The organism is Thalassococcus sp., assembly GCF_982780845.1.
Genome location: NZ_CEYADA010000008.1, coordinates 101673 through 158946, shown reverse-complemented (window position 1 = coordinate 158946; position 57274 = coordinate 101673). Strand labels below are relative to the sequence as shown.

Annotated in this window: 54 protein-coding genes and 2 tRNA genes (2 of these 56 only partly in view); 24 read left to right on the top strand and 32 right to left on the bottom strand. The window is 57.4% G+C overall.

Translation table 11 applies throughout. From position 1 onward, the window contains the following. The 6 genes from AC4FIA_RS11175 to AC4FIA_RS11150 form a co-directional block, all read left to right on the top strand. Window positions 1–223 carry the 3' portion of a VOC family protein gene (locus tag AC4FIA_RS11175; protein WP_490365902.1) on the top strand. Its footprint begins 167 nt before the window's first position, so only the last 223 of its 390 coding nucleotides appear in the window; its start codon lies off the left edge, out of view; it ends in the stop codon at window positions 221–223. Window positions 224–230: 7 nt separating this feature from the next. Further along, window positions 231–563: a DUF1801 domain-containing protein gene (locus tag AC4FIA_RS11170; protein ID WP_490365901.1), complete on the top strand. Its 333-nt coding sequence runs from the start codon at window positions 231–233 to the stop codon at window positions 561–563. Window positions 564–851: 288 nt separating this feature from the next. Continuing rightward, window positions 852–1355 carry an EF-hand domain-containing protein gene (locus AC4FIA_RS11165; RefSeq protein ID WP_490365900.1) on the top strand — a complete coding sequence of 168 codons (504 nt, stop codon included), beginning with the start codon at window positions 852–854 and terminating at the stop codon, window positions 1353–1355. 97 nt (window positions 1356–1452) lie between these two features. Next, a complete protein-coding gene (locus tag AC4FIA_RS11160; protein WP_490365922.1) occupies window positions 1453–2022 on the top strand; it encodes an RNA polymerase sigma factor in 570 nt (189 codons plus the stop codon). Continuing rightward, on the top strand, window positions 2003–2374 hold the full coding sequence (locus AC4FIA_RS11155) for a hypothetical protein (protein WP_490365899.1): 372 nt from the start codon (window positions 2003–2005) through the stop codon (window positions 2372–2374). Before AC4FIA_RS11160 ends, AC4FIA_RS11155 begins: the two co-directional genes overlap by 20 nt. Window positions 2375–2377: 3 nt before the next feature. Further along, window positions 2378–2893, top strand: a complete 516-nt coding sequence (locus AC4FIA_RS11150) for a periplasmic heavy metal sensor (protein WP_490365898.1) — start codon at window positions 2378–2380, stop codon at window positions 2891–2893. On the opposite strand, the gene AC4FIA_RS11145 is transcribed toward AC4FIA_RS11150, so the two are convergent. Continuing rightward, complete coding sequence (locus tag AC4FIA_RS11145) at window positions 2812–4245, bottom strand: diguanylate cyclase (protein WP_490365897.1); 1434 nt, start codon at window positions 4243–4245, stop codon at window positions 2812–2814. The genes AC4FIA_RS11150 and AC4FIA_RS11145 overlap by 82 nt on opposite strands. A gap of 102 nt (window positions 4246–4347) precedes the next feature. Here AC4FIA_RS11145 and AC4FIA_RS11140 point away from each other — a divergent pair, with 102 nt between their 5' ends. The 14 genes from AC4FIA_RS11140 to AC4FIA_RS11075 all read left to right on the top strand — a co-directional run bounded on the left by AC4FIA_RS11140 (window position 4348) and on the right by AC4FIA_RS11075 (window position 20899). Further along, complete coding sequence (locus AC4FIA_RS11140) at window positions 4348–4632, top strand: DUF3572 domain-containing protein (protein ID WP_287475370.1); 285 nt, start codon at window positions 4348–4350, stop codon at window positions 4630–4632. Then, window positions 4629–5342 (top strand): HAD family hydrolase, encoded by a 714-nt coding sequence (locus AC4FIA_RS11135; protein WP_490365896.1) that lies wholly within the window; start codon window positions 4629–4631, stop codon window positions 5340–5342. The genes AC4FIA_RS11140 and AC4FIA_RS11135 overlap by 4 nt, the downstream gene beginning before the upstream one ends. A gap of 66 nt (window positions 5343–5408) precedes the next feature. Then, window positions 5409–6008, top strand: a complete 600-nt coding sequence (locus AC4FIA_RS11130) for a heme NO-binding domain-containing protein (RefSeq protein ID WP_490365895.1) — start codon at window positions 5409–5411, stop codon at window positions 6006–6008. Then, a complete protein-coding gene (locus tag AC4FIA_RS11125) occupies window positions 6005–6961 on the top strand; it encodes a GGDEF domain-containing protein (RefSeq protein WP_490365894.1) in 957 nt (318 codons plus the stop codon). The genes AC4FIA_RS11130 and AC4FIA_RS11125 overlap by 4 nt, the downstream gene beginning before the upstream one ends. A 137-nt stretch (window positions 6962–7098) precedes the next feature. Next, window positions 7099–7173 (top strand) — tRNA-Gln (locus AC4FIA_RS11120). A 291-nt stretch (window positions 7174–7464) separates the two neighbouring features. Further along, window positions 7465–8496: a LacI family DNA-binding transcriptional regulator gene (locus AC4FIA_RS11115; RefSeq protein ID WP_490365893.1), complete on the top strand. Its 1032-nt coding sequence runs from the start codon at window positions 7465–7467 to the stop codon at window positions 8494–8496. A 115-nt stretch (window positions 8497–8611) separates the two neighbouring features. Beyond that, window positions 8612–9916, top strand: a complete 1305-nt coding sequence (locus tag AC4FIA_RS11110; RefSeq protein ID WP_103908872.1) for an ABC transporter substrate-binding protein — start codon at window positions 8612–8614, stop codon at window positions 9914–9916. 121 nt (window positions 9917–10037) lie between these two features. Continuing rightward, window positions 10038–10904, top strand: a complete 867-nt coding sequence (locus tag AC4FIA_RS11105; RefSeq protein ID WP_103908871.1) for a carbohydrate ABC transporter permease — start codon at window positions 10038–10040, stop codon at window positions 10902–10904. A gap of 13 nt (window positions 10905–10917) precedes the next feature. Then, entirely contained in the window at window positions 10918–11748 is an 831-nt protein-coding gene (locus AC4FIA_RS11100; RefSeq protein WP_287475379.1) for a carbohydrate ABC transporter permease, read from the top strand. Between the two features lie 11 nt (window positions 11749–11759). After that, complete coding sequence (locus AC4FIA_RS11095) at window positions 11760–12764, top strand: ABC transporter ATP-binding protein (RefSeq protein WP_490365892.1); 1005 nt, start codon at window positions 11760–11762, stop codon at window positions 12762–12764. Further along, the gene (locus AC4FIA_RS11090) at window positions 12761–13534 is read left to right on the top strand and encodes an L-iditol 2-dehydrogenase (protein WP_490365891.1); all 774 of its coding nucleotides are present in this window, start codon (window positions 12761–12763) and stop codon (window positions 13532–13534) included. Before AC4FIA_RS11095 ends, AC4FIA_RS11090 begins: the two co-directional genes overlap by 4 nt. A gap of 11 nt (window positions 13535–13545) precedes the next feature. Beyond that, window positions 13546–15030 (top strand): mannitol dehydrogenase family protein, encoded by a 1485-nt coding sequence (locus AC4FIA_RS11085; protein ID WP_490365890.1) that lies wholly within the window; start codon window positions 13546–13548, stop codon window positions 15028–15030. Between the two features lie 88 nt (window positions 15031–15118). Next, window positions 15119–15739, top strand: a complete 621-nt coding sequence (locus AC4FIA_RS11080; RefSeq protein WP_490365889.1) for a nucleoside/nucleotide kinase family protein — start codon at window positions 15119–15121, stop codon at window positions 15737–15739. A 567-nt stretch (window positions 15740–16306) separates the two neighbouring features. Then, window positions 16307–20899: a Hint domain-containing protein gene (locus tag AC4FIA_RS11075; protein WP_490365888.1), complete on the top strand. Its 4593-nt coding sequence runs from the start codon at window positions 16307–16309 to the stop codon at window positions 20897–20899. An 8-nt stretch (window positions 20900–20907) separates the two neighbouring features. On the opposite strand, the gene AC4FIA_RS11070 is transcribed toward AC4FIA_RS11075, so the two are convergent. The 6 genes from AC4FIA_RS11070 to AC4FIA_RS11045 form a co-directional block, all read right to left on the bottom strand. Then, entirely contained in the window at window positions 20908–22200 is a 1293-nt protein-coding gene (locus AC4FIA_RS11070) for a Gfo/Idh/MocA family protein (RefSeq protein ID WP_490365887.1), read from the bottom strand. A 117-nt stretch (window positions 22201–22317) separates the two neighbouring features. Continuing rightward, window positions 22318–23142, bottom strand: a complete 825-nt coding sequence (gene iolB / locus AC4FIA_RS11065; protein ID WP_490365886.1) for a 5-deoxy-glucuronate isomerase — start codon at window positions 23140–23142, stop codon at window positions 22318–22320. A 13-nt stretch (window positions 23143–23155) separates the two neighbouring features. Further along, window positions 23156–24058 (bottom strand): myo-inosose-2 dehydratase, encoded by a 903-nt coding sequence (gene iolE / locus AC4FIA_RS11060; RefSeq protein WP_490365885.1) that lies wholly within the window; start codon window positions 24056–24058, stop codon window positions 23156–23158. 21 nt (window positions 24059–24079) lie between these two features. Continuing rightward, window positions 24080–25912, bottom strand: a complete 1833-nt coding sequence (gene iolD / locus AC4FIA_RS11055; RefSeq protein WP_490365884.1) for a 3D-(3,5/4)-trihydroxycyclohexane-1,2-dione acylhydrolase (decyclizing) — start codon at window positions 25910–25912, stop codon at window positions 24080–24082. Window positions 25913–25917: 5 nt separating this feature from the next. Further along, a complete protein-coding gene (locus tag AC4FIA_RS11050) occupies window positions 25918–27837 on the bottom strand; it encodes a bifunctional 5-dehydro-2-deoxygluconokinase/5-dehydro-2-deoxyphosphogluconate aldolase (protein WP_490365883.1) in 1920 nt (639 codons plus the stop codon). A gap of 234 nt (window positions 27838–28071) precedes the next feature. Further along, window positions 28072–28902, bottom strand: a complete 831-nt coding sequence (locus tag AC4FIA_RS11045; protein ID WP_490365882.1) for a MurR/RpiR family transcriptional regulator — start codon at window positions 28900–28902, stop codon at window positions 28072–28074. A gap of 214 nt (window positions 28903–29116) precedes the next feature. On the opposite strand from AC4FIA_RS11045, the gene AC4FIA_RS11040 reads away from it, so the two are divergent. From AC4FIA_RS11040 to AC4FIA_RS11030, 3 genes are all read left to right on the top strand, one after another. Next, complete coding sequence (locus tag AC4FIA_RS11040; RefSeq protein WP_490365881.1) at window positions 29117–30427, top strand: NAD(P)/FAD-dependent oxidoreductase; 1311 nt, start codon at window positions 29117–29119, stop codon at window positions 30425–30427. Beyond that, window positions 30424–31800, top strand: a complete 1377-nt coding sequence (gene hglS / locus AC4FIA_RS11035) for a 2-oxoadipate dioxygenase/decarboxylase HglS (RefSeq protein WP_490365880.1) — start codon at window positions 30424–30426, stop codon at window positions 31798–31800. The genes AC4FIA_RS11040 and hglS overlap by 4 nt, the downstream gene beginning before the upstream one ends. Window positions 31801–31923: 123 nt before the next feature. Continuing rightward, window positions 31924–34128 carry an NADP-dependent isocitrate dehydrogenase gene (locus AC4FIA_RS11030; RefSeq protein WP_490365879.1) on the top strand — a complete coding sequence of 735 codons (2205 nt, stop codon included), beginning with the start codon at window positions 31924–31926 and terminating at the stop codon, window positions 34126–34128. 132 nt (window positions 34129–34260) lie between these two features. On the opposite strand, the gene AC4FIA_RS11025 is transcribed toward AC4FIA_RS11030, so the two are convergent. The 14 genes from AC4FIA_RS11025 to AC4FIA_RS10960 form a co-directional block, all read right to left on the bottom strand. Next, window positions 34261–34337, bottom strand: a tRNA-Met gene (locus AC4FIA_RS11025). A 203-nt stretch (window positions 34338–34540) separates the two neighbouring features. After that, complete coding sequence (locus tag AC4FIA_RS11020; protein WP_490365878.1) at window positions 34541–35848, bottom strand: DUF8689 domain-containing protein; 1308 nt, start codon at window positions 35846–35848, stop codon at window positions 34541–34543. A gap of 146 nt (window positions 35849–35994) precedes the next feature. Next, window positions 35995–36492 (bottom strand): prepilin peptidase, encoded by a 498-nt coding sequence (locus tag AC4FIA_RS11015; protein ID WP_490365877.1) that lies wholly within the window; start codon window positions 36490–36492, stop codon window positions 35995–35997. A gap of 17 nt (window positions 36493–36509) precedes the next feature. Beyond that, on the bottom strand, window positions 36510–37361 hold the full coding sequence (locus AC4FIA_RS11010) for a tetratricopeptide repeat protein (RefSeq protein ID WP_490365876.1): 852 nt from the start codon (window positions 37359–37361) through the stop codon (window positions 36510–36512). A gap of 33 nt (window positions 37362–37394) precedes the next feature. Then, complete coding sequence (locus AC4FIA_RS11005; RefSeq protein ID WP_473030934.1) at window positions 37395–37958, bottom strand: tetratricopeptide repeat protein; 564 nt, start codon at window positions 37956–37958, stop codon at window positions 37395–37397. A 10-nt stretch (window positions 37959–37968) separates the two neighbouring features. Continuing rightward, window positions 37969–38937 (bottom strand): type II secretion system F family protein, encoded by a 969-nt coding sequence (locus tag AC4FIA_RS11000; protein ID WP_490365875.1) that lies wholly within the window; start codon window positions 38935–38937, stop codon window positions 37969–37971. 13 nt (window positions 38938–38950) lie between these two features. After that, a complete protein-coding gene (locus AC4FIA_RS10995) occupies window positions 38951–39916 on the bottom strand; it encodes a type II secretion system F family protein (protein WP_287474030.1) in 966 nt (321 codons plus the stop codon). Window positions 39917–39922: 6 nt separating this feature from the next. After that, entirely contained in the window at window positions 39923–41359 is a 1437-nt protein-coding gene (locus AC4FIA_RS10990) for a TadA family conjugal transfer-associated ATPase (RefSeq protein ID WP_287474032.1), read from the bottom strand. A gap of 14 nt (window positions 41360–41373) precedes the next feature. After that, entirely contained in the window at window positions 41374–42612 is a 1239-nt protein-coding gene (locus tag AC4FIA_RS10985; protein ID WP_490365874.1) for a CpaE/TadZ family protein, read from the bottom strand. A 193-nt stretch (window positions 42613–42805) separates the two neighbouring features. Next, window positions 42806–43486 carry an OmpA family protein gene (locus tag AC4FIA_RS10980; protein WP_287474035.1) on the bottom strand — a complete coding sequence of 227 codons (681 nt, stop codon included), beginning with the start codon at window positions 43484–43486 and terminating at the stop codon, window positions 42806–42808. A 4-nt stretch (window positions 43487–43490) separates the two neighbouring features. Beyond that, window positions 43491–44903, bottom strand: coding sequence for a type II and III secretion system protein family protein (locus tag AC4FIA_RS10975; protein WP_490365873.1), 1413 nt, complete (start codon window positions 44901–44903; stop codon window positions 43491–43493). 197 nt (window positions 44904–45100) lie between these two features. Next, on the bottom strand, window positions 45101–45958 hold the full coding sequence (cpaB, locus tag AC4FIA_RS10970) for a Flp pilus assembly protein CpaB (RefSeq protein ID WP_287474037.1): 858 nt from the start codon (window positions 45956–45958) through the stop codon (window positions 45101–45103). A gap of 80 nt (window positions 45959–46038) precedes the next feature. Further along, window positions 46039–46215, bottom strand: coding sequence for a hypothetical protein (locus AC4FIA_RS10965; protein ID WP_490365872.1), 177 nt, complete (start codon window positions 46213–46215; stop codon window positions 46039–46041). Between the two features lie 266 nt (window positions 46216–46481). Next, window positions 46482–46673, bottom strand: coding sequence for a hypothetical protein (locus AC4FIA_RS10960; RefSeq protein WP_488050001.1), 192 nt, complete (start codon window positions 46671–46673; stop codon window positions 46482–46484). Between the two features lie 348 nt (window positions 46674–47021). Between AC4FIA_RS10960 and AC4FIA_RS10955 the strand changes: the two genes are divergently transcribed. Beyond that, the gene (locus AC4FIA_RS10955; RefSeq protein WP_490365871.1) at window positions 47022–47870 is read left to right on the top strand and encodes a lytic transglycosylase domain-containing protein; all 849 of its coding nucleotides are present in this window, start codon (window positions 47022–47024) and stop codon (window positions 47868–47870) included. On the opposite strand, the gene AC4FIA_RS10950 is transcribed toward AC4FIA_RS10955, so the two are convergent. The 11 genes from AC4FIA_RS10950 to coxB all read right to left on the bottom strand — a co-directional run. After that, a complete protein-coding gene (locus tag AC4FIA_RS10950; RefSeq protein WP_490365870.1) occupies window positions 47864–49291 on the bottom strand; it encodes an FAD-binding oxidoreductase in 1428 nt (475 codons plus the stop codon). The genes AC4FIA_RS10955 and AC4FIA_RS10950 overlap by 7 nt on opposite strands. Window positions 49292–49357: 66 nt before the next feature. Next, the gene (locus AC4FIA_RS10945; RefSeq protein WP_490365869.1) at window positions 49358–50191 is read right to left on the bottom strand and encodes an MBL fold metallo-hydrolase; all 834 of its coding nucleotides are present in this window, start codon (window positions 50189–50191) and stop codon (window positions 49358–49360) included. Window positions 50192–50258: 67 nt separating this feature from the next. Further along, on the bottom strand, window positions 50259–50843 hold the full coding sequence (locus AC4FIA_RS10940; RefSeq protein WP_103908844.1) for a GNAT family N-acetyltransferase: 585 nt from the start codon (window positions 50841–50843) through the stop codon (window positions 50259–50261). After that, window positions 50843–52105, bottom strand: coding sequence for a M16 family metallopeptidase (locus AC4FIA_RS10935; protein ID WP_490365868.1), 1263 nt, complete (start codon window positions 52103–52105; stop codon window positions 50843–50845). The genes AC4FIA_RS10940 and AC4FIA_RS10935 overlap by 1 nt, the downstream gene beginning before the upstream one ends. Beyond that, window positions 52102–53493: a threonine synthase gene (thrC, locus tag AC4FIA_RS10930; RefSeq protein ID WP_490365867.1), complete on the bottom strand. Its 1392-nt coding sequence runs from the start codon at window positions 53491–53493 to the stop codon at window positions 52102–52104. Before thrC ends, AC4FIA_RS10935 begins: the two co-directional genes overlap by 4 nt. Continuing rightward, on the bottom strand, window positions 53490–54176 hold the full coding sequence (locus AC4FIA_RS10925) for an SURF1 family protein (RefSeq protein WP_490365866.1): 687 nt from the start codon (window positions 54174–54176) through the stop codon (window positions 53490–53492). Before AC4FIA_RS10925 ends, thrC begins: the two co-directional genes overlap by 4 nt. 132 nt (window positions 54177–54308) lie before the next feature. Continuing rightward, window positions 54309–55109 (bottom strand): cytochrome c oxidase subunit 3, encoded by an 801-nt coding sequence (locus AC4FIA_RS10920; RefSeq protein WP_103908840.1) that lies wholly within the window; start codon window positions 55107–55109, stop codon window positions 54309–54311. Window positions 55110–55135: 26 nt separating this feature from the next. Further along, the gene (locus AC4FIA_RS10915; RefSeq protein WP_490365865.1) at window positions 55136–55720 is read right to left on the bottom strand and encodes a cytochrome c oxidase assembly protein; all 585 of its coding nucleotides are present in this window, start codon (window positions 55718–55720) and stop codon (window positions 55136–55138) included. Then, a complete protein-coding gene (locus tag AC4FIA_RS10910; protein ID WP_200813149.1) occupies window positions 55720–55893 on the bottom strand; it encodes a cytochrome c oxidase system small membrane protein in 174 nt (57 codons plus the stop codon). Before AC4FIA_RS10910 ends, AC4FIA_RS10915 begins: the two co-directional genes overlap by 1 nt. Further along, a complete protein-coding gene (gene cyoE / locus AC4FIA_RS10905) occupies window positions 55890–56837 on the bottom strand; it encodes a heme o synthase (RefSeq protein ID WP_490365864.1) in 948 nt (315 codons plus the stop codon). The genes AC4FIA_RS10910 and cyoE overlap by 4 nt, the downstream gene beginning before the upstream one ends. 79 nt (window positions 56838–56916) lie before the next feature. Beyond that, on the bottom strand, window positions 56917–57274 hold the final stretch of the coding sequence (coxB, locus tag AC4FIA_RS10900) for a cytochrome c oxidase subunit II (RefSeq protein WP_490365863.1). The gene runs 491 nt beyond the window's last position; only the last 358 of its 849 coding nucleotides appear in the window; the start codon falls outside the window, past its right edge; it ends in the stop codon at window positions 56917–56919.

Here is a 57274-nt window from a genome sequence, read left to right as displayed (position 1 = left end):
AATGAACGGCTTGGCCGTCTTACCGAACAACCCAACTGGACCTGCCGCCGCGTGGGAAATTTGTTTTGTCACGGATGATGTCGCAGCCGCTTATGAACGAGCCCTGTCAGAGGGTTGCCAGCCAGTCAGTGCGCCGAGCGAAAAGCCATGGGGACAGACCGTGTCCTATGTCCGCGATTTGGACGGCTGTATCGTCGAGATCGCCTCTCCTATTAAGGGTTAGGCGTGACATGAACGACGCGACGAAGGCGGAGATCATCGGCAACTTGGAAGAGATGATAATCGAGTTGGCACCTGATGCTAACTTACGGCCGATGTATGGCGGTAACGTAATTGAACTTGAAATAGACAACACCAAAAGCCGCATCGGCGGCTTCTACGCCTACGCCGAATACGTCTCGTTGGAGTTTGCCAATGGTGTCCAATTTGAAGACCCGGACGGTGTACTGGAATGGACTGGAAAGTTCAGGAGGCACGTCAAATTACGCTGCATTGACGATATCGAAGCCAAAGCCTGCGAGTGTTTTCTAGGACAAGCTCTCGCACTATTCAAAACCAGTTAGGTCGAGATTCGAACACGGCGCGGCATCGGTCAAAGTGGGCTCGAAGGAGCCGTTCAATTTGTTTTCCAAGCCGATTATGTGAAACCCAGATGATCCACTCTGGGCACATTCAGGCCAGTTGCGCCTTACGTCACCGAATGGATCGCGTGCGCTTCTATACTGCCAAGCAGACCACTCCATTTTTCGATGCTCAAACTTTTTTCGACGGAAATTCGAAGCTGGCCCGTTTGACCTGCATAACCGGCCACAACGGACCGGTGTTGAAACAAGAACTGGAAGGAAACAAACATGAAGTTTGCAGCTATCGGTGCAGGAGTTTTGGCAACAGCAGTGGCGATGGGTGGTTTCGCAGGCGACGCACAAGCGCGCGGCGACCATCAGGGTCCGCAGTTCAACTTCTCTGAAATCGACGCCAACGGCGACGGCCAGATCAGCCTTGAAGAATTCGAAGCACGTGGCGAAGCCCGTTTCGCGGGCATGGACACCGACGGTGACGGTGGCGTCTCTCTTGAAGAGCTGGTCGCAGGTTTCGAACAGCAGCAGTCCGAACGCATGCAGCAGCGCGCGCAGCGTATGCTTGAACGTATGGATGCCGACGAAGACGGCAAGCTGTCGCCTGAAGAGCTTGAGGCACGTAGCGGTCCAGCCAAGATGTTCGACCGTATCGATGCCAACAGCGATGGCGTGATCACCGAAGAGGAAATTGCCGATCTGCAGTCCAAAATGGGCAAGCGTTTCGGCAAAGGTAAAGGTATGGGCGAAGGCCGCGGCGAACGTCACGGCAAGTTCTAATACCTCATGTCGGGCGGAAACCTCACCCCTCCGCCCGACGTTGCCCGCCTTTGCAGATCAGGATAGGCGTAAAGGTTAATAAGTGCCGCTGGACCTTATGACAGATCAAAGCGACGAAGATCTTCTTGCCGCCTATGCTTCGGGCAATCAGGCGGCGGCCCAAGCCTTGACCCTGCGGCATGCGGGTCGGGTGTTTGCCCATGCCATGCGGCTTTTGGGCGATCGGGCCGAGGCCGAGGATGTGGCGCAGGATGCGATGCTTAAGCTTTGGCGGATCGCACCGGACTGGCGCAGTGGCGAGGCACAGGTCAGTACGTGGCTGTATCGAGTGACCGCCAATATGTGCATCGACCGCATCCGCAAACGGCGCACGACGAATTTTGACGATCTGCCGGAAATGGCGGACGACAGTGCTTCGGTCGTCGAGACGATGGAGCAAAAAGAACGGCACGAGGCGTTGCAAGATGCGTTGGACAAGTTGCCGGACAGACAAAAACAGGCGGTTGTTCTGCGCCACATCGACGGGCTTTCGAACCCCGAGATCGGCCAGATCATGGACATCACACCGCGAGCAGTCGAAAGTTTAACCGCACGGGGAAAGCGCGCTTTGACGGCGCTTTTGTCCCGCAAGCGCGAGGAGTTGGGCTATGACCACGCCGGAGAATGACGACTTTCTGGAAGCGTTTTTTGACGACGCCAAGAAATCCGCGCCGGTGGTGCCGGACGGGCTGATGGCGCGCATGATTGCGGACGCGCAGGCGGAAACGGATCGTCGTGCACAGATCGCTGCTGCCAGCGCGCCAAAGTCTGTCTGGAGCCAGATTATGGGCGCGGTTGGGGGCTGGCCTGCCTTGGCCGGACTAAGCGCTGCGACGTTGACGGGTGTCTGGATCGGTTTGAACCCGCCCGCGGCCATCAGTGATACGATGGCGCAGGTCATGGGGCAGGACGGGGCGGTTGTTTCAGACTATTTGTTTGATCCGGTCACCGGGTTCGAACTGGCGATGTTGGAAGGGTAAAAGATGTCTGATGTACAACAGGACAAGCCGAAACGGTTCCCGTGGACGCGGGCTCTGCTGATTTTTTCGCTGGCATTGAACCTTCTGATCGTGGGCGCGATGGCGACGTTCTTTTTTGCCAACTCCGGTCTGCGTGAATTCAGCCGGCGCCCCCCGCCGGATGGTCCGTTCCTGTATCTGCGCGCCTTTTCGCAAGAAGACCGCCGTGCTTTGGGGCGCGAGTTTTTCAAAAACAGCAAACCGTCGCCCGAAATGCGTGAACTGGCGTTGCAGGACTATCAGGACGTTGTCGATCTGCTGAAGCAGCCGGAATTCAATCAGGCCGAACTGACCAGCGTACTTGATCGTCAACATCAGCGTTCGAAATCGCTGCAGGAACGTGGTCGCCAGATGATGGTCGAGTACTTGGGTACCAAAACCCCTGCCGAGCGCGCGGCTTATGCCGACCGGCTGGCAGAGGAAGTTTCCGAATTCCGCTCGCGCGGCAAAAAGGGCGACCGGTACGGTCCCAAACCCTGAGCCTTGGCATGAACGACCTTGTTGCGGCCTGTTGATTTGGCCGCATAAAGGGCGTTGTCCGCTTCTTCCAGAACCGTGGTGGCGGTTGCGCCATAGGCATTCAGACTGGTTGTGACACCGATGCTGATGCTGACATAGGCGGATGCCTCGGACAGTTGGATCGGGCCGCTGTTCATGCCTGCGCGCAGACGTTCGGCCGACCTGATCGCGCGTTTCATGTTGGTTTTCGGTAGGATCACAAGAAACTCTTCTCCGCCAATCCGCGCGATCACATCCTGTGGCGACAGGTGTTCACGCAGGCGTTTGGCGACTTCGATCAAGGCGCGATCCCCGTTGGCATGGCCGAACCGGTCGTTGATCTTCTTGAAGAAATCCACATCCACAATCATCGCGCTCAGCGGCATTTTCGCGGCTGTGGCCGCCTTTAGAAGGCGGTTCATCAACGGAAGGGCATAGCGCCGGTTGTATAGGCCTGTCAGGGGGTCGACGATCGCAGCCTTCAGATCGGTCTGGACCTTGGTGCGCAGGCAATCGTGCAACGCCTTGCGTTCCAAAAGCGCGTTAATCCGGACCGTCATCTCGGCCATATCGGTCAAGCCGATCATGACGTCATTCGCCCCGAGATCAAGCGCGTGGATGGCGGCATTCCGTTGGGTTTCCGTAGCAATATACAGGATTGCCGCGTGCCGCGTTTCCGTGCGCGACCGAAGTTCTGCCATCAAAGACAGGCCCAATCCGGGTTGATCCGCATCTTCGAACAGAACAAAAAGATCGGTGGTTTTCGCGGCTTTCCGAAGCAGCATGTCTGATCGGAAAAACTGGGTTTCGCCATCTAAGGCAGCAAAGCTCTTTTTCAGATCCGACTGGTTCTTGTCACGCATCACTGCGATCGCTTGGCGGTGATCGAATTGCACTTTGGGTTCCTCAAATCCCAAATCCTGCGCCGTTTCGGCCTTAAGCCCCAAATCCAGTTCGACATCGCGATTGCGCAGCAAAGACCGGATGTGCGCCAGCAACAGCAATTCGTCGACAGGTCGCGGCAGAACCGCCTGCGCGCCCTTTTTCAACGCTTTGGTCCGGCTGGCCTGATCGTTTTCCTTCTGGATCAGAACGACCGGCGGCATAAGGCGTTGTTTCACGCCCTGGCGCAGGGTGTTTTGTAGACCTTCAAAGTCCACATCTGTCAGACCATCCGACGCGATGATCAGATCGATTTGCTCGTTCTGCAGAACGCGCTTGGCCTGTCTGGCGTTTTCCGCCTGGAATACCTCGTAAAACGCCGCAGACAGTTTGACCCGCAGGATAATACGGTTCACGGCGAGGCTATCGATAATCAGGATACGCCCGGACATGGCGCAACTCCTTTAGCAGACTTGGGCCCTGATGGTTGCACAGGGCGATTGAGTCAGTCTTTAGTGACTTAGGTTAAGAAACCCTTTCGGAATTGATGAAATATGTCTGTGTCTCGTGAAGCAGCGGAAACAATCGGCGTTCAGGCTATGGGATGGCTGGCCGGGAATGATGAACTTTTGCCTGTGTTTTTGGGCTCGACCGGCGCAAGCGAAGCCGACTTCCGCGCAGGTCTGACGGACGCGGCCTTTCAGGGGTCTGTGCTTGAGTTTCTGTTAATGGATGACCGCTGGGTCGTGTCGTTTTGTGACGATGTCGGCCTTGCGTATGACGTGCCGGTCCAAGCGCGGGCGATGCTGCCGGGCGGAGAGCAGGTCCACTGGACATGAGTGACCCTACACGGATCAAGGCGGTTCTGTTCGACAAGGACGGCACGCTGTTCGACTTCAGGGCAACATGGGATGTCTGGACCCATCAGGTGTTGGTCGATCTTGCGAAGGGACGTGACGATGTCCTGAAAGCCATGGCCCACGACGCGCGGTTTGATCTGGACACGCGCAAGATGCTGCCCGACAGCCCCATCATCGCAGGCACACAGGCCGAAGCGACGTCGATCCTGCTCAGGCATCTGCCCGAGTGGACGTTTGACACCCTGATCCGCCACCTCGACGAACTGGTGGCGGTCGCGCCGTTGGTGCCTGCTGCGCCGTTGCCTGAATTGCTGGGGCAGTTGCAGGACATGGGCATTGCCACCGGCGTCATGACCAATGACAGCGAAGCGGGCGCCTTGGCCCATCTCAAGGCCGCTGGTGTCCACGAGATGTTCGATTTCGTAGCCGGATACGACAGCGGATATGGTGCCAAACCCGATCCCGATCCTTTGCTGGCCTTTGCGCAGCAGATCGGATGCGCCCCTGAACAAACAGCCATGATCGGTGACAGCCGTCATGATCTTATTGCGGCGCGGGCGGCTGGAATGGTGTCTGTTGGCGTTCTAACTGGTGTGGCAGGAACGGATGAGCTGTCTGATCTGGCCGATGTCATTCTGGACCACATCGGTCATTTGCCAGATTGGTTGCGGTCCGGCCCGAACGAATAGGCACATTTTTAACTGTTTGGCCTCTGTTAAGCGGTGCCGTGCATTCTGATCCAAAGAGGATTCGACATGCATGGGCTGATTAATAAAACGCTCCAGCATTTTTTGCTGGATACCTATGGACCTGCGGCTTGGGCGGCGATTGCCAGAAACGCCAAGGCAGACATACAGAATTTCGAAGCTATGCTGAGCTATCCTGCTCAAGTCACAAGTGACGTGCTGAATGCGGCGGCTGATTATCTGGGCAAACCCAAAGACAGCTTGCTTGAGGATTTGGGCACATATCTGGTGTCACATCCCAACTGCGGTGTGCCGCGGCGCTTGCTGCGGTTTTCAGGGGTCGATTTTCTGGATTTTCTGAATGCCTTCGACGATCTGCCAGACCGCGCGCGGCTTGCTGTGCCGGATCTGATCCTGCCCGAGCTCGCAGTCGAGGAGAAATCTCTTGGTCTTTACGAACTGCACTGTGTCCACGATTTCGCCAGTGACGCCGCACATGTTCTGTTGGGTCTGCTACGGGCCATGGCCGATGACTACGGCGCATTGGTTCTGATGGATGTGCAGGATCAGACAGAAGGTCACTCTCTGGTGTCGGTTCAACTGATCGAAGCGGCCTATGCATCCGGCAACAATTTTGAACTAGGCGTAATTGAAAGGCGGGCGACATGAACAGGGACTGTTGCGGCGCGCTAGATCAGCTTCTTCCGATGCATGCGGTGCTTGATGATCAGGGGATCATCCTTCACGTCGGTCCGACCCTGACCAAGGTTTTCGGGGATACATCGGTCGTTGGGCAATCTGTGTTTGATGTCGTGGCGTTCAGTCGACCCAAGGGGATTTCGGGCGCTGCGGATTTGCCCAAAGTTCTCGGGCGGAAATTGCGTCTGGAGGCTAAGGGCGCGGTTGAAACACGACTGACGGGCGTTCTGGCGCGAGGCGATAAAAATATATACATTTTGGATACGTCTTTTGGTTTTGCCGTCGCTCAATCGGTGACCGAGCATCGCCTTGTCAGTACAGATTTTTCCCCCACCGATCTGACCGTTGAAATGCTTTTCGTGATCGAGGCGAAATCCGCCGCGATGAGTGCATCACGCCAACTGAACCAGCGCTTGCAAGCAGCACGGATCGCTGCAGAAGAGCAGGCTTTTACCGACACCCTGACGGGGCTGAAAAACCGCCGCGCTTTGGATGTGGTGTTAGAGCGACTGCGGGATCAGGAATTTGCGCTGATCTATCTTGATCTCGATTACTTCAAAGCGGTGAACGACACACACGGGCACGCGGCAGGCGATGCGGTTTTGCAGGCGGTTGCCAAGATCCTCGTGTCCAATGTCAGACGGAATGATACTGTCGCGAGGATCGGCGGCGACGAATTCGTGATCGTCTGCCCCGGCATGATCCGTCAGGACGCGCTGGGCCGTCTGGCGCGGAAAATGATTGATGAAATCGAGGTCCCGATTCCCTTTGGCGATCTCTCGGCAAAGATATCGTCCAGCATCGGGATCGTTTCCCATCAAGGAGGCGAGCTATCGTCTATGGAAAGCCTCAGCGAGATGGCAGATGCGGCGCTTTATGCCGCCAAGAACGCGGGGCGGGGGCAGGCAGTGTTCGCAACTTGACGCATAAGAATTTGGCCGCATTGCAACTGTGATCCGAGAGGCGGGAAGACGCGAGAAAAGAACTTGCTCAATTTTCGAAAGTTTTTTGAACTCGGCACTTGAACCCAAGTCAGGCTCGTCGTAAGTAGCCCGCCAGTTGGGGTGTAGCCAAGCGGTAAGGCAGCGGTTTTTGGTACCGTGTACCGTAGGTTCGAATCCTACCACCCCAGCCACTTAATCCTAAATTTTCTAGCTATACCAATGCCCTGCGGGGTTGGTGCCGTTTGTGGTTTGCAGTTTGGTAATGGTCGCGCAGTCCTGATCTGTAAATGCGTGAAGACAGGCAGATCGATTCCGGAAGTTCGCCGCGTAGCCACATGAGGCGTCGCGTTTTTCCAGTGGATCAGGGCGCGCTATGGCATATGACTTGACCCCTTCCATCAGTGAATTTTCAGGAAATCATTGATTGTTTGCGCGCGGAAATATTATGTAAAAATAGCGAAAATTTTAAAAGGCGCGACCCGATGAGCGACTCCAAAATCCGTAATATGGAAGAATTTGCAGCGCTTAGCGGTGTGTCCCGCCCCACGGTTTCGAAATACTTCAACGATCCCGAAAGCGTTCGGGCTTCGATCCGCACGAAGATCGAAGCGGCGCTTGAACATCATGACTACCGACCGAACATTTTCGCGGTGAACCAGAACCGCAAGCTCACGAAAAACATCGGTATCATAGTGCCTTACCTTGCGGACCCGTTCTTTGCGGAAATCGCGCGCCGGATCGAAACTCTGGTCATCGCCGAAGGCTTTCGCCCGATTTTGCTAAGCTCGCACGGTGATACGAACCTCGAGGTGTCGAACCTAGAAGCGCTGCGTCAGATCAAGCCTGCGGCTGTTTTGCTGGCGCCTTTGGGACGGACGTCCGACCGACAGGCGATCATGGATTTCTGTGACAACGTTCCGACTGTGAACTTTGACTCGAACATCGAAGGGGCAGGTGAGGCGTTCATCGGCCACAACAATGTTCAGGCGACCGACGTGATGATCGAATACCTGACCCGGACGGGCGAACCGCCGGTGTTTTTCGAGATGCGCACACCGCCGAACCCGAACGCCATCAAGCGCCGCAATGCCTATCTTGCTGCGATGGAGCGGCTGGGTCACACGCCGCAACTGATCCAGGCTGAAGGCGAGGGCTGGAACCTGGAAGAAATCGGGTACGAAACAGCCAAACGCGCGATTACGAACAAAGAGTTGAGCACCAACACTGTCTTCTGTTCGAACGACCGTCTGGCCATTGGCTTTCTTTCTGCGGCGTACGAACTAGGTGTTAAAGTAGGTCACGCTGAAGGTTGTTCGCTGCGGGTTGCGGGGCACGATAACCACCCGTTCTCGCGCTACACATGTCCGACGCTAACAACCATTTCACACAACTACGACCTGATCGCGACGCGCAGCGTCGAGATCGTCATGTCGATGATCGAATCGGAGCAGCGTTTGGAAGAGCGCCCGACAACATTGCTGGATGGGGAGTTGATCATGCGCGCGTCTGCGTAAGTTCATATTTTTTCGCGGTTTATTTTTTTTCTTTACGCGCGTTAAAAATAATATTGACGTGAAGAAAGTCGTGGCTCTATCTTGGGTGGGCAACTTCATTCTAGGGAGGAAGAGAATGAAACTTCGTAGCGTACTTCGTACGGCCACTGCGGTATCTTTGATCGCAGGTTCCGCCGCCTACGCGGAAAACATCGTAATCGCGACAGTGAACAACGGCGACATGATCCGTATGCAGGGTCTGACCGATGACTTCACATCCAAAACCGGCCACACGGTTGAGTGGGTGACACTGGAAGAAAACGTTCTGCGTCAGCGTGTTACAACAGACATTACCACCAAGGGCGGTGCGTTCGACATCATGACAATCGGCATGTACGAAACGCCGATCTGGGGTGCGAACGGCTGGCTGGTCCCGCTGGACGATCTGTCCGAGGAATACAACGTCGATGACATCCTGCCCGCAATGGCAGGCGGCCTGAGCCACGACGGCACGCTTTATGCGGCACCGTTCTACGGCGAAAGCTCGATGATCATGTACCGCACAGACCTGATGGAAAAAGCCGGTCTGGAAATGCCGGAAGCACCGACATGGTCCTTCGTCCGCGAAGCAGCAGCGGCGATGACAGACCGCGACAACGACATCAACGGCATCTGCCTGCGCGGCAAAGCCGGTTGGGGTGAAGGCGGCGCGTTCATCACAGCGATGTCCAACTCGTTCGGCGCACGCTGGTTCGACATGGACTGGAACGCACAGTTCGACACGCAGCCGTGGAAAGACACGCTGGAATTCTACGTCGGCATGATGAACGAATCCGGCCCCGCAGGCTATGCGACCAACGGCTTCAACGAAAACCTGTCGCTGTTCCAGCAGGGCAAGTGCGGCATGTGGATCGACGCGACAGTTGCGGCATCTTTCGTGACAAACCCGAACGACTCGACTGTTGCAGACAGCGTTGGCTTCGCTCTGGCGCCTGACAACGGTCTGGGCAAGCGTTCGAACTGGCTGTGGGCATGGGCTCTTGCGATCCCGGCAGGCACACAGAAAGAAGGCGCAGCGAAAGAGTTCATCGAGTGGGCAACATCCACTGACTACATTGAACTGGTTGCCTCCAAAGAAGGTTGGGCAAACGTACCTCCGGGTGCACGTACATCGCTGTACGAAAACCCGAACTACATGGAAGTTCCGTTCGCACAGATGACGCTGGACTCGATCCTGTCGGCTGACCCGAACAACTCCACAGTAGAGCCGTCGCCCTACGTTGGTGTTCAGTTCGCAGCTATTCCGGAATTCGCAGGTATCGCGACTGAAGTGAGCCAGGAATTCTCGGCAGTCTACGCTGGTCAGCAGTCGATCGACGAAGCGCTGGAAAAGGCACAAGCTCTGACAAACGACGCAATGGAAGCCGCAGGCTACCGTTAATTCTCCCTCCCTACGGGACTGGGGGGCGGCAAGTCTGCCCCCCAACTTTTCTCTACCTAAAATCTTGTACAGTTGCATCCGCATCTGAGACGGTAATCCCGTCAACAACGGAGGTGTGCCTATGGCAACCCAGCATTCACAGTCCGCAGCCAGAATAATGATGGCCCCGGCGGTGATCCTACTTCTCGGTTGGATGCTCGTGCCGCTGACAATGACCCTTTATTTCTCGTTCAAGAAATACCTGCCGCTGCGCGGTGGTGACCTTGGATGGGTGGGATTCGAAAACTACACGCGCTTTGTGTCGTCCAGTTCGTTCTGGCCGGCGGTTGCAACAACCCTGATCATCGTCGGTGGCGTTCTGGTCATCACAATCTTCCTAGGTGTCCTGCTGGCGCTGCTGCTTGATCAGCCGATGTGGGGACAGGGCGTTGTTCGCATCCTTGTAATTGCTCCTTTCTTCGTCATGCCGACAGTGTCCGGTCTTGTCTGGAAGAACATGTTCATGGACCCGACGAACGGCTTTCTCGCCTATATGTGGCGGGCCTTCGGGGCCGAGCCGGTCCAGTGGCTTAGTCAGGCGTCGATGCCATCGCTGATCATGATCGTAAGCTGGCAGTGGCTGCCCTTTGCGACGCTGATCCTGCTGACCGCGATCCAGTCGCTGGACAGCGAACAGATCGAAGCCGCGGAAATGGATGGCGCCAGCTGGTTCAGCCGTTTCCGCTTTATCATCCTGCCGCACCTGTCGCGCGCTATCACAGTTGTTCTGCTGATCCAGACGATCTTTCTTCTGTCGATCTTTGCAGAAATCTTTGTGACCACCGCAGGCAGCTTTGGCACCAAAACGCTGACTTACCTGATCTTCCAGCGTGTTCTTGAAAGCCAGAACGTCGGGCTTGGATCTGCGGGCGGTGTCTACGCCATCATCCTAGCCAACATCGTCGCGGCCTTCCTGATCCGCATCGTCGGCAAAAATCTGGACGCGTGAGGAGACTGAAATCATGGCACGCGCTATCACAACACAACGCAAGACGATCAACACGCTGTTCGCATGGGCGGTCGGACTGATCATCTTCTTCCCGATCCTGTGGATTTTTGTGCTGTCCTTCAAATCCGAAGGCGATGCAATCAAGGCCCCGTTCGAAGTGCTGACATCGGCATGGACATTGGACAGCTACGCCACAGTTCAGGACCGATCGGATTACTTCAAACACTTCTGGAACTCGGTGACGATTGCGGTCGGCTCGACGCTTCTGGGTATTCTGGTGGCCGTTCCTGCGGCATGGTCCATGGCCTTTGTGCCGTCCAAACGGACCCGCGGTATCCTGATGTGGATGCTGTCGACCAAGATGCTGCCGGCGGTGGGTGTTCTGTACCCGATCTATATCGGCTTCATCAAACTGGGCTTGCTGGACACACGCATTGGTCTGGTCATCGTTCTGATGCTGATCAACCTGCCGATCATCGTCTGGATGCTGTACACCTACTTTAAGGAAATTCCGGGTGAAATCCTTGAAGCGGCGCGCATGGATGGTGCGGGACTTCGCGAAGAGGTTCTGTATGTCCTGACGCCCATGGCCGTCCCCGGCATTGCATCGACGCTTCTTCTGAACGTGATCCTTGCCTGGAACGAAGCCTTCTGGACGCTCAACCTGACAGCGGCCAAGGCGGCCCCTCTCACAGCATTCATTGCAAGCTATTCAAGCCCTGAAGGCTTGTTCTACGCGAAACTCAGTGCGGCTTCGGTCATGGCGATCGCCCCGATCCTGATCATGGGATGGTTCAGCCAGAAACAACTTGTCCGAGGCTTGACCTTCGGCGCGGTCAAATAAGGAACGTAGACATGGGACAAATCCATCTTAAACAAGTGACCAAGCGCTTTGGCGAGGTCGAGGTTATCTCTCCGCTGGATCTGGAAATCGAAGACGGTGAATTCGTTGTCTTTGTCGGTCCGTCGGGCTGCGGTAAATCCACCCTTCTGCGTTTGATTGCGGGTCTTGAAGATGTCTCTGGCGGTCACATCATGATCGACGGTCAGGACGCAACAGAAGTGCCGCCTGCGAAACGTGGCCTTGCCATGGTGTTCCAGTCCTACGCGCTTTACCCGCACATGTCGGTGCGCAAGAACATCGCCTTCCCGCTGCGGATGGCGGGGCTGGATCAGGCTGAACAGAACCGTCGTGTCGAAGACGCGGCCAAGGTTCTGAACCTGACCGATTATCTTGATCGTCGTCCGGGGCAGTTGTCCGGTGGTCAGCGTCAGCGTGTGGCCATTGGCCGTGCGATTGTCCGCGAACCTGCGGCTTTCCTGTTCGACGAACCGCTGTCCAACCTTGATGCGGCGCTGCGCGTTGGCATGCGTCTGGAAATCTCGGAACTGCACAAGCGTCTGTCAACGACCATGATCTACGTGACGCACGATCAGGTCGAAGCGATGACCATGGCGGACAAGATCGTTGTTCTTCAGGCAGGCGTGATCGAACAGGTTGGCAGCCCGCTGGAGCTGTACCGCAAGCCGCGCAACACATTCGTTGCGGGCTTTATCGGCAGCCCGACCATGAACCTTCTGGAAGGTGCCGAGGCCGCTAAGCACGGCGCGTCCACCATCGGCATCCGCCCTGAACACATCGCGATTTCGACCGAAACCGGCGATTGGGAAGGCACGGTTGGTGTGTCCGAACATTTGGGTTCTGACACGTTCTTCCACATCAATTGCCCGGCTTTCGAAAAGCCCCTGACAGTGCGTGCAAGCGGCGAGCTGTCGTGGAAGTACGGCGCCAAAGTTATGCTGACGCCGGACCTGCAGCACCTTCACCGCTTTGATGCGCAAGGGCTTCGGATCGAATGAAGCGTCTGGAAGGAAAAACGGCCCTGATCACAGGTGCGGCCCGAGGGATCGGGCGTACCTTTGCCGAAGCGTACCTTCGTGAAGGTGCCAAGGTGGTCATCGCCGATATTGACGCGGACCGTGGTGCTGAAACGGCGAAAGAACTGGGTGAAAAGGCAGCGTTCGTGCTTTTGGATGTGACCGATCAGGACAGCATTGATCAGGCGATCGCATCGGCGGCAGAAACCTTTGGCCAGATCGACATCCTGATCAACAACGCCGCGATCTTTACCGCCGCCCCAATCGTTGAAATCGACCGCGCTGATTACGACCGCGTGTTCGCGATCAACGTATCGGGCACGTTGTTCATGATGCAGGCCGGTGCGCGCCACATGATCGACCGTGGCATCAAAGGCAAGATCATCAACATGGCCAGTCAGGCCGGTCGCCGTGGCGAGGCGCTGGTGGGCGTCTACTGTGCGTCCAAGGCGGCGGTCATCAGCCTGACCCAGTCAGCAGGTCTGAACCTGATCAAGAACGGCATCAACGTGAACGCCATCGCACCCGGTGTGGTCGACGGCGAACACTGGGACGGGGTCGATGCCTTTTTTGCAAAATACGAAAACAAACTTCTGGGCCAGAAGAAGAAAGAAGTCGGTGAAGCCGTGCCTTTCGGGCGCATGGGCACCGCAGAAGACCTGACCGGAATGGCGGTTTTTCTGGCCACTGAAGAAGCAGATTACGTCGTCGCACAGACCTTCGGGGTCGACGGCGGAAACTGGATGAGTTGATGGACGGTGGAATGCTGGAGCCCTCTATGGTGAAACTCAATAATAAAACCCTGTCTGATCTGCCTGTGAACATCGCGGTTCCGACCTACGACAGAAGCGCGCTGACGGCGGGCATCGTTCACATCGGTTTGGGTAATTTCCACCGCGCCCATCAGGCGTGGTATTTGCACCGGTTGATGCAAAACGGTCAGGCACTGGATTGGGCCATCGTGGGCGCAGGCGTGCGTCCGAACGATGAAACCCGTCGTCTGGAATTGCTGGAACAGGACTATCTGAACACGCTGATCGAACTGGACCCGTCGGGCATTTCTGCCGAAGTGACAGGCGCCATGATCGATTTCGTTCCGGTGACTGCCGATAACGCGCCCTTGATCGCGCGCATGGCGCAGGCGGATATCCGGATTGTGGCCATGACTGTGACCGAAGGCGGCTACTATATCGATCCGGTGACCAAGGCGTTTGACGCAAACCATCCTGATATCCAGCATGATGCGGCAAATCCCACCAAGCCCAAAACACCTTTTGGCGCGATGGCGGCGGCGTTGAAAATCCGGCGTGATACCGGCATTGGCCCCTTCACCGGCCTGTGCTGTGACAACCTGCAAGGCAACGGCGCTATCCTGCGCCAGACTGTCGTGTCCTTGGCCCGTCTGTCCGATCCGGATCTGGCCGACTGGATTGATACGAACTGTAGTTTCCCCAACTCGATGGTGGACTGCATTGTACCCGCCACCGGCCCGACCGAGATCGCTCTGGCGCATGAACTGGGTATCGAAGACCTCGCACCTGTGACGCACGAAAACTTCCGTCAGTGGATCATCGAAGATGACTTCTGTGCCGGTCGCCCCGACTGGGATAAGGCGGGTGCTGTCTTTACTGACGATGTGCACGCCTACGAGATGATGAAGATCCGCATTCTGAACGGCGGTCACCAGATCATCGTGGGCGCGGCCGAGGTGCTGGGGATCGAGACGATTTCCGGCTGTATGTCGAACAGCGATATCGCAGCGTTCTTCAATAAGGTCGCGCTGAACGAAATCGTTCCGCATGTGCACCCTGTACCTGGCCGCACGCCCGAGTCTTACGTCGATCTGATCGCAAGCCGTTTTGCCAATCCGCGCATCGTTGACACCACGCGCCGTGTTGCGTTTGACGGATCCTCGCGCCATCCGGGGTTTGTGATCCCGTCCATCCGCGATGGTCTGGTCGCTGGCTCCCCGATTGAAGGGCTTGCGTTGACCGAGGCCGCTTGGGCCCGCATGTGCGAAGGCACGCGCGAAGACGGCAGCACGATCCAGCCGAACGACCCCTTCTGGGCCGATCTGCAAGTGGCCGCAAAAGCCGCCAAGGATGATCCGGAGAAATGGATCGCGCAGGATCAGTTCTACGGTGATCTTGCGAACGAGCCGCGCTTTGCCGAAGCATTCGACAAATGGCTGCGACTGATCTGGGCCGAGGGGATGACTGCCGCTTTGAAAACCTATCTGGCGGCTTGACCCCGGCCAAAATCGTGTAAGTTAACGTCGCATGTGACAAGCGTTGGGGCAGGCCATAGGGCTGCCCCTTTTGACGAACGGGACAACGATGACTTCGATTTCTGTTGAACAACTGGCCAAGGAAATCACCGACCGCGCCACTGGCGAAGGGCGGTTTGTTGTGGCGGTTGCGGGGCCTCCGGGTGCCGGAAAATCCACCTTGTCCGAGGCACTTGTTGACCAGTTGGGCGATATCGCTGCGGTGTTGCCCATGGACGGGTTTCACATGGACAACGCTGACCTGATCGAACTGGGGCTGCTACCGCGCAAAGGCGCGCCAGAAACCTTTCATGCCGAGGCGTTCGGCAAACTGCTGTCTGACGTGCGCACGCAGGACACGGTGGATTATCCGACCTTTGACCGCTCAATGGATCGCACTGTTCCGAACGGTGGACGGATTGAACCGACAACGCGGATCATCGTGGCGGAAGGCAACTACCTTTTGCTGAAGGACAAGCCGTGGGATCAACTGGCGTCGTTGTTCGACATGACCGTTCTTTTGGACGTTCCGCGCGACGTGCTGGAAGCGCGGCTGATCCAGCGGTGGCTGGACCACGGCATGAGCGAGGCCGACGCCATCGCCCGTGCGCGCGGCAATGACATGGTTAATGTCGATACGGTCATCAACCGGTCAGGCACCCCCGATTTTCGCGTGGGCGAGGCGGGGTAAACCGCCGGTCATCCCCCGATAGCGGGCAAGATCCCCACCTTGGCCGGAAACAGAACGTTCTGTTTTGCCGCGTAAATATCTATCAGGAATTGCAGCCAAGGCCGCGCTCTCCACTGAAGGGTGAAGTGCCCGTTATTCCTATCTTAAGATACAGCTTTTGCCGGATTTCGCGCCTTGAAACCTGTCTAATGCTTTCTACCGTTTTCAGCAGAAACGCAGATTAACGATTGATATTTTTATCGCTGCGCCGCGCCCGCCGAACGCTTGTTCTGGCACGCAATTTGCACGCGGCTCCTTTCGTGCCCCGCTTATGGCTGAGTGATTTTGAAAGGTGAAACAGGTGACCGGTGAATCTGAAGTTGTCCGGATTTTCCAACCACTTCCAGAGTCCTGCAAGCTCCGTTCGCCTTTAAGACTCTAAACGTATTTACCACCCAGCCGTTGGTTGAAGTGCTCTTTGTCTGGGAAGCGGGGGCACAAGGATAAAAACGCGATTTTGCGGAAACGCTGAGGCGCGATCCCCGAAACCTTGTCCAGTGTTCAGGCGCTGGGCCGCCGAGTGGTGATATGGCGACAACGTTTGCAGTCCTTTCCTTAGGCGTCGGGCCGGTCATCGACCCGACCGAAGGGAACAGCCTTGCTGAAGACGCCAGCCTTCTGGTTGGATCTACCTTTGGCACGGCCGTTGATCCGCTTTACCGTGAAGCCCTGACGCTGTCGCAGATTTCGGCGGTTTCGACCTATGAAACTGATAACAATCTTGCCAATCACCAGGTGTCCATCGGGGGCACCACCTATACGCTCGACAGCCTCGCGGTTTACGCGGTTACGGTCACCTACACCGATGGCACCACCGCCGCCGGCGAAGTCAAAATCGTCCAGACCACCACCGGGGAATTGTTCGTCGTCCCGCATCTGGCCGGTTCCGAAGACAAGCAATACGTACTCGAACAGCAGCCGATTGAGTCCATCACGATCGATAGCCTGATCGCCGCAGATGCTGTGATTGCTGCAGATCGACTGGCGGCCCAGTATCCCGATGGCGTGGTCGACGGAACGTCCGGCGATGACACCATCAAGGCCGGTTACACCGACGCCAATGGCGATCAGGTTGATGCTGGCGCGAATACCATCGTTGGCAATGATGGCGCCGATTATATCGAGGCCGCAGGTGGCGACGATACGGTCACAGGCGGGATCGGGAACGATACGATCTACGGCGATATGGCCGATGGGTCGGTTTACGGCGAACTGAACCCGACGAACACCGACAACATTCAGGATGCGGGTGGGACCGAAACCTGGAACACCCGTGCGGTCGAGCTGGTCACACTGGCCAACGGTGATCTGATCCTGATCACCTCTGAGCGAACGACGTTAACCGATGGGATCGCGACCTATCAGATCGACAACGATCCATCGTCAGCCACATACGGTCAGGTCATCGGCGGTCAGCTGGATGCCATTACCGAATTAACCAACCCTGTCGGCTACAATGATGTCGAGGCGCTTGCTGCCGTTACGCTAAGCAACGGGTCGACCTATGTCTATTCAGCGGCAGAGTTCAATGACTCGATCGGCGTAGCGCAGCTGTCCATTGGTGGCGGACTGACGGCATTGTCACCGCTGACGGGAGTGACCGAAGTCCAGGAATTGTCGGTCGCCGAAGTGGATGGCCAACCCTTCCTGCTTGCGCTGTCTGGCGGGCTTGGCGATGCGCTGATCTCCTACCAGATCAATACAGACGGGTCTCTGACCCAGACAGACATTGAATACGACGGGTCGTTTTCAGGCGAGAATTACCTGAACAACGGGGATGCTCAGGGTCCGTCGTTGTTGGAAAGCTTCACCAACAGTTCGGGTGAAACTTTTGTTATTGCAGGTGGCGACAACGACGGCATCTCGCTCTGGACGCTCAGCGGGACGGGGCAGCTTACCTTCCAGAACGCGCGGGGCGACGATCAGGCGGGTGCTGCCGAAACCGACCCGCAAGGCAACAACCTTTCCCGAGACTTGATCAGCCCGAGCCAGACGGGCCTTTGGAACGTTGATGCCGGCACCTTCGCTGAAATTGGCGGGGTTACCTATCTGTTCGTTGGTGGCAGCGATGATGATGTCGTCATTTTCCGCGTTGATGCCGACACGGTCAATAACGACGGCACCTATGATCTGACGCTTGTCGGTCAGGCGGATAACCTTGTCACCGATATCTCGTCGATGGATTACCTCCAAACCGACACCGGTGGCGTGCTTGTTATCGGTGGCGAACAGCCCGGGCTGGAGTATCACACCGTCACGGTGAACCCTGACGGGACGGTGACCCTGACGCAGGTTGCGACGTCGTCCGACGGCGCCGAAGGCAGTGCCGAACTGCTGGATTCCGAGTCCATGGATGTCGAAGGCGGCATCCTTGTATCTGCCAGTGACGCAGATGATGGCGTTGCGATCATTTCAACGGGGTTGAACGAAACGGCCTACACCGGTGTCGATGGCGCGGATTCGCTGTCTGGCGGGGCGGGCGACGACTATATCGTTGGCGACGGCCTATCCGCGACCACTACCGAGCTTTTGACCAACGGAGATTTCTCTTCGGGTGGTGCAGGCTGGACGTACAATGACCCCACCGGCAATGGCGGTGTTCTCTTCGACATCGGATCCGCCAGTTTTAACACCGGTGATGAAACCGTCTATGGCGACTCGATCCAGCAGAGTTTCTCGACGACGGCAGGCGGCAGCTACCAGACGTCAATCACGCTTGAGGAATTTCAGGCAGGCGTCGGAAACCACACATTCCAGATCGATATTCTGGACGACACTGGTACCGTTGTCGCGACCGAAACGGTTACGGTCCAAGACGGTACAATTGAGACCTTCACTTTTGAGTTCTCTGCGACCTCAACGACGTCGACGATTGTCATCACCAACACGACATCGACGAACTCGACCACGACAGACGGTTTGGTACGCGAGGTATCTGTCGTCGAAATGGCGGAATCGTCGGGCGGCAATGACACCATTTATGGCGACGCTGGCGCAGACACCCTGATCGCAGGCGCAGGCGATGATCTGGTCTACGGCGGTACCGAGAACGACATCATTTCCGGCGGAACCGGGCACGACACGCTTTATGGTGAAGCGGGCGACGACACGGTCAGTGGTGGCGATGGCAACGATTCAATCGTCACGGATTTCGGAAACGACGTCGCCTACGGTGGTGAAGGCAGCGATACCATCGACGATATGCCGGGCAGCGGCGATGGAACGGGGTCGGACACCTTCTATGGCGAAGGCGGCGACGATTTCCTTTACGGCGGCGACGAAGGCGACCTGTTGGATGGCGGGACCGGCAACGACGTCCTCAGGGGTGAGGATGGCGGTGATACGCTGCTTGGTGGTGACGGCAACGATACGCTGTGGGGCGACAATTCCGGCGACATCGGAAATGACTCGCTAGATGGTGGGGCCGGTAACGACCAGCTTTATGGCGGCGCTGCAAACGACACGATGCTGGGCGGCACCGGAAGCGATACGGTCTTTCTGTATGATGCCTTCGGCACAGACCTGATCACAGGCGGTGAAGACAGCGACAACAGCGAAACCGATCTGATCGATGCCTCTGGCATCACCCTGAATGGGGTCGACGTCACCTTTACCGGAGATGAGGCGGGTACCCTGACATCCGGGTCGGATGTTGCGACCTTCTCCGAGATTGAAAGCTTCACGCTCACCGGTTCCGCAGACACGGTAGACGGCTCGCTCAGCACGGCCAGCATGAACGTCGATGCAGGCGCAGGTAGCGATAGTCTGACGGGCGGGTCGGGTGCGGATACGCTGACGGCTGGTACGGGGGATGACACCGTTCAAGGTGGCGCTGGCGCGGATTCCCTAAGCGGTGGCGATGGCACCGATACGCTGGATTATTCCGGCAGCAGCGCAGGCGTCACTGTCGATCTGTCGACGAACACGGCGTCTGGTGGGGATGCTGCGGGCGACACGATCAGCGGGTTCGAAAACCTGACGGGTTCTGCCTTTGATGACACGCTGACACTGTCGAATACGGCGGGGCAGGTGAATGCAGGGGATGGTGCCGACAGCGTTCAGGGCGGCGCCGGAAATGACACGCTATTCGGTGATGGCGGAAACGACACGCTTGTTGGCAACGACGGTGCCGACAGCCTGAACGGCGGCTCTGGTGCGGATTCCCTGAGTGGTGGAACGGGTTCTGACACGCTGAACGGTGGCGACGGATCGGATACGCTGACCGGTGGTGCCGGAGCCGACACATTTATTGCCGATGGCACAGCTGATCTGATCACCGACTTCGATACCACGACGGGCATCGGCGATGCGGATCAGACGAACAATGACTTCGTCGATCTGTCGGCCTTCTATAACGACACCACTCTGGCTGCGTGGAACGCTGCCAATCCTGGCCAGACCTATTCCAACCCGCTGGCATGGATGCGGGCCGATCTGGGCGATGGCGTTCTGGACGAAGCAGGCCGACTGGTTATTCAGGATGGCGGGACAACGGTTGATGCGTCTTCTCTGACCTTTGAGAACACGAACATCATCTGCTTTGCGGCGGGCACGCCGATCACCACAATGACAGGCGAGGTCGCGGTCGAAAACCTGTGCGTTGGTGATCGTGTCCTGACGGTAGACAACGGGTTTCAGACGGTGCGCTGGGTCGGGCGGCGCAAGGTGCCTGCCTACAGCAGGTTCGCGCCGGTGCTTGTGAAACGGGGGGTCTTGAACAACGACCGCGATCTGCTGGTGTCCCCGCAGCACCGGATGTTCGTATCCTCCAAAATTGCCCAGCGTGTCAGCGGGGACGGCGAAATTCTGGTGCCTGCGAAACATCTTGTCGGGATCGATGGCGTTGAATTGCGGCCCCAGCCCATGATCGAATACGTGCACTTTCTGTTCGATAATCACGAACTGGTTTTCTCGGCAGGGGCCATTTCCGAAAGCCTGTTCACTGGGCCCGAAGCGTTAAAGGCCGTGGACCCGTTTGCACGGCAGGAAATTCTGGGCCTGTTCCCTGAACTGGCCGAACAAAACTACGACACGTTGCCTGCACGCCCCTTGGCGACGGGCCGGATCGGGCGCAAGATCGCGATGCGCCACAGCAAGAACAGCAAGCCGCTGCTCAACTGACCTTTTCCTTAATTCAGATCGATACCGTGGGCCGCCAGCATGTGGCCGATGTCCACCTGCGCGCCGGTTTCAATCGACAGGTTTGCGGCGATGCCCGTCAGAATCGACCAGCCGCCAGCCACATGGTTTGACGACCTGTTATAGGCATCCGGCTCCATCCCGTCGGGATCAAAGATGTATCCGAGCATGATCGGGTCCGCACCGCCGTGATGTCCTTCACCTGCAGGCACGTCCAGGGCGCGGGGCCGTTCGCCAGCCAGATGCAGGATGGTTTCAACATCGTCCTTGCCCGCGTGCGCCCGTTCTCCGCCAAACACCCCGTGCGTTTCGACATGTTTGTGGGTCAGCAGGCCCTTGGTCCCGTGGAACCGGATTTCCAGCCCCTCCCACGGGGAATAGGCGGTCAGCGTGTAGTTCGCCGTCGCGCCGGATGTGTAACGGATATGGGCCTGAAGCGTGTCTTCGATGCCGATGTCGTCGTCAAAAACACACAGATCGCGGTGATAGCCATCCTCACCTTCGGCATCGCGATAGAGCGCCTTGAGATTGCTGTCCGCATCCATATCCAGTTCAAAGTCACATCGCGCTGCAACCGCGCACGTGGCGCAGCGTGGTCCGCGACCGTCCAGCCCCAATGCCGCGCCCATGGCGGGCGTGTAAAACGCGCGCCTGCCAGATGCGCTGACATGGGTGGGCACCGCATCCAGCCACCAGTTCAGCAGATCGAAATGATGGGTGGATTTGTGAACCAGAAGGCCGCCGGAATTGTCCTTGTGCCGGTGCCAGCGGCGGAAATAATCGGCGCCATGGACGCGATCCAGATGCCATTGAAAATCAACGGCGGTGATCTCGCCTATCTGGCCCGAAGACAGGATATCTTTGATCTGGGTGCGAGCGGGGGAGTAGCGGTAGTTGAAGGTGACCAACACCTGACGACCGGTTTCCTTTTGGGCCTGCGTGATCTGTTTCAGCGACTTCAGATCAATCGTCATCGGCTTTTCGCAGATCACGTCACAGCCCGCCTTGAATGCGCGCACCATATAATCGGCGTGTAGGTAGTCGGGCGTGGCGATGATCACCGTGTCCGGCTTCTGTTCGGTGATCATCGCGTCAAACTTGTCTGCGGCGTAGGTGGCGACACCGTTCGTTCCGGGTTTGGACGCAGCTTCCGCCGCGAGCCCCAGTCGGTGACTGTTGCTGTCGCAGACGGCCAGAAGCTCATGCTGGTCGCCGTAGTCGAACGTCAGGCTTTCGCTGAACATGGAATGGCGCGATCCGCAGCCGACGATGGCGTATTTCATGGCTTCCCCCCGAATAGATGAGTCGCATACTAATATGCCAGTTGAACTTGCGCCAGCCATAAGAAAACCGGCCCGAAAATTCGGGCCGGCTTCATTTCCGTCAGAAATGGACGCTGATCAGGCGTCGCGTTCCATGATCCATTCAACCGCTGGATCGGCCTTGAAGCGCCATTTGCGCAGCGGGCCTGCCATGACGTTCAGATAGTACATCTCGAACCCGTAGGGCGCGCCGCAAGGGTGGTGGCCGCGCGGGACCAGAACCACATCGCCGTCAGAGACAGCCATGGTTTCATCCAAGGTGCCATCCTCTGCATAGACACGCTGGATGCCAAAGCCCTTGGAGGGGTTGATCCGGTGGTAATACGTCTCTTCCAGATAGGTCATGTTGGGGAAATCATCCTCGTCATGACGGTGGCTTGGGTAGGACGACCAATGTCCATCGGGGGTGAAGACCTCGGTCACCAGCAGGCTGTCGCAAACGTCGCGATCTTCCATCGCGATATTGTTGATATAGCGGGTGTTGGTGCCCTTTCCGCGTTCGGTCAGCGTGATGCCATCGGGGCCAAGGCGCTGGGCCTTGTGGTTGCCGTTGCTCGGCGCAGTGCAGACGGCCAGAACACAGTCCGTGGTGGCTGTGGCGGACCAGTCCTGATCGTTCGGGACATACAGGCAATGGGGCGGCGTGCGTTCGAACACGTTCATCCGGTCGCCCATTTCGCCAAAGTCTTCGCCTGCTGCGGTGATGTTGGCTTTGCCTTCCACCAGAACAAGGATGACTTCGCGGTCGCCTGTGGCCTCGGCCGCGTTTTCACCGGCTTTCAGGTGATACAGGCCAAAGCCCACATAGCCCCAGTCTGGGCTGAGCGGGCCCTTGGCGCTGGTTGTTGTGATGTCGTGAACCTTGCCTGTGGTCCCAACAGGTTTGCGTAGAAGGTCAGGCATGATCATGCTCCGTTCAGGAAATGAGGCCCGCGTCTTTCGCAAGCGTTTTCAGTGTTTTCAGGCCAAGCGTCTGGTATTCAAGCGGGTTGCGCACATCGGGGTCCTGTTCGGCCTCGATCACGATCCAGCCGTCGTAGTCGTGCTGGGCAAGGATGTTCAGGCAAGGCGCGAAATCGATGCCGCCTTCGTCGTCACCGGGCACCGTAAAGACGCCACGGCGCACACCTTCAAGGAACGACAGGTTTTCTGCGCGGACTTCTTGCTTGATAGCGCGACGCACGTTCTTGGCGTGGAAGTGGAAAATACGGTCGATGTATTTTTCCACGTAAGGAGCGGGATCTGCACCGCCCGAACCGAAGTAGAAATGACCCGTATCGAACAGCAGGCGCATCTTGGGGCCTGTTTTTTCCATCAGGATATCCAATTCGGCCGGTGTTTCCACGACGGTTCCCATGTGGTGGTGGTAGACCAGAGGAACACCTTCGGCGTCACAGTGGGCGGCAACGGCGTCAAGCTTGGCGGCGAAATCGTCCCACTGATCGTCGGCCAGAACGGGGCTGTCAGCAAGCGACGCGCTGTCATTGCCATGGATCGCATTCGACGTTTCACAGGCGATACAGACGGTGCACCCCATCGCCTTGAGGCGGTCAAGATGCGGCTGGATCAGCGCGATTTCCTGTTCGGCAGAATGCGTCAGCAGGTTCAAAGAATACCACGCCGACACAAAGGCCAGACCATGGGGATCCAGCGCGGCTTTCAACTCGGTCGGGTCCCACGGCATTTTGTGGCCGTTCTCGATGCCATCAAAGCCGATCTGCCCTGCTTCGGTCAGGCATTGTTCAAGGCTGATATCTGCGCCGATGGTCTGATCGTCGTCGTTAGACCATGCGATAGGGTTTGTTCCAAAGCGGATCATAAAAGTGAACCTTATCAGGAGTTAGTTCAGCGCACGATTGCGCAGTTTTTCGATGTAGTTGGCGTGGGCGGCGTTGACTTCTTCGCGGACCGAGACCTCGGGCACCGCGACGTCCCACCAATGGCCACCATCCGGCGTCGAAGGATAGGGGTCGGTGTCGATCACGACCACATAGGCTTTGGGCGATGCTTTGGCGCGCTGCAAGGCGGCCTCAAGCTCTTCGATGGTTTTCACATGCTCGGATGTGGCCCCCATTGCCGCTGTGTGCGCGGCAAAGTCGATGTCCGACGGCGTTTCGTGGATCGTGTCTTTCAGCAGGTTGTTAAACTCAGCCCCACCGGTGCCCATTTGCAGGCGGTTGATACAGCCATAGCCGCGGTTGTCGGTGATCACGATGGTAAACTTCTGCCCCATCATCACAGCCGTCGCCAGTTCGCTGTTCATCATCATATAGCTGCCGTCGCCGACCATACAGATGACGTCACGCTCGGGCTGGGCCATCTTGATGCCCATGGCGCCGGCCACTTCGTAACCCATGCAAGAGAAGCCGTATTCCATGTGGTAGGACATGGGCTTGGACGACTTCCAGAGCTTGTGCAATTCGCCGGGCATGGTGCCTGCGGCGCACATGACTACGGTGTCGGGACCTGCCGCACGCTGAACGGCACCGATGACCTGCTGGTCTGTGGGCAGTTGGTTGCCATCTGCGGGTGCGTCAGTCAGCGGATCGACGGCTGCGAACCACGCATCTTTCGACGCCGCATCAGGGCCGGGATAGCTGGTATCGCCAAGCGCCGCATCCAGATCGGCAAGGCCGGTGATCGCGTCGGCCATAACCGGAACAGCACCATGCTTTTCGGCGTCATAGGCGTTGACGTTCAGCGAAATCAGGGTGCGGCCCGGGTTTTCGAACAGCGTCCAGGACCCGGTGGTGAAATCCTGAAAACGGGTGCCAAGACCCAGAACCACATCCGCCTCGATACAGGCTTTGTTGGCCGATGCCGAACCTGTCACACCGACGGGGCCCATGTTGTTCGGGTGATCCCACGGCAGCACGGATTTGCCAGCCTGCGTTTCGACAACAGGAATGTTGTGCTTTTCGACAAAGGCCTTCATTTCCTCGGTCGCGCCAGCATAGTGCACGCCGCCACCGGCCAGAAGAACAGGGCGTTTGGCGGATTTCAGGATCTCGGCCGCGCGGGCGATTTCACCTTCGTCCGCACGGGGGCGACGGGTGTAGAGAGTGCGTTCTTCAAAGAATTCGACAGGCCAGTCATAGGCTTCGGCCTGAACGTCCTGACAGAAGGCCAGACAGACAGGGCCACATTCAGCAGGGTCTGTCATCGTGCGGAACGCGCGGGGCAGGGCCGTCAGAAGCTGTTCAGGGCGTGTGATACGGTCGAAGTAGCGCACGACAGGCTTGAAGCAGTCATTCGCGCTGATCGTGCCATCGCCGAAATCTTCGATCTGTTGGAGGACCGGGTCGGGGCCACGGTTTGCAAACACATCTCCGGGGAGAAGGAGAAGTGGCAAACGGTTTACATGCGCCAATGCCGCAGCAGTCACCATATTCGTGGCGCCCGGCCCGATCGATGAGGTCACTGCCATCGCGCGGCGGCGCCCCAATTGTTTGGAATAAGCAATCGCCGCATGGCACATGCTTTGTTCATTATGTCCGCGATAGGTCGGAAGCTCGTCACGAATGCCGTGCAGCGCTTCGCCCAGACCGGCAACGTTGCCGTGCCCGAAAATGGCCCAGACACCTTCGATAAAACGCTCACCAGTTTCGGTTTTTTGCGCCGCAATGTAGCGCACCATGGCCTGAGCGGCTGTCAAACGGATGGTTTTTGTCATCTCGATCATCCTTTGTTCGCGGGCCATTTGGCCTCGGCGCTGGAAGTGTCCCAGATTTCGCAAAGCTGGCTATAGCGTTGTGCCATTTCCGCGACGGCTTTTTCATCATCAATCTTGTCTGTCATCCACTGACGCGCAACCTCGCCAAAGATTGTGCGGCCCACGGCGAAGCCTTTGACCAGATCGAACTTGGCTGCGGATTTAAAGCTGGCAGCCAGCTCTTCTTGCGGGGCATCAAGGCCCAGAACCACGATACCACGGGTGTTGGGATCGTTTTCTTCAATTGCATTGACCGCGTTGGACCAGCCTGCGTCGGTCTTCATCGGCTCAAGCTTCCACCAGTCGGGGTACACGCCGATTTCATAGAAGCGGCGGATGATGGTGGCTGTGGTCATGTCGTCGACTGGGCCGACCTTAGACGGAATAACCTCGAACAGGAATTCAAGACGATTGCGGCGCGCGGCGGCGTACAGACGTTTGACCCGTGCTTCCTGCATCTTGCGTTCTTTTTCAGTGTCGTCGGGATGGTAGAAGCACAGGCATTTCACCACGTGTTCCAGCGGCCATTCAGACAGGCCACCGCAATCGGGGCCGATTTCCGGTTCGAATTCCAGAGGGCGCGAACCGGGCAATTCCACAGGGCGGCCGATCCAGAGGCCAGTGCCTGCCGCCTTATAAAGCGCATCACGGCCAAGGCGACGGTCGCACAGCAGGCCATAGCCGTTCCGGCCTTGGGCGACCTGCTGGCAGGCATCAAGGCAAAGTTCCTTGAACGCGCCGATCTTTTCAGGCGTTGCACCGTCCATTTCTTCCAACTGCATCCGGTGGTCAAAGGCAAAGACACGCATCGTCGGCCAGTCGCCTTTGCGGTTGGTGGCCCAATGTACCTGTTCCAGAATTTCGTCGTTGCGCAGGTCTGGGCGCAGCACGCCGCGTTCAAGGAAGAACTGCAATTCAGTCCAGCTGGGATAGGCGGGCGCGCAGCCATGGCGCGATACGGCCAGTGCACCACAAGCGTTGGCGTAAGTCAGGGCGGTTGGCCAATCTTCGCCGTCCAGCCAGCCTTTCAACAGACCAGACATAAAGCCGTCGCCTGCGCCCAATACGTTGAACACCTCGATCGGGAAGCCCGGGCCGGATTCACCGTCATCTAGGCTGTCGGGAATGTCGCCGGTAAAGGCCACGGCACCATCGGCACCACGTTTGCAGACCAGTGTCGCGCCAGACACTTTGCGCACGACGCGCAGGGCTTCAATCGTGTCTGTGCTGCCGCCCGCAATGTGGAATTCTTCCTCGGTCCCGACGATCAGATCGAACAGATGCAGTGTGGACTGCAATTTCTGGGTGACGGCATCAGACGCGATAAAGCGGTTTTCGCCGTCGCCGTGACCGGACAGGCCCCAGAGGTTCGGTCGGTAATCGATGTCGAGCGCGGTCTGCGCGCCGTGTTTGCGTGCAAGTTCCAGTGCTTTGAGAACAGCGGCTTCGGTGCGCGGGTTGGACAGGTGGGTGCCTGTCGCAACGACCGAACGGGAAGACGCGATAAAGGCTTCGTCAAAGTCATCTTCGGACAGCGCCATATCGGCACAGTTTTCGCGATAGAAGATCAGGGGGAACTGCTCTTCGTCACGAATGCCCAACAAAACCAATGCGGTAAGGCGTTCCGGATCGGTAATCACGCCTTGGGTGTTCACGCCTTCCGCAGCCAGCTGTTCGCGGATAAAGCGACCCATGTGTTCATCGCCGACGCGGGTCAAAAGGGCAGATTTCAAACCCAGACGCGCAGTGCCTGCAGCCATGTTGGTGGGCGAGCCGCCGATGTATTTTTCAAAGCTGGCCATGTCTTCCAACCGGCCGCCTACCTGTGCGCCATATAGGTCAACCGAAGATCGGCCCACAGTAATCAGATCAAGCGTTTTCGTCATATCTCTTTCCATCAAGCGACAGGTTCGCGCGCCCAGCTGGTCAGCGTCGCTGCGCGACCTGTCGGCAGCCCAAATGGCGCAGTGAATGCGCGTTGTCTTAACTTTCCAAGGTTGGTTTCGGCAGCGCGCCGATCTCCTCCTTGCGGCCAGCGCGACTCGCTTTGTCGCCACTTTCCGCCCTCAATGGAATAAATATTCCATTTTTGTCGCGCAGGCAAGCAAAGATGGAAAATCTTATTCTTTTTGGACGCGCTGCCCCAATGCGACCGCCAGCGTCGTCACCAAAGTCATTGAAACGGTCGGGACGCGGAAGGCTTCGACATCGACCTCACGGGCCACCAGAACGACGTCGACCTCGGGGGCGACGGGGCAATCCGCGCTGTCGGTCAGCAGGATAATTTTGGTGCCACGGGCTTTGGCCTCGGTCACAACATCCAGGGTTTCCGACGAAAATGGCGCGTAGGTCACTGCGAACAGCACGTCATCGGCCCTGAAAGACGCGCTTGCCGCGACCATGCCCACACCAGAGTGCAGCATGGCGGGCACGCCCATTTTGTTCAGCATATAATGGAAGTAAGTGGTGACAGAATAGGCGCGGCGCATCCCGAATAAATGGGCCATTTGCGCGTTCTGAAGCAGGGTAAGTGCCGCTTCTATTTGATCAGGATTCAGGCTGTTTGTGAAATTTATCAGTGATTTGTGGCCGGCCTCGGCGAAATCGGCGAACAGGTTTGTGGCGTCTGGCGCCCCCTTTGCGCGCAACTCCGAAAGGCGCGCGTCATAGTCGGGGCGCGACTGCGCATATTCGCTGCGGAACAGGGCCTGCATTTCGGAATAGCCCGAAAACCCGAGCGCCTGACAAAACCTCATAAAGGCTGACGGGGCGACATCGGCCAGAGCAGCCATTTCGGCAACCGTTGAGACTGCTACAAGGTTGATGTTCCGGCGCAGCAGTACGGCACATTGGCGCAACCGCTTGGGCAGGCTGTTATCGATATGGTCCAATCGGTCCATAAGTTCGGACACGCTACGTGGTGGCTGCGCGGTCTCAGTCTTTGTACTCATGTTCGGATCCTTATCGAGATGCGCCTACATTAGCGGTTTATCCCAAAAGTGGAATAAATATTCCGAAACCCAGTGCCAGAAAGTCGATCCGTTCTAAAGGTATTTGCCATCAGGTTGCAAAATCACAGCGATCCCTTCGCGTTCGCGGCTTTTCTCGGCGGGCAAACAGGGTACTGTACGGCAGAATTTCACAGCAGGCGGAATAGGCAGCGGGATGGATCAATCCGAGATCAAGCCAAGGCTTTGGGCCTTCTCCAGCCGCGAACACGTGTCGTCCGAACCTGTGGCGGACGATCTTGAGTGTGATGTCCTGATCATTGGCGGCGGGTTTACCGGATGCGCCGCGGCCTATGAAGCGGCCGGCGCCGGTGCGCGTGTTGTCCTGCTTGAGGCAGAAGAGATCGGCTTTGGCGGATCGGGCCGGAATGTCGGCTTGGTGAACGCAGGCCTTTGGTTGCCGCCTGACGACATTATCCACCGTCTTGGGCACACCATGGGGCATCGTCTGATTGATGCATTGGGCGTTGGCCCTGACTTGGTTTTCGAATTGATCGCTGAAGAGGGCATTCAGTGCGACGCTGTCCGTCAGGGCACGCTGCATGTCGCCCATTCCGAAGATGGCTTGGAAAATCTGCAAAACCGCTTCCGTCAGGGCAACGCAATTGGCGCGCCGCTTCAAATGCTGAATGCCGAAGACACAGAACGCAGGCTTGGCACCGGTGGCTTTCACGGGGCGCTGTTTGATCCGCGGGCGGGCACGATCCAGCCGCTGGCCTATTGCCGTGGGTTGGCGCGGGCCGCGGAACGCGCGGGCGCGATGTTGTTCGGGCAAAGCCGCGTTCGGGATCTGCGCCACACCGGTCAGGGGTGGATGGCCAAGGTGAACGGGCAGACAATTACGGCCCAGTCCGTGATCCACGCGACGAACGCCTATCATGACACGATCAAAGGCGGGCCAAAGCCGTCTTTCGCCACGGTTCATTATAGTCAGTTCGCCACCGCGCCCCTGACGCCCGCACAGCGTGAGGTGATCCTGCCGGATGGTGAGGGCTGCTGGGACACGGCGTTGGTGATGACGTCCTTCCGCTTAGATGCCGAGGGGCGCTTGATCCTTGGGACGATGGGCAATGCCGAAGGCTTCGGCGGCACGGTTCACCGCAACTGGGCTGAACGCAAACTGGCCGAGCTTTATCCGCAACTGGCGGGCATAGCGTTTACCCACATCTGGCAGGGGCGCATTGCCATGACGGCAGATCACCTGCCTAAAGTCGTGAACTTTGGTCCTGATGCCTATGCGATTTATGGTTACTCTGGTCGTGGTATCGCGCCCGGTACGGTCTTTGGTATTTGCGCGGCGCGGGCGTTGTTGGGCGACGGGGAAACGGCCTTTCCGCTACCTGTCTTGCCGGCATACTCGGAACACCTGACTCGATCAAAAACACTGTTCTACGAGGCAGGCGCCACCTTGACGCACGCGCTGCCTCAGATACCAAAGGTGTCAAAATTTTTAGGAGAAAAGCGATGACCGATCTGATGCACCCCGATGATATCCGCGGGCTTTTTTCCAAGGCGATGTCGGACATGTACCGCGATGAGGTGCCGCAATACGGTGACCTGATCGATCTGGTGCGCGATGTGAACGATGCGGTTCTGGCAGGTGATCCTGATTTGCAGGCCCAGATGCAGGCCGCTGACGAACTGGACCGACTGGATGTCGAACGCCACGGCGCGATCCGTTTGGGCACAGCAGAGGAATTGTCGTCGATCCGCCGGATGTTTGCGGTGATGGGCATGTATCCTGTCGGCTATTACGATTTGTCCGTTGCGGGCCTGCCGGTGCATTCCACTGCCTTCCGCCCGATCGAGACCGCCGCGCTGTCGCGCAACCCGTTCCGTGTGTTTACGTCACTGGTGCGGCTGGAGTTGTTGGAAGATCGCGACCTTGCTGCTGCTGCGGCGGACATTCTGGCACAGCGTCAGATCGTGACTTCCAAAGCGCTGTTCCTGATTGAAACAGCTGAATTGCAGGGTGGCCTGACCAAGCCACAGGCCGAAGAGTTCGTGGCGCAGGCGTTGGAAACCTTCCGTTGGCATTCTGACGCGACGGTTGATGCCGAGACATATGAACGTCTTCACGATGCACACCGTCTGATTGCGGATGTGGTCAGCTTCAAGGGCCCGCACATCAATCACCTGACACCGCGCACGCTGGATATTGACGAGGTGCAGCGCCTGATGCCCGAACGTGGCATCGCGCCAAAGGCCGTGATCGAAGGCCCGCCGCGCCGCAATGCCGGAATTCTTCTGCGCCAGACATCGTTCAAAGCGCTGGAAGAGCCGGTGAAGTTCAAAGGTGCCGATGCGGCCGGTACGCACACCGCGCGTTTCGGGGAAATCGAACAGCGCGGAGTTGCCCTGACGGCCGAGGGTCGCGCGCTTTATGATCGCTGTCTTGCTGAAACCCGCGCGGCGGCGTCTGTTGGCGGGCAGGGGCAGGGCGCGGGTGATTATGTCGATGCGCTGAACGCCAAATTTGCAGCCTTCCCGGATGATCTGGATACGCTGCGCCGCGAAAAACTGGCCTTCTTCCGCTATCGCGCTGTGGGGCAAGCCTCAGGTCAGGCCGGTGATGTCGAGGCGCTGATTGCGTCCGGTGCGCTGGTCGCCGATCCGCAGGTCTACGAGGATTTCCTGCCTGTCTCGGCGGCGGGCATTTTCCAGTCCAATCTCGGGTCCGATGCGCAGTCGACCTACGATGCGGCGGCCAATCAGGATGCCTTTGAAGCGGCGCTGGGCGCGACGGTCACGGACCCGACCGGCCTTTATGAAAAGATCCAGAACGACAGCTTGGTTGAGGCGCTAACACAATTGGGCCAAGGGCATCTTTTGGCCGCGTAAGCGTAAAATCTGGGGCTGTTAGCATAAAAAAATGCGTAATCCAGAGAGGCGAATGGTCACATCCGGTAGACCATTCCGCCCAGTTCGGCTAGACGTTCGCAAACGCAGCAAAGGACTTGGATCATGGCTGAACAAACATCTCCAGATATTGTGTATACAAAGGTAGACGAAGCACCGGAACTTGCGTCCCACTCGCTTCTTCCAGTGATTCGCAGCTTTGCTGCCGCCGCGGGCGTGACCGTCGGTGTTAAGGATATTTCGCTGGCTGGCCGCATTATCGCGACCTTCCCCGAGCGTCTGACAGACGCACAGAAACAAGATGACCACCTGGCAGAACTGGGTGAGCTGGTGAAGCTTCCCCATGCCAACGTGATCAAACTGCCGAACATCTCGGCTTCGGTTCCGCAGCTGGTTGCAGCGATCAAGGAACTTCAGGGACAGGGCTATGATCTGCCCGACTACCCCGAAGCGCCCGCTACAGACGAAGAAAAAGAGGCCCGTGCCCGTTACGACGCGATCAAGGGTTCCGCTGTGAACCCCGTTCTGCGCGAAGGCAACTCTGACCGTCGCGCCGCTGGCGCCGTTAAGAAATTCGCACAAGACAACCCGCACCGCATGGGCGAGTGGGTGTCCGACTCTAAAACACGCGTGGCATCCATGTCGGGCGGTGACTTCTTTTCGAACGAAGTGTCCGCAACGCTGGACAAAGCCGCGACTGCCAAGATCGTTCTTGAAACAGCCGGTGGCGAAACTGTCCTGAAAGAGGGTGTCTCCTACCCCGCGGGTGCCGTTGTTGACGCGACATACATGTCGGCCAAGGCGCTGGACGCGTTCCTTGAGGACGAAATCGCCAAGACAAAAGACGAAGGCATCCTGTTCTCGCTGCACATGAAAGCAACGATGATGAAGGTGTCGGACCCGATCATCTTCGGCCACGCTGTCAAAGCCTTCCTGAAGCCTGTCTTTGATGACTACGGCGACGAACTGGCGGCACTTGGCGTCAACCCGAACTCGGGTCTGGGTGATCTGCTGAAGCGCGTCGAAGACCAGCCTGCGATTATGGCAGACATCGAACGCGTCATGGCTGACCAGCCGCCGATGTACATGGTGAACTCGGACAAGGGCATCACCAACTTGCACGTCCCGTCCGATGTTATCATCGACGCCTCCATGCCTGCGCTGATCCGCGCTGGTGGTAAAGGCTGGGGCCCGGATGGCAAAGAAGCAGATACAAACTGCGTCATCCCCGACAACTCCTATGCGCCGGTCTATGACGAAGCGATCAAGTTCTTCAAAGAAAACGGCAAACTGAACCCGGCAACTGCTGGCACCGTTCAGAACCTTGGCCTGATGGCACAGAAAGCCGAAGAATACGGTTCGCACCCGACAACGTTCGAGATCCCCGAAGCTGGCACCGTCAAGATGATCCTTGATGACGGCACCGTGCTGCACCAGCACGCCGTTGAAGCAGGCGACATCTGGCGTTCCGCATCGGCGCGCAAAGCACCGATCGAAGACTGGGTGAACCTGGCGATCGAACGTCAGAAGGCAACAGGCTACCGTTCCATCTTCTGGCTGGACGAAACCCGTGCCCACGACGCCGAGCTGATCAAATACGTCAAGCCGATCCTTGAGGCCAAAGGCGTTGCCGACAAGTTCGAGATCATGGCACCCCGCGAAGCCACACGCGCATCGCTGGAAACCATCACCAAGGGCGAAAACACAATCGCGATCACAGGCAACGTTCTGCGCGATTACCTGACCGACCTGTTCCCGATCCTCGAACTCGCGACATCGGCGAAAATGCTGTCCATCGTGAAACTGATGAACGGTGGTGGTCTGTTCGAAACTGGTGCCGGTGGTTCCGCGCCCAAGCACGTTCAGCAGCTGATGGAAGAAAACCACCTGCGTTGGGACAGCCTTGGCGAATTCTGCGCACTGGCAGAAAGCCTGAAGTTCCTGGCTGACGCCCGCGACAACGCCAAAGCGCGTATCTTGGGTGAAGCCGTTGAAACAGCGACCCAAGGCATTCTGGACAACGACCGTTCGCCGAGCCGTAAGGTTGGCGAACCGGACAACCGCGACAGCCACTTCTGGTTCGCGACCTACTGGGCCAAAGCACTGGCCGAACAGGATCAGGACGCAGAGATTGCCGCACACTTCGCCCCCATCGCCAAAGCGCTGGAAGAAAACGCGGACAAGATCGTGGCCGAACTGGCAGCGGTTCAGGGCCAAGCGGCTGATCTGGGCGGCTACTATCACTCGGACGAGGCCAAAACGACTGCTGTGATGCGTCCCTCGGCGACGTTCAACAGCATCATCGGCTGATCCGCTTAACAGCTTGAAATCAAGACCCGCCAGCGCCCACGCGTTGGCGGGTTTTTCTTTGTCTAGCGCTGATCCGACGCAAACACGAATAGCCCGCGAACTGCAGGCTGGTGTGTTGGATATAAGGGGAAGTGGTGGCGTGGGGGAGACTCGAACTCCCGACCTAACGATTATGAGTCGTTCGCTCTAACCAACTGAGCTACCGCGCCGAACCGTGGGCGGTGGGTAAGACAGCGGGCCGGAGTCGTCAAGCGCTATTTGCCAGAAAAATGCGCTTAGTCGCGATCTATTTGGTTTGGGTCCGTTACAGGCAAAACGCAGGGATGTGTCGCCGCCGGATTTCCGCCCGGAAACGAAAACAGCGGGCCCGATTGCCCGCTGTTGAAATGTTCGGCGAATGACATTGTCGCCGTTATTTCACGATCTCTTCGTCTTTGACGAACAGGTTGGCCCAGGCACGATCCACCAGTTCCGGTGTCATCTTGTAGGGCAGGCCTTCGAAGTCGCAGACAGCGATCATCTGGTCGATCAGGAAGACCGGCTGATAGTTCGCATAGATGTTGTTGATCGTTGGGTACTTCTTTTTCAGCAGGTGAACGAGGCTTTTCTCGCACAGCTGCATCTTCTTCTTGCGGGCCACCAGCGCGAAGATTTTCAGGAAATCCTCTTGGTTCGGGCCGTCGATTTTCACCTTGAAGAAGATACGACGCAAAGCCGCTTGGTCGAAGATTTCGTTCGGGTGGAAGTTGGTCGAGAACACGACCAGCGTGTCGAAGGGCACTTCGAATTTCTCACCCGATTGCAGGGCCAGAATATCCTTGCCTTCTTCCAGCGGAACAATCCAACGGTTGACCAGCTTCTGCGGTGGTTCGGCCTGACGACCCAAGTCGTCGACGATAAAAATGCCGCCGCTGGATTTCAGCTGCAAAGGCGCCTGATAGGTCCGCGCTGTGGGGTTATAGACCAGATCCAGCATGTCCAGCGACAGTTCACCACCGGTGATAACCGTGGGGCGTTCGCACAGTACATAGCGGCTGTCGAACAGGTTGCGGCGGCGCAGCTGGGTCGGGTCGTCCAGCATTTCTTCTGCGGCGGAATGGACGATCGGGTCATAAACCGTGATCACCTGACCGGCGTATTCAATGGCGCGCGGCACATAGATTTTATCGCCCATCGCATCGCGAATACCATTCGAGATCGACGATTTACCGTTGCCCGGAGGGCCGTACATCAGGATCGAGCGGCCAGAGCCCACAGCAGGGCCCAGCGTGCTAAGCAGCGTGGGCGGCAGGATCAGGTGACCCATCGCCTTGGTCAGCTGTTCGCGGGTGATCTGGACGTTCTTGATCGATTGGCGTTTGACCTGTTCGCGGTAGACGGCCAGCGGCACAGGCATCGCGCCATAGTATTCGGATTGCGCCAAAGCCTCGAGCGCGCGGGCGCGACCGGAGTCGGTCAGCTGATAGCCCATTTCGTTGCCCGAGTTCGCGTTCAGCGTACCCATCGCTTCCAGAAGGTTCTGACCACGAGCGATGTCGACCAGTTCCTGCGTGATCCCTGTCGGCAGGCCAATGGCCACACCCAAATCACGCACCGTGGCAATGTTTTTACGGAACATCGTTTTGATCACGATGTCGCGCATCATCACAATCGGCAGGGCCATATCCGCAAGGCTTTTGGGCGGAGGAGGCGCCATGACATTGGACGTCTGCATGTTCATGATTGGGAACCTATCGCTCGAATTCACTGGTCTTTGTTGACCCAGAAAAGAGCAGGTATTTGTGGCAAGAGCTTGGCTTGCCTCGGGCGTTTTGCAGATGATTTTAGACAGGCAGACGCAGGGCAACGCCCCACGCTTACAGGTTTTTATCTGCCGTAAAGGATGCCCAGTCCCAGATAAATCGCCAGCGTTCCACCAAGCGCCAGCCCCATCGGGAACTTCTTGGCTGGTGCGTCCCAGCTTTCCCAGTCGGGGGCGATTTTGCGCAGAGGTGTGTATTTGGCCAGTCGGTGGGATGCAAACGCGGCCAGCAGGGTTGCGGCGAACAGAACCATCAGGAACCGGAGGTCACCAATATGGATAAAGGGTGCGGCTGCTGCGGCAAATTTCGCGTCACCAGCGCCCAAAGCACCTGCCGCATTCAGCGCCATGCCTGCCACAAGTACGGCGCCAAAGTAGGCGTAGCGCCAAAGGTAGTCTTCAAACGGAAGGGCGAGTGGGCCGATCACGACAAAGACCAGAAACAGCGTCACGACTGTCCCGTTCGTAATGCGCATTTCGCGCATGTCTGTGTAGCACGTGTAGACGCACAACGGCAGAACGAACGGAAAGAACCACAGCGCGGCGGACGAAAGAATATCCATAGTTCCGTACGGCCCGATCAGGAATTTTCCAACGCATCCAAGCTACGCGCGGCAGCTTCGAAATGCTGGGGATGTGTTTCGAGCGCTTCACGCAAGAGCGACTTTCCGATTTCCACATCGTTCCGTTTGATCGCGGCCAGCGCCATCGTGTGCAACAGTTCGGCCCGTTCGATCTGGGTCATGGGCATGACCGGCAGGGTGTAGTTGCCTTGTGCGCCACGGGCCAGAACAAGGTTGTTTTTGGCCGTGAACAGATCCTGATCGCGCTGGATGGCGTCGGTGAACAGACGCTCGGCAGCGGCACTGTCGCCGCGTGTCAGCTTGGAAAAGCCCCAGTTGTTCAGAACTCCAGCGGGCTGGGTGGTCAGGCCAAGCGCGATTTCGTAGAAGCTGTCCGCCTTTTTCCAATCCTTGTTGTAGTCGGCAATGATCGCTTCCAGCTTGTAGCGCTCGAACGTCTCATGTGTCGGGGGAATGGAATTCAGCGTCTCTTCGGCGCGTTCCCACTGACCGGCACGGATCAAAGCATCGGCAAGGTTTGTTTTGTCGGAATTGGTGGCGTCTTCGTGTTCCACCACGCGGTTCCAAGCGCCCACTCCTTCGGTCACACGTTTCGCGCGGATCAGCGACAGGGCAAGACCACGGCGGAAATCGATGCGATCGGGGTCTTGGCCCAGACTGCGTTGGAAATAGGACACGGCTTCGTTCGGGTCTGCGACCGTCAGCATGACGTCGTTCAGATCGGTCCCGTCGATAACGTTCACACCCTGAAAGGCGCGGTCCACACTTTGTCCGTCGGACTTGTCACAAGCCGACAGAACGATCAGCCCTGCAACGCAGGCGGCTGTCAAAGAGAGGGGCTGGCGCATTGTTGCGTCCTTTACTGCTCTTGCCTCGTATATTTATGGCTGGATCAGGTAGTCACCCGTACCCCGCCGTACCAGCTTATATTGCTGATCTTCTGATGGATCATAAAACGAATTTTCAAGTTTTGCGATAGCCAAGCGAAGATTGTCACGAATTGAGTCACTTTCGCCATTATCCAGCGCGTAGGCTTTCTGGAAAGTGGCGGCTGCTTCGGACAATTTTCCCTTTTCCATCAGGACAACGCCCAGATTGTTCCAGACGGCCGGATTGGTTTCGTCTTCTTGCACGGCTCGGCGCAGAATGCGTTCGGCCTGACCCAGACGGCCCATGGCAAGGTTGGCCGATCCGATGCCGCTTAGGATTTCGCCGGTCAGCCCGTATTGCACGGCTGCGCGTTGATAGGCCTCGATCGCCAGTTCGTATTCCTTGGCGTCCATCAACCGGTGCCCGACCAAAAGCCCGTCAACGGATTCCCCGTTCGGATCGATCGAGGGCGCATAGAGTTGATCAGGCTTGCCGTCGGATGCAGTCAGGCCGCCCGAAGAACAGGCGGCCATAAAGCAGGTCAGGATGGCAGCACCGAAAAGGCGCAAGGGCATAGGGTTGCTCCTAGTTGCCCCCCATGCTCGTGATGCCAACGACCGAGGGACCGACAAGAATAAGAAGTAGCGGCGGCACCGTGAACATCATTGTGGTCAAAGTCATCTTGGTCGGCAACTGGTTCGCTTTTTCTTCTGCGCGCATGACGCGTTTATCACGCATCTCGCCCGCATAAACGCGCAGGGCGTCGGCGATTGAGGTACCAAAGGTCTGCGACTGGTTCAGAACCGTCACGAAAGACGAAATATCCTGCACACCGCATCGTTCGGACATGTCGTTCAGAACAGCGGTTTTTTCCTTACCGGCCTTCATTTCGTAGCTGACCATCAGGAATTCGTCGGCAAGGTTCGGGAAAGACGCGCGAAGTTCTTTAGCAATCCGCAAGATCGCCTGATCCATGGACTGCCCCGCTTCCACGCAGACCAGCATCATGTCCAACGCGTCGGGGAAGCCATCCTGAATTTCCTGACGGCGTTTTTCGGCGCGTTTGGTAACCCAGTATTTCGGGCCCATGTAGCCGACAACGCCCGGACCAAGCACCCACATGATCATGTCTTTGGTGGTGCTATCGGTGCCAGCGTTCAGGCTGTAGTAAAGCGCGCCCAAACCAAGACCGGCCAACGCCAGCGCGAACTGGGCAAAGTAATATGTCCGAACGGCATCTTTGTTCCGGTAGCCGGCTTGCTGCAGCTTTGACTTGATGTCCGACAGCTCTTTTTCATCGGTCGGTTCAAGAAACTGGGCGTATTTGTTCAGTTTGTCGTTGCGACCCTTTTCGCGAAGGATCGCCTTGGTTTCTTTCTGAACCCGTGACTGCTGGGCTTCTTTCAGCTTGTCCATCGGGTCCGGTCTTTGGGACATCACGATGGGAATACAGGCCAACAGCAGCAAAAGCCCGACACCACCCAAAAGGATGATGGGGCCAGCAGGGCCCAATAGCCCGGTGATGGCAGCATTGATATTGGCAATGAAATCCATGACAGGCTCCGGTTCAGACTTTGATGTTTACAAGCATGCGCATGATGAAAAGGTTCAGCGCGAGGAAGATGGCGACAAAGAAACAGCCGGGGATGAACCACGGGTGATCCAGAACCGGATCGTAGTAGTCGGGCTTTGTCACCTGAATGAAAATCAGCGCGGCCACAGGGAAGCCGGACAGGAATTTACCGGACCACTGCGCTTCGGCGGTGATCGCCTTAACCCGACGGAACAGACGGAAGCGGGCGCGGATAACTTTGGCCAGACCTTCAAGGATTTCGGCAAGGTTACCACCGGACTGCTGCTGGATTGAAACGGCCACCGCAAGGAAGCGCAAATCCTGCATGTCCAGACGTTCGGCCATATGTTTCAGCGCTTCACCAATGTCACGGCCATAAGCGCTTTCATCCGCGATCACGCCGAATTCGGTTGCCAGCGGATCTTTGATTTCTTTCGAAACGATAGAAATCGCCGAGTTGAACGGGTGACCAACGCGCAAACTGCGGACCATCAGTTCGACCGCATCAGGCAGTTGTTCCTCGATCATGCTCAGGCGTTTCTTGGCCTTCATGTTGACCCAAGTGAAGACACCGCCAACACCGAACATGATCGACAGCAGAATGCGCACGGCCAAGCCGGTTTCGGTGCCAAAGGTCAAGCCGAAGTAGGCAAAAACGGTGACGCCGATCATCAGCAAGATAAGCTGTTGCGGTGTAAATGCGATTGCAGCCTTCTGCGCGCGGTCGGCCAGAAGGGAATAGATCGGCAGGCCCCGGTTTTCCGAGTGCTGGTCCATTTCCTTACGAAGGGTCGCAAGTACCTCTTCGCGGCGCGTGCCTTTGTCCAACATTTGCAGACGGCGGTTCACCTTGGAATTCAGGCTGATCGATTTGCCGAAGATGACCAGATAGGCGCCTTCGACAAGCACCAGAACGCCAACAAAAATAGCGCCGTAGATAATAAATTCGACGTTTAACATAGTGGGTTACTCTGCTCTGAAGGGCTCATAAATCGACGAGGGCAAATCAAAGCCCCACAGTTTGAAGCGGTCAGCAAAGTGGCTGCGCACGCCTGTCGCCGTAAAGTGGCCGATGATTTTGTTGTCCGGACCCAGACCGACACGCTGGTATCGGAAAATTTCCTGCATCGAGATAACTTCGCCTTCCATCCCCGTAATTTCGGTGATGGACGTCATGCGGCGCGAACCGTCTTGCAGACGCGAGGCCTGTACGATGAGGTTCACAGCCGACGCGATCTGGGACCGCATCGCTTTCAGCGGCATTTCGATACCGGCCATCGCGATCATGTTTTCCAGACGGGCAACACCGTCACGGGCCGAGTTGGCGTGGATCGTGGTCATCGATCCGTCGTGACCGGTGTTCATGGCCTGAAGCATGTCGATAACTTCTTCACCACGGGTTTCCCCCACGATGATCCGGTCAGGGCGCATACGCAGGGCGTTTTTCAGACAGTCGCGCGGGGTTACCGCACCTTTGCCTTCAACGTTCGGCGGGCGGCTTTCCATCCGGCCTACGTGGGTCTGTTGCAGCTGAAGTTCCGCTGTATCCTCGATCGTCAGGATACGTTCCGAGTTGTCGATAAAGGACGAAAGCGCGTTCAGCGTGGTCGTTTTACCGGAACCTGTACCGCCCGAAACGATGACGTTCAGGCGGGTGGAAACAGCGGCCTGAAGATAGAGCGCCATTTCATCCGTAAACGCGCCGAAATCGACCAGATCCTGAATGCCCAGTTTGTCTTTTTTGAACTTACGAATGGATACCAGCGATCCGTCCACGGCGATGGGCGGGACCATGGCGTTGAAACGCGACCCGTCTTGCAAACGGGCGTCAACATAAGGGTTTGATTCATCCACACGACGACCCACGGCGGATACGATCTTGTCGATGATCCGCATCAGGTGTTTTTCGTCTTTGAAAGTGACGTCAGACAGGCTCAGCTTGCCGTTTTGTTCGACGAAAATCTGCTGCGGGCCGTTGACCAGAATATCCGAGATCGTTTCGTCTTTCAGAAGTGGTTCAAGCGGCCCGAGCCCCTTCACTTCGTCGTACAGATCCTGGTTCAGCGTCATGCGTTCTTCGCGGTTCAGAACGATGGCCTTTTCCGCAAGTGTCTCGGTCGCAATCGCGCTGATTTCTTCCTTCAGCTCGGCCTCGGAGGCGTGATCAAGCGCGGCAAGGTTCAGGTTATCCAGAAGGGCGCGGTGCAGTTCCAGCTTGATTTCAGCCAGACGTTCCTTGCGCTTCTTTTCCTTGTCGACAGGCGCCGCCTGTGCCGCACGTTTTGTTGCGATCTTCTGAACGGGTTTCGCCGGGGCCGTTTTCACGACCTCCGGTTTTGCCGCTGTGGCGACAGCCTGTGCTACGGGCGCTTCTGGAGCTGATTTTTTGTATCTGGAAAACATTTACAACAAGTCCTTTATGCCGCTTCCGAGTCCGACCGTCCGACGTCGAACAAGGATTGCGCCAATTTGGTGATTTCTTTCCGCAATGGATTTTTTCCGGCCTGTGTCGCCAGAGGAATGCCGTGATCGCATGCTTGCGTGACCTGCTTGCCGCCGTCGGGCAGTTGCAGGTCAATCTGGATGCCCAGACTTTCCGCCATGCGCTTGGCGCGGCTGCGGCCCTGCAGGTCGGTGAATTTCGGGGCACGGTTCAGCACGAAACGCAGCTTTTCGAACGGCAGTTCTTCGGACTGAAGAGCGCGTTTGAAGCGCAGTGTGTTCTGGGCGGAACGCATGTCCAGTTCGACCATCGCAAAGAAAACCTGCGCTTCGGTCAGAACGGTTTCCGTCCACATTGTCAGGGCAGGGGGCATGTCGACGATAACAAAGTCGAAATGCTCACGCGCCAGATCCAGAAGCTTTTTCACTTCTTGCGGGCCCAGCATATCCAGCGGCAACAGATCGGACGGTGCTGTCAGAACCTGAAGCTTGTCTTCGAAACCGACCAGGGCCTGTGCAAAGCTGTCTTCATCGACCTGATCGATGTCTGCCAACAGCTCTACGACGATTTCCTTGCGCGGCAGGTCCAGATAGGTCGAAACCGATCCGAATTGCAGGCCAAGGTCAATCATGCAGACGCGTGGCGACTTGTCCTTGTCGATATTGGCCAGTTCCCAAGCAAGATTGACCGCAAATGTGGTCGCGCCTGTGCCACCTGCAAAACCTTGTACAGCGACAAGAACGCCATCGCCGTCAGACTTGAGGCGCACCTGATTTTCCTGAACCATTGGAATAGGCTCTGGCGCTGGTTTGTTCAGGCGTTCAACTGCAGCGGCCAGTTCACCCTCGGGCAGGGGGTAGGGTACGAATTCGTCTGCGCCTGCCTTCAGCAATCCGTGCAAAGCCGCAGGGGAGACGTCCTCTGCGATCAGCATGACTTTGATATTGTTGCTTTTTGCAGTGTTCACAATTGCAGTGATGACGTCCAGATTTTCTTCATCCGTGTCGTCAATCGCCAGCGCGACAAACTCCAGCTTTGTGGCCTCGGGTTGCTGCAGAAAATTCATCGCCTCGGTAAAGCCAAGGTCACCCCAGCTTTCGCCCAAGAGCGTTTCCATGTCTTCGATCAACAGGTCAAACAACTGCACGTCACGACTGATCGTGCAGGCGCGGATGCCCAGTTCATTCTCCGCGGAACTTGCTACATCGGTCATCTTGCCTTGCGTCCTTCTACTCTTCTAACGAAGCGAAGAAATTGCAGACGCACTCTGCGATCTTCTTGCCCCGTTAACCGGAACCCTGTCGTTCGCAGGGATTCCCAGCCTCAGAGAAGAATTTCACAGGCAAAGGCGGCAACATTTGGACCAAAAAACCGTAATTGTACGGAATTATTGGACGATGCCTAGATTACTCAGCCAAAGAGATGCCGCCACTATCCAAAGAGCTCAGCTTGGATTCGGGTGCCGCGCTGTTGATGTATTCGCGATAGACCACTTCCGCGTACTTGCCATCCAGCAGGCTGGGGTGTCCATCGACGAAACCAGCGACTTCGGTGACAGTCCGGCGGTTGCGGCGTTCGCGACCTTCGGTGACGATCAGAGGCTGGGTTTCTCCATAAGAAACAACAGCTTCTAGACGCGAGGTGCTGACGCCCTCGGATGCAAGGAAAGCGACAACCGCGCGGGCGCGGGCCATGCCAAGGCGTTTGTTATACGCTTCCGAGCCGACAGCATCTGTGTGGCCGAAGACTTTGAAACGAACCTCGGGGAACTGCCGGATCCAATGCGCTTGTTCACGCAAGGTATCACGTGCGCCACCGTCAAGTTGGGCACTGTTGAACGCAAAGTTGACAGTTGTCAGAACTTCAGACGCAAAACGCTGGGCCAGATCGTAGGTATACTGTTTCTCACCGGTCATGATGGCGACGTTATTCATGGTCGCGTCGCCAAAGTTGCCCGGATCGATCAGCGCGCCGGATTCACGATAGAATGCGGTGTAAACCGGATCCTGTGTGACCTGTGTGCAGCCAGCGACCAGGCTGGTGGTTAGAGCGGTCGCAATCAGCGCTTTTTGCGTGTGTCCCAACATACTCTTAATCCAACACATATCCGTAGGACCCTGTAAAGTCCTGCGTGGCGACTTCACCGGCAACACCTTTCGGTTTGCGCGAACCGTCTTGGACGCGGCCAAACAGGAAAAGGTCTTTTTCGGTGGGCGGACGGACACGATCTGTGGGCAGGGCCAAAGCCTCGCCTCGGGTCGGTGTCACGAGATGCGGGGTCACGATGATGACCAGTTCGGACTGTTCACGCGAATACTCGGCACTGCGGAAAAGCGCGCCAATCACCGGAATATCACCCAGCCACGGCACCTGGCCGTTCAGATCGCGGAAATCGTCCTGCAACAAACCGGCAACCGCAAAGCTTTCGCCATCACGAAGTTCGACCGTTGTCGCTGCTTCGCGGCGGGTAAAGGCGTTGATGCGGATCGCTGCCAGATCGATACCGTTGTTGGTATCAAGCGCGGAAACCGCTGTGCGCATTTCCAGATTGATCAGATCGCCATCAACAACACGCGGAACAAAGTTCAACTCGATGCCGAAGGGTTTGAATTCGATTGTGACAGTGTCGTTCTGCGCGGCCACCGGAACAGGATATTCGCCGCCAGCAAGGAACGATGCCTCTTGACCGGACAGGGCGGTCAGGTTCGGTTCGGCCAGCATCCGGACGATGCCTTTTTCTTCCATAGCTTCCAAAAGGATGCCGATTTCCAGATCGCCAGCGTTAAAGCCAAAGACTGCGCCAGCCTCTGCGCCATTGCCGAAGGCCACCGCTTCACCAAGTGTATTGCCGTCAAGCCAGCCACCTGTTTCCGAAGCAACGCCAAGGTTGCCGCCCAACAGATCGCCACCGATCGAGACGCCGGACCGAAGTGCTTTGGATACGGATCGCTGCATTTCGGCAAAGCGAACTTTCAGCATGACCTGCTGCACGCCGCTGACGCTCATCAGGTTGGACACACGCTCGGGCGCATAGCGTTCTGCAAGGCTGAGAGCGCGATCAAGCTTTTGGGCTGAAGACACTGTACCGCTTAGAACGATCCCGTCGTTGGCCGTCCGGACTTCGATCTTTTCGCCGGGCAGGATCTGACGCAGGCGTTCTTTGAATTCTGTAACATCAGCCGCAACGCGCACGTCAACGTTGGTGATCAGTTTGCCGTTGGCATCCAAAATGGTCAGCGTTGTGGTGCCCGGCGCTTTGCCCAGAACGTAAATTGTTCTGTCGGACAAGGACGAGATGTCTGCAATTGCGGGGTTTGCGATGGAAAGCTCGGCAAATGGCACGTCGCTTTCAACCACCACAGCGCGGTTCATCGGCACATTCAATGCCGAACCCACGTTGCCGCGAACCACGCGCAACGTGTCTGCCTGCACTGCAGGTGCGTTAAATCCCAAACACAGGCCAAGTCCCAATAGGGCGGCCTTAATCGTTCTATCGAATTTCATGTGACCTGCCTTTCCGATCACGCCTCAAACGCGGGTCTTTTGCCCACTGTTGGACGGATGATGCGCGAAATTCTGTTTTTATGCAAGAATCAATGACTTCTGCGCACAACCTTTTGTGGGCAAGAGGCAACACGCCCTGATTTCACAAAAGAAAAAGCGCCCGCTTGGGGCGCTTTTTCCTGGTTCCGGGGTCGTGCTTAGTTTGTGCAGGGGATGCGGATTTCAACCACATCGCCGCCACGACGCGTCCGGATCGAGCAAGTCTTGGGCTCTTGTTTGATCTCGGCCTTCTGTTCGGGAACGATGCCAAGCAGCGTTTCCTGGTCGATTTCAATGGCGGTCGCAACGGTGTCGTCGTTCGAACCCAGCAGGGACAGCGACAGGCGGCCGGTGGACTGGGCTTGTGCCAGTGCCGCAACGATCTGCGGCGTGGCAGCGACGGTAACGGTTCGCGCAATTGTTGCGCTTGTGGTTTCCACATTGGCTGTCTGGTCGATCGCGATCAGTTCGATGCCGGACTGGATCAGCTTGGTTACGTCCTGACTGCGGCCGGTGTTCGACGAAGATTTCACACGGCCTGTCCAGTATACGTCAACGCGGTCACCGGGGCGCAGGAAGCCGGAAACACCGGATGCCACGTCAACCTTGATCGCAAAGGCGCGTTCGCCCTTTTCAAGGCGCGATGTCAGGCCGGCGCCATCGCCGGGCTCGCCGACTTTCACCTTCATGAAGGCTTCGTTCTTTTCGATCTGGCGCAACGCGACGCGTTCTTCGTCACCGGGAACGATCAGCGGGTTTTCTTCGTCGAAGTAGCCCTCGGGCAGTACATCAACGGGCCAGTGCGCAAGACGGAAATCGGCGTCGGTGATGACTTCACCGTAGCCGATGGCGCGCTTGGCGACAAAAATCTCTTGGGTGGGGACGGCTTCGGCTGTCTTGGCCCGCTCTTCCTGAAGAGCGTTCTCATAAGCGCCGATATAATTCTGGGTCATATAGACTGCAAACCCGGCAAGTCCGAGGCCTGCGATCAGGACCACTCCGAAAATCAGTCTCATGTTTTACCCCTTTGCTTTCTCCGGCCCTAAGGCCGTCTGCTCATTCGGCGCGAACAATGCCGCGCCGTCGAAAATTCGGATTATTCTTCGTTGTAGATGGCCGTTGCCGCTGCCTGAGCGAGGCCCTTGGTGCTGACTTCAATCTGCCAGTAGGCAAACAAGCACAGGCCAATCACGCCCGCAGTCAAAACAACCCAGTCAACAGTCACCGCCCCGTCTTCACGGGTCACGAAACGACTTAGGAAACCATTATTCATACAACCACACCTGTTTTGCATTCAGCCGCTGCTATCGGCCTGTTGCGCGTTTCTGATGTCATGCCCGGGGTTCTGCGTCGGGCGTCTGACGTTTTGTGCCTCGGTTTCCGAGATGCGGTTGAACCGCGTTTCAGCTGCACAATGTCCCGAAAGTTTTGCTCGAATTTTCCGGGGTGCTTTCCTGAAAAAAGCGCGAGGCTGCTAGAGCCATCGCGCTTGGGTGGGATGGCCAGGCGGGCCATCCCGTAGCGATAGACGCTAGACGATTATTCTTTCGAGAAACCGTCGTTTTCGCCGGAAACAGCTGTCGCAGCTGCGCCGATCAGAGCCTTGGAGTTTGTTTCGATTGTGGAGTAGGCTGCAACGGCCAGACCAACAACAGCAGCTGTCAGAACAACCCAGTCTACAGTTACAGCGCCGTTTTCGTCTGCGCGGAAGTTTTTGATGAACTTGATCATGGTAGTCTCCGTAAATTTACAAGTTTACTCTGTTCTCTCACCGCGTCGCTGCGTTCCGGGGTCTCTCACATCCCTGCATCGCTGCGGTATGTCGCTATATGGCCTTCTGATTCCGGCAAGAATTGGGCCTGAATTAAGCGATTCCAAAAAAATTTAACTTTCGAGCAGGTTTTTTCGCAAGCTGCTGAAAATAAAAGAATAAAAATGTATCTTTCGAGAAGGCCTACTGTGAAAGGCCTTGGATTGAGGCAAATTTGGTTCGTTTTGACACAATCTAAGGGCGTATGATGCGCGAAATCGTAAGTTGATGTACAATATGAGCAAAAGATAACGAGGCAGTCTTTAAGAATGAAACCTATCTCATGGATCGCCGCTGCGGTGCTGCTGCTTTCTAGCGTTTCCCCGGCAGCCATTGTCGCCCAAGAGGCGTCGTCGTTTCCCGAGTTTTCCGCAAAGCGTGTAAAGCCACCCAAGGCAGGCGCGACGAAACGTATCAATGTACAGATTGCTCCGCGTGCGAATCCCGCTGTCGCGCCGCCGCCGGTTTCAAACGCTGTGCCCGTTGCGGCTGCGACGGCCACGCCCAAAACGCCCACTGCGGGTGATGCGCGATACGCGTGGTATTGGAATGTTGTGTCGTCTGGTTTGGAAGATACCGGTCCTCACAGGCTTGATCCGGCGCTCGTTGCGCTGCGATCCGGTCCGGAAGGGGCCGCTGTGTCTGCGCCCCGCCTGCAAGACATTCAGGATATCGCGGCCCGCCACGGTACCGATCTGCTGCGCCATAGTGTGGGGACAGATGTATCGCCTGCTTTGGCGTTGGCTGTCATGGTTGTTGAATCCGGTGGCCGCGTGGATGCCGTCAGTTCCGCAGGTGCGCAGGGGTTGATGCAGCTGATGCCCGCGACGGCGGAACGGTTCGGGGTTTCGAACGCAATGGATGCCTCTGACAATATCAAAGGCGGAATCGCTTTCCTCGACTTCCTGATGAAGAAGTTCGAAGGCGATCCGATCCTTGTTCTGGCTGGGTATAACGCAGGCGAGAATTCGATCGGGTCCAACGATGGCGTGCCGCCGTTTGTCGAAACCCGTGATTACGTGCCCAAGGTTCTTGCCGCTTACGAAACAGCGCGCGGATTGTGTCGCACGCAGCCGATGCTGTTGTCAGACGGCTGCGTGTTCAACGTCTCTCAGTAAGTGCCTTCGCGCAGGACCGCACCGGGGTTCATGATACCATTGGGGTCAAGTGCCGCCTTGATGGCGCGCATTGCCGCCAGTTTCGCCGGATCACCGTAGCGTTCCAGATCTTTGACCTTCAGGCGGCCAATGCCGTGTTCGGCGCTGACGGATCCGTCCATTTCATGCACCAGATCATGGATTACGCGTTTGATGTCGTCTCTTTGGTGTTCATGCTCGGCCCGTGAATGTCCTGGGGCAGGGAATACATTATAGTGCAGATTGCCGTCACCCACGTGGCCAAAGCAGTTCACACGGAACGCGCCGACCGCTTCCAACCGTTTGATGCCCTCGGGGATAAACGCGGGGATCGCCGACAGCGGGATAGAGATGTCGTGCGACGACACAGCACCGATCATGCGGTTCGCTTCGGGAATGCGTTCGCGCACTGCCCAGAAGTCCTGTGCCTGCTGTTCCGACTGGGCAATCAGCCCGTCCGAGACGAGTTCTTGTTCTAGCGCGTCTCCAAACAGGGTTTCCAGCGCCTCTTGCGGATCAAGCCCACCTGACACGCCGATTTCGATCAGGACTGTCCATTCAGGAATGTCTGCAAACGGCAGGCGGACTTCCGGCAGGGCTTCGGCCAGAAAATCCATGCCTGTGCGGTGCATCAATTCAAACGCGCTGATCGTTTCGCCAAAGGTAGATCGTGCAAGAGACAGAAGCGATAGGGCGGCGGTGGGGTCCGAAACCACCAGCATCGCTGTGCCGGTCTTTGCGGGGCGTGGCGATAGGCGCAGGCTGGCGGCAGTGATGATGCCAAGGCTACCTTCGGCACCGATCAGCAGATTGCGCAGGTCATATCCTGTGTTGTCTTTGCGCAAGCGTTTCAGCCCGTGCCAGATTTCGCCGTTGGGCAGAACGGCCTCAAGCCCGAGGCACAGTTCACGGGCATTGCCGTAGCGCAGAACGTTCACGCCACCGGCGTTCGTGGCGAGCAAACCGCCGATGCGGGCCGATCCTTCGGATGCCAGTGACAGCGGGAACAGGCGATCAACGTCTGCGGCGGCATCCTGAATGGTGCTTAGGATTGCGCCTGCTTCGGCCACGAGAACGTTTTCATCCGGATAAACCGCGCGGATTTTCGTCATCCGTTCTAGCGACACCAGCAGGGGCTTGGTCACCTCGGACGGTGCAATCTGGCCGCCGACCAACCCCGTGCCGCCACCATAGGGCACAAGGCCGACCTGCGCTTCATTCGCCAGTTTGACCAGCGTCGCGACCTCTTCTGTCGTGCGGGGCATGGCGACATGCGTAGCGGCACCCGTCCAGCGCCCGCGCGGTTCCTCCTGAAAACGTGGCTCGGCCTCTCTGATCGTATCGGCGGGCAGTGCTTTGGTCAGGGTTTCCAGAAACGCGTCAGATGCAGGGTTCAGGGGCACAGCGGGAATTCCTTATTCGGTGGTCCCTTCCACTTAGCCCGATATTTCGGGCAACCCAAGCCGTAGTTAATCTGACAACCACTGCGGTTCGAGAACGATAATTGTCGGGCGGTCGGGCAAGGTGGCCAGAGATACCTCAAGGCTGCTGCGGCCGTCGCGCAGTATGACGAATTCGTCCGAGACGTCGTTCAGGAAGCTGGTCAAGGCCATGCCGCTGAACCAGTGCATCGGAATAATGATCCGGCTTTTCAGGCGTTCGATCACGCGGATCATGGCCGCGCGTTCCATGGTAAAGCCGCCGTCGACAGGAACCATCAGCACGTCCAACCGCCCCAAAGCCGCGTATTGTTCGTCGTTCGGTTCATGGTGCAGGTGGCCCAGATGGCCGATGCACAGGCCTTCGACCTCGAACACAAAGATCGAATTGCCGTTTTCCTCGACCCCGCCAAAGCCGGATCTGATATCGGTCGACACATTGCGCACCAGCATTTCACCCAGATCAAGATAGTGGTCGATTCCTTCGCCAAACTCTCCCCAGCCATTCAGCGGGTGGGCAATGGCCGGATCGGGGTTTGCTGTCCAATGGGTGTCGTGGGCGTGGTTCATCGTGACCACATCGGGGATCAGGGTCGTGTTGCCGATGAAACCGGTGAAATCGGTGACGGCATTCAGCCCGCCTTGGGTCTGCAGCAAGAACGAGGCATGCGAGATATAGTGAAGACGTACCGAATAATCCGGCACAGGGTCCGTCCAGGACGCTTTGTGCACGTACTGCATCCACGGATTTGCATCAGCAATGGCGATGCAATGGGACGGGCGCCGTGTGTCATCTGTTTGTGCGCTGGCTGTCAGCGCGGTGACTGTTGAAAAGACGAAAGTAAGAAGTGCTGAAATACGCATGACCGGACCTCCTATATAAAGAGTAGCCCTGTCAGTGCCCTTGGTCCCTCACAAAACCGTGTGCTGTTCAGCCGACCGTGGTGCGCCCGCGACGGTCCATCCGGAGCGACGAATAAAGCACGTGTGTCCGCCAGCGCCCGTTGATTTGCAAATAGCTTTGCGCGACGCCTTCGTATTTAAAGCCCGAGCTTTCCAGCAGCGCGCGCGACGCGACGTTTTCCGGCAGGCAAGCCGCTTCGATGCGGGATAGGTCCAGCTTTTCATAGGCGTGGTGCACCATCGCCTGAATGGCTTCACGCATATACCCATGGCGGGCAAACGGTTGGCCTGTCCAATAGCCCAGCGTCCCGCACTGCGCGGGGCCACGGCGGATGTTGTCCAAAGTCAGCGCGCCGACCAGCGCATTGTCTTCGCGACGGATCAGGAACAGCGGAATGGCGCTGCCTGATGCGATAGACCGGCTGGCCCAGTAGACACGGTTGGTGAACGACTTGCGGCTAAGATGATCAGCGGCCCATGTCGGTTCCCACGGTACCAGATAGTCACGACTATCGGCACGCAGGGCCGTCCAGGGGCCAAAGTCAGAGTGCATAGGCGGGCGCAGCGTCAAACGCTCGGTTTCGATCCGGAGTTTGCGCCGCATTCCCAGCATCAGGCCACCCGACGTTGTTCCAGCGCATCCAGCGTGGGCGCATCAGCGACAGGGCCATAAAGCGCCATCGCGGACTTGGCCTTGCTGATCATGTCTTCACCAAAGGCCAGAACGTCGTCGGTCGTTACCGTGTCGATCTTGGCAACGGTGTCTTCGAGCGGCGGTACCTTGCCCCAGATTTGCAGCATACGTGCCTGACGTTCAGCGCGCGATGACGGGCTTTCCAGCCCCATCAGCAGACCAGCCTTCATCTGGGTACGGGCGCGGTTGACCTCGGCCTCGGACATGTCCTGTGCGGCGCGCTTCATCTCGTCGATGGTGATTTCAGCCAACTGGCCGACCTCTTCCCCTGATGTGCCTGCGTAGATTGTCGTCATGCCGGTATCAGCATAAGCGCCGGACTGGGCAAAGATCGTATAGCAGAGGCCGCGCTTTTCACGGATTTCCTGAAACAGACGCGAAGACATGCCGCCACCCAAAGCGGTGGTATAAATCTGCGCGGTGTAAAAGGCAGGGTCGCGATAGCCGGGGCTTTCGAAAGCCAGCGTGAAATGGGCCTGTTCCAGGGCCTTGTCGTGACGGGTTTCGCCGCCCGTGAAATGCGCAGGTTCCCATTCGTCATTGCCATGTGGCGCGAGATGCCCAAACAGCGCCTCGGCCTGTTTGACCAACGCGTCGTGATCCACGGCACCGGCGGCGGACAGGATCAGACGGTCGGGGCCATAGTGTTGATCGACGAAACCCGCCAGATCATCGCGGCCAAAGGCCTGCACCCGTTCGGAAGGGCCAAGGATCGTGCGGCCCATGGCCTGATCAGCGTATGCCTTTTCCTGAAGCCAGTCGAAGATGATGTCGTCGGGTGTATCGAGCGATTGACCGATTTCCTGCAGGATCACATGGCGCTCGGTCTCGATCTCTTTGGCATCGAAAACGGGGTTCAGCAGGATGTCGGAAATCACATCCAGCGCTAGACCGCAGTCGGCAGCCAGAATACGCGCGTAATAGGCTGTTACCTCGCGCGAGGTGTAGGCGTTGATGTAACCGCCCACATCTTCGATCTCTTCCGCGATCTGAAGCGCGCTGCGCGTTTTGGTGCCCTTGAACGCCATATGCTCAAGGAAATGCGCAATACCGTTCTGTTCGGGCCGTTCGTGCCGCCCGCCGGCTGTCACCCAGATGCCAAGCGAAGCGGATTCTAAGCTTGGCATGTTTTCAGTAACAATTCGGAACCCGTTCGACAGGGTTGTGATTTCTACGCTCAAGATGCGATCCGGTCTTTGATAAGGGTTTCCAGTGCCGTCAGGTCGTTGGCCGCGCGTGTGACGCGTTCTTCGCGGTCGAACAGATCGGCCATGCGTTCGGGCAGGTCGGGGCGGATGCCGCTGGCCTTTTCCACCGCGTCTGGGAACTTGGCGGGGTGGGCCGTCGCCAGCGTGATCATGGGTGTATCGCTGTTGCGCTGGTCTTCAGCCACTTTCACGCCGATGGCGGAATGCGGGCACAGCAGTTCGCCCATGCTCTGGTTCGCCATAGCAATGGTCGCCAGCGTTTCTTCCTCTGACACGCGGCCGGAATCGAAATGCTCGCGCAGAGACTGAAGCGCGCCTTGGCTGACGTTAAAGCCGCCACCGTTTTTCAACTCGTCCATCAATTGCGCCACGGCATTTCCGTCACGGCCATAGGCATCAAACAGGGCGCGTTCGAAGTTCGAGCTGACCTGAATATCCATGGAGGGCGAAATCGACGGTGTGACGGTGTCGGTCACATAGCCACCTGTCGACAGGCAGCGGTGCAGAATGTCGTTCTGGTTGGTTGCAACCACCAGACGGTCAATCGGCAGACCCATCTTTTTGGCGATGTAGCCGGCAAAGATATCGCCGAAATTGCCAGTGGGCACAGTAAAGCTGACCTTGCGATCCGGCGCGCCAAGGCTGACGGCGGACGAGAAGTAATAGACCACCTGTGCCAGAACCCGCGCCCAGTTGATCGAATTCACGCCTGCAAGGCGGACCTCGTCACGGAAGTCGAAGTGGTTGAACATGTCTTTCAGACGCGCCTGACAATCGTCAAAGTGACCGTCCAGTGCGATGGCGTGCACGTTGGATTCCGACGGCGTGGTCATCTGACGGCGCTGAACTTCGGACACGCGGCCATGGGGGAACAGGATGAAAACGTCGACCGCATCCAGACCTTTGAAGGCCTCGATCGCGGCGGAGCCTGTGTCGCCCGATGTTGCACCCACGATGGTGACGCGTTCGCCACGGCGTGTCAGCGCCTCTTGGAACAGCTGACCGATCAGCTGCATCGCAAAGTCTTTGAACGCGAGCGTCGGGCCGTGGAACAGTTCCAGCAGGAAGTGACCCGGTGCCAGTTGCACCAGCGGCGCGCGGGCGCCGTGGCCGAAACCGGCGTAGGCCTTGTTGATCAGGTCGCCAAAGGTTTCGTCGCTAAAGCTGTCGCCAACAAAGGGTCGCATCACGCGGAAGGCGGTTTCTTCATAGCTCAGGCCATGCAGCGCGCGGATGTCGTCGGCGGACATCGTCGGAATGGTTTCCGGAACATAAAGGCCGCCGTCGCGGGCCAAGCCCGACAGCATTGCATCTTCAAAAGTCAGAACCGGGGCGGAGCCGCGGGTTGAGACATATTTCATAGCTCGGGTCCTTTCTGCGCACGCATGGTGCGAGCGATATAGACAGCGGTCATGAGCGTCCAGACCGCAGCAAGCGAAAACCATGTGATGGCGTATTGCAGGTGATCATTGGGGATGCCCTCGGTCGAGACGGGCAGGGGCATGATGCCCTGATCGGCGGGGGTTTCCTGTCTGGCGATGACAAGCAAAGGTTCAGTGCCCAGTTTTTCCGCCAGCGCGCCGATGTCACGGGCGAACCAGATGTTCTTGGCAGTGTCGTTTTCAGGGGTCGAACTGTTGCGATCATCGGGCCAGTGCAGGTTGCCCAGAATTTCGGTGTCGCCCAGACGGCGGATTGCGTCCTTGTCTTCCAGATCGACAAATCCACGATCGACCAGAACGGTGCGGCCCGTGTCAGTGATGAACGGTGCGATCACGCGGTAACCAGCGCCGCGGCGTTTGACCGACACCAGCACGTGCACCTCGCCATCGCCGTAGACGCCGAACAGGGACACAGGTTGGTATTTCTGTTCCGTCGGGTCGATCACCGTGGGCAGCGGTTCAGGCGCGCCGTCGATACGTGTTTCGATCTCGTTCAGAATGCCGCGCTTCCACTCAAGCCGCTGCATTTGCCACGTGCCCAGTGACAGCAGGATTGCGGTTCCGATGACGCCGAAAAGGAGAGGAACGATAATACGGTTCAAAGCGCACACATATTGGTTTGATCGTGTCTGGCGGTGTGTATCGCCCGATGACGGGCCTTTTCAACCATAAAGCCCGCCAAGTGGCGGGCTTTTGGAATTGGTGTGGGGCTGTTGCCCAGTGGAGCCAAAGGCTTAGCCACCCCAGACGTAGACAGCTGCGAACAGGAACAGCCAGACAACGTCAACAAAGTGCCAGTACCAAGCCGCCGCTTCGAAGCCGATGTGCTTCTCGGGGGTGAAGTGACCCTTCATCAGGCGCAGAAGGCAGATGAACAGGAAGATGGTACCGATGATGACGTGCATGCCGTGGAAGCCTGTCGCCATGAAGAAGTTCGCACCGTAGATGTTGCCCGAGAAGCCGAATGCAGCGTGGCTGTATTCGTAGGCCTGGAAGGCAGTAAAGATCAGACCCAGAACGATCGCGATGATCAGGCCGTTCTTCATGTCTTTACGGTTGTTTTCGTGAACCAGAGCGTGGTGCGCCCAAGTTGCCGCCGCACCGGAGCACAGCAGGATCAGTGTGTTGATCAGGGGCAGGTGCCACGGGTCGAATGTTTCGATGCCAACCGGCGGCCAAACACCGTCAACGGCCGGGGATTCCGGGCCCATCGGGTACATGGCGTGCTTAAAGAAGCTCCAGAACCATGCGAAGAAGAACATCACTTCGGACATGATGAACAGGATAAAGCCGTAGCGCAGGCCGATGCGGACAACCGGTGTGTGGTCGCCTACTTTGGATTCTGCGATGACCTCGGACCACCAACCAAACATGGTGTAGAGGACGCCAATAAGGCCAATGAGGAACATCCAGGGGCCGGAGTCTTTCATCCACAACACCGCGCCGAACAGCATGATGAATGCGGATACGGACGCAACAAGCGGCCAGATCGATGGGCTCAGGATGTGATAGTCGTGGTTCTTTGCATGCGCCATTTTTCAGGGTCCCTCGTTGGAAGGCATTAGTTAACTGTGGTCTCGGGATCTTGGTCGGCTGTTAAAGCCGCCTGCATGTCCTCGGGCAGGTCGATCTCGTAGAATGTGTAGGACAGGGTGATACGCTTCGCAAATTTCGCCTCGGGATCATTTACGATCTCGGGATCGACGAAAAAGCTAACGGGCATCTGAACGCGTTCACCAGGCATAAGAACCTGTTCGGTGAAACAGAAGCATTCGATCTTGTTAAAGTAGCCGCCTGCACTGAAGGGGGCCACGTTATAGCTGGCTTGGCCGGCAATCGGTTTATCGGTCGGGTTATATGCCTCGTAAAAGGCCAGACCCTGTTCACCGATACGCAGTTCGATCTGCTGATCGACCGGTTTGAATTCCCACGCCATACCGCGTTCGACGTTGGCGTCGAAGCGCACCTTGATAGTCTGGTCCAGAATCTCGTCCGACGCGACCTCGGCGACGCCTGTTGCACCACCAAAGCCCGTGACCCGACAGAACCAGTCATAAAACGGAACCGAGGCCCAAGCCAAAGCACCCATCACGAGGACGAGGCTTACGGTTTGTGCGACAGTTTTTGTTTTAGGATCCATTGCCATCAGTTGCTGTTCCCTTGTTGGGTTGCGGCACGGATGGGTTCATAATCGCCACGGGTGACTTTTACATATGTCAGACCGAAAACGATCATGATCAGAACAACAAGCGTCAGGCCGACGCCAATATTGCGGCTTTTGCGGCGCTTGTGCAGCTCGTGTTCGCGAGTCAGGCTCATACCCAGAACCCCCATACGAAACCGAAACGTTCCAGCGCGGCCTCAATCAGGATCGCGCCGAAGTGGGCGAAAAGATAAAGAAGCGACAATTTAAAGAACTTGCGCTCGACAGCGAAGTTGTCCGCTTCGGACATGTCTTCGTCACGGCGCCAGATGTCCCAGGCACCTTTCAGGAACAGTGCGTTCAGAACGACTGCCACGGTCAGGTACAGGGGACCACCGGCCGTTGTCACACCGGTTGCAATGGCAAGGATCGCCAGCAGCACGGTGTAGGCCAGAATGTGTTTGCGTGTGGAGCGGCGACCGTGGGTTACGGTCAGCATAGGAACACCGGCATCGTCATAATCGCTGCGCATGAACAGGGCGAGGGCCCAGAAATGCGGCGGGGTCCACATGAATGTCAGGCAGAACATCAGGATCGATTCAACCGAGATGCCGCCTGTGGCCGCTGCCCAACCGATCATCGGAGGGAACGCGCCTGCCGCACCGCCGATCACGATGTTCTGCGGGGTCCAGCGCTTCAGCCACATTGTGTAGATGACGACGTAAAAGAAAATGGTGAATGCCAGCAGGCCAGCCGCAACCCAGTTGGTCGCGAGGCCAAGGAAAACCACCGAAAAGGCCGACAGAGTCAGGCCGATTGCCAGAGCGTCATCGCCGGTCACACGACCCGAGGGGATCGGACGGCGCTGTGTACGCTTCATGACAGCATCGATATCCGCGTCCCACCACATGTTCAGTGCACCCGAGGCGCCGCCCCCGATGGCAATGAACAGAATGGCGCAGAAAGCGATAAAGGGATGGACCGGAACAGGCGCGGCCAGCAGGCCGACCAAAGCCGTAAACACCACCAGCGTCATGACGCGTGGTTTCAGCAGGGCGAAGTAGTCACCGAACTGGGCTTCTTTTTCGAAGCTGGCTTTATTGAGGCTTGCGTCGCTCATCTCGGGTCCATTTTGGTCTTAGGTGCCGTAAAAGGCGCAGATGCGCCTTTTACCGTAGTCGCGTCAGAGGAAGGCTATATTAGCCCCACTCCTCGCGCATTTCTTCCAGCCAAACCTGGTACTCTTCTTCCGAAACCACTTTTACAGTGATCGGCATGTAGGCGTGTGCGATGCCGCAAAGCTCGGAGCACTGGCCAAAGTAGATGCCTTCCTGTGTCGGCTTGAACCACAGTTCTGCCAGACGACCCGGTACACCGTCCTGCTTTACGCCGAAGGCAGGGATGGTCCAGGAGTGGATCACGTCACCGGCTGTTACCTGCATGACGATAGTCTTGTTGACCGGCACGACAACGGCTGTGTCTGTTGCCAGACGGAAGTGCTCGGGCTGGTAGCCTGCTTCGATCAACTGCGCTTCAACGTCTTCGTTGTAGCTGTTG

Coding starts and splice junctions, on each gene's coding strand:
- AC4FIA_RS11170 (WP_490365901.1), top strand. CDS start 231: ATGAACGACGCGACGAAGGCGGAGATCATCGGCAACTTGGAAGAGATG.
- AC4FIA_RS11165 (WP_490365900.1), top strand. CDS start 852: ATGAAGTTTGCAGCTATCGGTGCAGGAGTTTTGGCAACAGCAGTGGCG.
- AC4FIA_RS11160 (WP_490365922.1), top strand. CDS start 1,453: ATGACAGATCAAAGCGACGAAGATCTTCTTGCCGCCTATGCTTCGGGC.
- AC4FIA_RS11155 (WP_490365899.1), top strand. CDS start 2,003: ATGACCACGCCGGAGAATGACGACTTTCTGGAAGCGTTTTTTGACGAC.
- AC4FIA_RS11150 (WP_490365898.1), top strand. CDS start 2,378: ATGTCTGATGTACAACAGGACAAGCCGAAACGGTTCCCGTGGACGCGG.
- AC4FIA_RS11145 (WP_490365897.1), bottom strand. CDS start 4,245: ATGTCCGGGCGTATCCTGATTATCGATAGCCTCGCCGTGAACCGTATT.
- AC4FIA_RS11140 (WP_287475370.1), top strand. CDS start 4,348: ATGTCTGTGTCTCGTGAAGCAGCGGAAACAATCGGCGTTCAGGCTATG.
- AC4FIA_RS11135 (WP_490365896.1), top strand. CDS start 4,629: ATGAGTGACCCTACACGGATCAAGGCGGTTCTGTTCGACAAGGACGGC.
- AC4FIA_RS11130 (WP_490365895.1), top strand. CDS start 5,409: ATGCATGGGCTGATTAATAAAACGCTCCAGCATTTTTTGCTGGATACC.
- AC4FIA_RS11125 (WP_490365894.1), top strand. CDS start 6,005: ATGAACAGGGACTGTTGCGGCGCGCTAGATCAGCTTCTTCCGATGCAT.
- AC4FIA_RS11115 (WP_490365893.1), top strand. CDS start 7,465: ATGAGCGACTCCAAAATCCGTAATATGGAAGAATTTGCAGCGCTTAGC.
- AC4FIA_RS11110 (WP_103908872.1), top strand. CDS start 8,612: ATGAAACTTCGTAGCGTACTTCGTACGGCCACTGCGGTATCTTTGATC.
- AC4FIA_RS11105 (WP_103908871.1), top strand. CDS start 10,038: ATGGCAACCCAGCATTCACAGTCCGCAGCCAGAATAATGATGGCCCCG.
- AC4FIA_RS11100 (WP_287475379.1), top strand. CDS start 10,918: ATGGCACGCGCTATCACAACACAACGCAAGACGATCAACACGCTGTTC.
- AC4FIA_RS11095 (WP_490365892.1), top strand. CDS start 11,760: ATGGGACAAATCCATCTTAAACAAGTGACCAAGCGCTTTGGCGAGGTC.
- AC4FIA_RS11090 (WP_490365891.1), top strand. CDS start 12,761: ATGAAGCGTCTGGAAGGAAAAACGGCCCTGATCACAGGTGCGGCCCGA.
- AC4FIA_RS11085 (WP_490365890.1), top strand. CDS start 13,546: ATGCTGGAGCCCTCTATGGTGAAACTCAATAATAAAACCCTGTCTGAT.
- AC4FIA_RS11080 (WP_490365889.1), top strand. CDS start 15,119: ATGACTTCGATTTCTGTTGAACAACTGGCCAAGGAAATCACCGACCGC.
- AC4FIA_RS11075 (WP_490365888.1), top strand. CDS start 16,307: ATGGCGACAACGTTTGCAGTCCTTTCCTTAGGCGTCGGGCCGGTCATC.
- AC4FIA_RS11070 (WP_490365887.1), bottom strand. CDS start 22,200: ATGAAATACGCCATCGTCGGCTGCGGATCGCGCCATTCCATGTTCAGC.
- iolB (WP_490365886.1), bottom strand. CDS start 23,142: ATGCCTGACCTTCTACGCAAACCTGTTGGGACCACAGGCAAGGTTCAC.
- iolE (WP_490365885.1), bottom strand. CDS start 24,058: ATGATCCGCTTTGGAACAAACCCTATCGCATGGTCTAACGACGACGAT.
- iolD (WP_490365884.1), bottom strand. CDS start 25,912: ATGACAAAAACCATCCGTTTGACAGCCGCTCAGGCCATGGTGCGCTAC.
- AC4FIA_RS11050 (WP_490365883.1), bottom strand. CDS start 27,837: ATGACGAAAACGCTTGATCTGATTACTGTGGGCCGATCTTCGGTTGAC.
- AC4FIA_RS11045 (WP_490365882.1), bottom strand. CDS start 28,902: ATGAGTACAAAGACTGAGACCGCGCAGCCACCACGTAGCGTGTCCGAA.
- AC4FIA_RS11040 (WP_490365881.1), top strand. CDS start 29,117: ATGGATCAATCCGAGATCAAGCCAAGGCTTTGGGCCTTCTCCAGCCGC.
- hglS (WP_490365880.1), top strand. CDS start 30,424: ATGACCGATCTGATGCACCCCGATGATATCCGCGGGCTTTTTTCCAAG.
- AC4FIA_RS11030 (WP_490365879.1), top strand. CDS start 31,924: ATGGCTGAACAAACATCTCCAGATATTGTGTATACAAAGGTAGACGAA.
- AC4FIA_RS11020 (WP_490365878.1), bottom strand. CDS start 35,848: ATGAACATGCAGACGTCCAATGTCATGGCGCCTCCTCCGCCCAAAAGC.
- AC4FIA_RS11015 (WP_490365877.1), bottom strand. CDS start 36,492: ATGGATATTCTTTCGTCCGCCGCGCTGTGGTTCTTTCCGTTCGTTCTG.
- AC4FIA_RS11010 (WP_490365876.1), bottom strand. CDS start 37,361: ATGCGCCAGCCCCTCTCTTTGACAGCCGCCTGCGTTGCAGGGCTGATC.
- AC4FIA_RS11005 (WP_473030934.1), bottom strand. CDS start 37,958: ATGCCCTTGCGCCTTTTCGGTGCTGCCATCCTGACCTGCTTTATGGCC.
- AC4FIA_RS11000 (WP_490365875.1), bottom strand. CDS start 38,937: ATGGATTTCATTGCCAATATCAATGCTGCCATCACCGGGCTATTGGGC.
- AC4FIA_RS10995 (WP_287474030.1), bottom strand. CDS start 39,916: ATGTTAAACGTCGAATTTATTATCTACGGCGCTATTTTTGTTGGCGTT.
- AC4FIA_RS10990 (WP_287474032.1), bottom strand. CDS start 41,359: ATGTTTTCCAGATACAAAAAATCAGCTCCAGAAGCGCCCGTAGCACAG.
- AC4FIA_RS10985 (WP_490365874.1), bottom strand. CDS start 42,612: ATGACCGATGTAGCAAGTTCCGCGGAGAATGAACTGGGCATCCGCGCC.
- AC4FIA_RS10980 (WP_287474035.1), bottom strand. CDS start 43,486: ATGTTGGGACACACGCAAAAAGCGCTGATTGCGACCGCTCTAACCACC.
- AC4FIA_RS10975 (WP_490365873.1), bottom strand. CDS start 44,903: ATGAAATTCGATAGAACGATTAAGGCCGCCCTATTGGGACTTGGCCTG.
- cpaB (WP_287474037.1), bottom strand. CDS start 45,958: ATGAGACTGATTTTCGGAGTGGTCCTGATCGCAGGCCTCGGACTTGCC.
- AC4FIA_RS10965 (WP_490365872.1), bottom strand. CDS start 46,215: ATGAATAATGGTTTCCTAAGTCGTTTCGTGACCCGTGAAGACGGGGCG.
- AC4FIA_RS10960 (WP_488050001.1), bottom strand. CDS start 46,673: ATGATCAAGTTCATCAAAAACTTCCGCGCAGACGAAAACGGCGCTGTA.
- AC4FIA_RS10955 (WP_490365871.1), top strand. CDS start 47,022: ATGAAACCTATCTCATGGATCGCCGCTGCGGTGCTGCTGCTTTCTAGC.
- AC4FIA_RS10945 (WP_490365869.1), bottom strand. CDS start 50,191: ATGCGTATTTCAGCACTTCTTACTTTCGTCTTTTCAACAGTCACCGCG.
- AC4FIA_RS10940 (WP_103908844.1), bottom strand. CDS start 50,843: ATGCTGGGAATGCGGCGCAAACTCCGGATCGAAACCGAGCGTTTGACG.
- thrC (WP_490365867.1), bottom strand. CDS start 53,493: ATGAAATATGTCTCAACCCGCGGCTCCGCCCCGGTTCTGACTTTTGAA.
- AC4FIA_RS10920 (WP_103908840.1), bottom strand. CDS start 55,109: ATGGCGCATGCAAAGAACCACGACTATCACATCCTGAGCCCATCGATC.
- AC4FIA_RS10915 (WP_490365865.1), bottom strand. CDS start 55,720: ATGGCAATGGATCCTAAAACAAAAACTGTCGCACAAACCGTAAGCCTC.
- AC4FIA_RS10910 (WP_200813149.1), bottom strand. CDS start 55,893: ATGAGCCTGACTCGCGAACACGAGCTGCACAAGCGCCGCAAAAGCCGC.
- cyoE (WP_490365864.1), bottom strand. CDS start 56,837: ATGAGCGACGCAAGCCTCAATAAAGCCAGCTTCGAAAAAGAAGCCCAG.